This is a genomic window from Pseudoalteromonas sp. MelDa3 (assembly GCF_002863625.1).
In the GTDB taxonomy this organism is placed as follows: Bacteria; Pseudomonadota; Gammaproteobacteria; order Enterobacterales; family Alteromonadaceae; genus Pseudoalteromonas; species Pseudoalteromonas arctica.
This window is the reverse complement of record NZ_PJBR01000012.1, coordinates 1-54,089: the sequence shown is the minus strand read 5'-3', so window position 1 is coordinate 54,089 and position 54,089 is coordinate 1. Positions and strand designations below refer to the sequence as shown.

At 38.9% G+C, this 54,089-nt stretch carries 53 protein-coding genes, 1 tRNA gene and 1 pseudogene; 31 read left to right on the top strand and 24 right to left on the bottom strand.

Annotation, left to right across the window (positions count from 1 at the left end; genetic code table 11):
* Window positions 1-249 precede the first annotated feature (249 nt).
* The 4 genes from dps to CXF89_RS04735 all read right to left on the bottom strand — a co-directional run bounded on the left by dps (window position 250) and on the right by CXF89_RS04735 (window position 4,101).
* Window positions 250-774, bottom strand: coding sequence for a DNA starvation/stationary phase protection protein Dps (dps, locus tag CXF89_RS04750; protein WP_010553097.1), 525 nt, complete (start codon window positions 772-774; stop codon window positions 250-252).
* 235 nt (window positions 775-1,009) lie between these two features.
* The gene (locus tag CXF89_RS04745; protein WP_121953954.1) at window positions 1,010-1,378 is read right to left on the bottom strand and encodes a DUF2237 family protein; all 369 of its coding nucleotides are present in this window, start codon (window positions 1,376-1,378) and stop codon (window positions 1,010-1,012) included.
* Window positions 1,379-1,514: 136 nt separating this feature from the next.
* Window positions 1,515-3,383, bottom strand: coding sequence for a bifunctional glutathionylspermidine amidase/synthase (gss, locus tag CXF89_RS04740; protein WP_121953953.1), 1,869 nt, complete (start codon window positions 3,381-3,383; stop codon window positions 1,515-1,517).
* 331 nt (window positions 3,384-3,714) lie between these two features.
* On the bottom strand, window positions 3,715-4,101 hold the full coding sequence (locus tag CXF89_RS04735) for a hypothetical protein (protein WP_007581468.1): 387 nt from the start codon (window positions 4,099-4,101) through the stop codon (window positions 3,715-3,717).
* A gap of 371 nt (window positions 4,102-4,472) precedes the next feature.
* Here CXF89_RS04735 and CXF89_RS04730 point away from each other — a divergent pair.
* The 3 genes and pseudogenes from CXF89_RS04730 to CXF89_RS04720 all read left to right on the top strand — a co-directional run bounded on the left by CXF89_RS04730 (window position 4,473) and on the right by CXF89_RS04720 (window position 8,228).
* Window positions 4,473-5,298 (top strand): annotated as a pseudogene (locus CXF89_RS04730) (mechanosensitive ion channel family protein).
* 243 nt (window positions 5,299-5,541) lie between these two features.
* A complete protein-coding gene (locus CXF89_RS04725) occupies window positions 5,542-7,614 on the top strand; it encodes a catalase (protein WP_121953952.1) in 2,073 nt (690 codons plus the stop codon).
* A 140-nt stretch (window positions 7,615-7,754) separates the two neighbouring features.
* Window positions 7,755-8,228 (top strand): VOC family protein, encoded by a 474-nt coding sequence (locus CXF89_RS04720; RefSeq protein ID WP_121953951.1) that lies wholly within the window; start codon window positions 7,755-7,757, stop codon window positions 8,226-8,228.
* 218 nt (window positions 8,229-8,446) lie between these two features.
* Here CXF89_RS04720 and CXF89_RS04715 read toward each other — a convergent pair.
* A tRNA-Leu gene (locus CXF89_RS04715) sits at window positions 8,447-8,531 on the bottom strand.
* Window positions 8,532-8,923: 392 nt separating this feature from the next.
* Between CXF89_RS04715 and CXF89_RS04710 the strand changes: the two genes are divergently transcribed.
* From CXF89_RS04710 to CXF89_RS04685, 5 genes are all read left to right on the top strand, one after another.
* Window positions 8,924-9,913, top strand: a complete 990-nt coding sequence (locus tag CXF89_RS04710; RefSeq protein WP_121953950.1) for a fatty acid desaturase — start codon at window positions 8,924-8,926, stop codon at window positions 9,911-9,913.
* A 400-nt stretch (window positions 9,914-10,313) separates the two neighbouring features.
* A complete protein-coding gene (locus CXF89_RS04700; protein ID WP_121953948.1) occupies window positions 10,314-11,606 on the top strand; it encodes an amidohydrolase in 1,293 nt (430 codons plus the stop codon).
* 234 nt (window positions 11,607-11,840) lie between these two features.
* On the top strand, window positions 11,841-12,254 hold the full coding sequence (locus CXF89_RS04695; protein WP_010553118.1) for a GFA family protein: 414 nt from the start codon (window positions 11,841-11,843) through the stop codon (window positions 12,252-12,254).
* Between the two features lie 13 nt (window positions 12,255-12,267).
* On the top strand, window positions 12,268-12,714 hold the full coding sequence (locus CXF89_RS04690; RefSeq protein ID WP_121953947.1) for a Rid family detoxifying hydrolase: 447 nt from the start codon (window positions 12,268-12,270) through the stop codon (window positions 12,712-12,714).
* Window positions 12,715-12,815: 101 nt separating this feature from the next.
* Window positions 12,816-13,037 carry a hypothetical protein gene (locus tag CXF89_RS04685; RefSeq protein WP_007581505.1) on the top strand — a complete coding sequence of 74 codons (222 nt, stop codon included), beginning with the start codon at window positions 12,816-12,818 and terminating at the stop codon, window positions 13,035-13,037.
* On the opposite strand, the gene CXF89_RS04680 is transcribed toward CXF89_RS04685, so the two are convergent.
* Window positions 13,026-14,222 (bottom strand): MFS transporter, encoded by a 1,197-nt coding sequence (locus tag CXF89_RS04680; RefSeq protein ID WP_121953946.1) that lies wholly within the window; start codon window positions 14,220-14,222, stop codon window positions 13,026-13,028. The two genes, CXF89_RS04685 and CXF89_RS04680, sit on opposite strands and share 12 nt — an antisense overlap.
* Window positions 14,223-14,328: 106 nt before the next feature.
* Here CXF89_RS04680 and CXF89_RS04675 point away from each other — a divergent pair, with 106 nt between their 5' ends.
* Complete coding sequence (locus tag CXF89_RS04675; protein WP_121953945.1) at window positions 14,329-15,120, top strand: AraC family transcriptional regulator; 792 nt, start codon at window positions 14,329-14,331, stop codon at window positions 15,118-15,120.
* A gap of 36 nt (window positions 15,121-15,156) precedes the next feature.
* Here CXF89_RS04675 and CXF89_RS04670 read toward each other — a convergent pair whose 3' ends face one another.
* From CXF89_RS04670 to CXF89_RS04660, 3 genes are all read right to left on the bottom strand, one after another.
* Entirely contained in the window at window positions 15,157-17,217 is a 2,061-nt protein-coding gene (locus tag CXF89_RS04670; RefSeq protein WP_121953944.1) for a TonB-dependent receptor, read from the bottom strand.
* Window positions 17,218-17,291: 74 nt separating this feature from the next.
* Window positions 17,292-17,948 (bottom strand): YoaK family protein, encoded by a 657-nt coding sequence (locus CXF89_RS04665; protein ID WP_121953943.1) that lies wholly within the window; start codon window positions 17,946-17,948, stop codon window positions 17,292-17,294.
* Between the two features lie 29 nt (window positions 17,949-17,977).
* Window positions 17,978-18,667, bottom strand: a complete 690-nt coding sequence (locus CXF89_RS04660) for a substrate-binding periplasmic protein (protein ID WP_010553124.1) — start codon at window positions 18,665-18,667, stop codon at window positions 17,978-17,980.
* A 123-nt stretch (window positions 18,668-18,790) separates the two neighbouring features.
* Between CXF89_RS04660 and CXF89_RS04655 the strand changes: the two genes are divergently transcribed.
* The 6 genes from CXF89_RS04655 to CXF89_RS21350 all read left to right on the top strand — a co-directional run bounded on the left by CXF89_RS04655 (window position 18,791) and on the right by CXF89_RS21350 (window position 21,602).
* Window positions 18,791-19,039, top strand: coding sequence for a TIGR03643 family protein (locus tag CXF89_RS04655; protein ID WP_007581511.1), 249 nt, complete (start codon window positions 18,791-18,793; stop codon window positions 19,037-19,039).
* Window positions 19,040-19,115: 76 nt separating this feature from the next.
* Entirely contained in the window at window positions 19,116-19,478 is a 363-nt protein-coding gene (locus CXF89_RS04650; protein ID WP_121953942.1) for a hypothetical protein, read from the top strand.
* 23 nt (window positions 19,479-19,501) lie between these two features.
* Window positions 19,502-20,575, top strand: a complete 1,074-nt coding sequence (locus tag CXF89_RS04645; RefSeq protein WP_121953941.1) for an endonuclease/exonuclease/phosphatase family protein — start codon at window positions 19,502-19,504, stop codon at window positions 20,573-20,575.
* A gap of 243 nt (window positions 20,576-20,818) precedes the next feature.
* The gene (locus CXF89_RS04640) at window positions 20,819-21,133 is read left to right on the top strand and encodes a hypothetical protein (protein WP_231609134.1); all 315 of its coding nucleotides are present in this window, start codon (window positions 20,819-20,821) and stop codon (window positions 21,131-21,133) included.
* Between the two features lies 1 nt (window position 21,134).
* A complete protein-coding gene (locus tag CXF89_RS04635; RefSeq protein WP_121953939.1) occupies window positions 21,135-21,398 on the top strand; it encodes a hypothetical protein in 264 nt (87 codons plus the stop codon).
* Between the two features lie 72 nt (window positions 21,399-21,470).
* Entirely contained in the window at window positions 21,471-21,602 is a 132-nt protein-coding gene (locus tag CXF89_RS21350) for a hypothetical protein (protein ID WP_257983178.1), read from the top strand.
* Between the two features lie 285 nt (window positions 21,603-21,887).
* Here the strand turns inward: CXF89_RS21350 and CXF89_RS04630 are convergent, their stop codons facing one another.
* Window positions 21,888-23,264, bottom strand: a complete 1,377-nt coding sequence (locus tag CXF89_RS04630; protein WP_121953938.1) for an NAD-dependent succinate-semialdehyde dehydrogenase — start codon at window positions 23,262-23,264, stop codon at window positions 21,888-21,890.
* A gap of 218 nt (window positions 23,265-23,482) precedes the next feature.
* Window positions 23,483-23,998 (bottom strand): NUDIX hydrolase, encoded by a 516-nt coding sequence (locus CXF89_RS04625; RefSeq protein WP_010553130.1) that lies wholly within the window; start codon window positions 23,996-23,998, stop codon window positions 23,483-23,485.
* A gap of 233 nt (window positions 23,999-24,231) precedes the next feature.
* On the opposite strand from CXF89_RS04625, the gene CXF89_RS04620 reads away from it, so the two are divergent.
* Genes CXF89_RS04620 through CXF89_RS04595 form a run of 6 tightly spaced genes read left to right on the top strand, consistent with a single transcriptional unit; the run spans window position 24,232 to window position 30,399 of the window.
* Window positions 24,232-25,572 carry a sigma-54-dependent transcriptional regulator gene (locus tag CXF89_RS04620; RefSeq protein WP_010553131.1) on the top strand — a complete coding sequence of 447 codons (1,341 nt, stop codon included), beginning with the start codon at window positions 24,232-24,234 and terminating at the stop codon, window positions 25,570-25,572.
* A gap of 14 nt (window positions 25,573-25,586) precedes the next feature.
* Entirely contained in the window at window positions 25,587-25,796 is a 210-nt protein-coding gene (locus tag CXF89_RS04615) for a histidine kinase dimerization/phospho-acceptor domain-containing protein (protein ID WP_007581523.1), read from the top strand.
* Window positions 25,797-25,834: 38 nt separating this feature from the next.
* Window positions 25,835-27,319, top strand: a complete 1,485-nt coding sequence (locus CXF89_RS04610) for a sensor histidine kinase (RefSeq protein WP_121953937.1) — start codon at window positions 25,835-25,837, stop codon at window positions 27,317-27,319.
* Window positions 27,320-27,781 carry a response regulator gene (locus CXF89_RS04605; protein ID WP_002958089.1) on the top strand — a complete coding sequence of 154 codons (462 nt, stop codon included), beginning with the start codon at window positions 27,320-27,322 and terminating at the stop codon, window positions 27,779-27,781. It begins immediately after the preceding gene.
* A gap of 10 nt (window positions 27,782-27,791) precedes the next feature.
* Complete coding sequence (locus tag CXF89_RS04600; protein WP_121953936.1) at window positions 27,792-29,759, top strand: hybrid sensor histidine kinase/response regulator; 1,968 nt, start codon at window positions 27,792-27,794, stop codon at window positions 29,757-29,759.
* Window positions 29,760-29,778: 19 nt separating this feature from the next.
* The gene (locus CXF89_RS04595; RefSeq protein ID WP_121953935.1) at window positions 29,779-30,399 is read left to right on the top strand and encodes a fumarylacetoacetate hydrolase family protein; all 621 of its coding nucleotides are present in this window, start codon (window positions 29,779-29,781) and stop codon (window positions 30,397-30,399) included.
* On the opposite strand, the gene CXF89_RS04590 is transcribed toward CXF89_RS04595, so the two are convergent.
* From CXF89_RS04590 to CXF89_RS04580, 3 genes are all read right to left on the bottom strand, one after another.
* Complete coding sequence (locus CXF89_RS04590; protein WP_024593304.1) at window positions 30,350-31,273, bottom strand: ABC transporter substrate-binding protein; 924 nt, start codon at window positions 31,271-31,273, stop codon at window positions 30,350-30,352. The two genes, CXF89_RS04595 and CXF89_RS04590, sit on opposite strands and share 50 nt — an antisense overlap.
* A gap of 116 nt (window positions 31,274-31,389) precedes the next feature.
* Entirely contained in the window at window positions 31,390-32,442 is a 1,053-nt protein-coding gene (locus CXF89_RS04585; protein ID WP_121953934.1) for an aldo/keto reductase, read from the bottom strand.
* A gap of 9 nt (window positions 32,443-32,451) precedes the next feature.
* Window positions 32,452-32,886, bottom strand: coding sequence for an acyl-CoA thioesterase (locus CXF89_RS04580; RefSeq protein WP_010553137.1), 435 nt, complete (start codon window positions 32,884-32,886; stop codon window positions 32,452-32,454).
* A gap of 692 nt (window positions 32,887-33,578) precedes the next feature.
* On the opposite strand from CXF89_RS04580, the gene dinB reads away from it, so the two are divergent.
* The gene (dinB, locus tag CXF89_RS04575) at window positions 33,579-34,631 is read left to right on the top strand and encodes a DNA polymerase IV (RefSeq protein WP_024590076.1); all 1,053 of its coding nucleotides are present in this window, start codon (window positions 33,579-33,581) and stop codon (window positions 34,629-34,631) included.
* Window positions 34,632-34,760: 129 nt separating this feature from the next.
* On the top strand, window positions 34,761-36,281 hold the full coding sequence (locus tag CXF89_RS04570; RefSeq protein ID WP_121953933.1) for a M17 family metallopeptidase: 1,521 nt from the start codon (window positions 34,761-34,763) through the stop codon (window positions 36,279-36,281).
* A gap of 88 nt (window positions 36,282-36,369) precedes the next feature.
* Here the strand turns inward: CXF89_RS04570 and CXF89_RS04565 are convergent, their stop codons facing one another.
* On the bottom strand, window positions 36,370-38,007 hold the full coding sequence (locus CXF89_RS04565; protein ID WP_121953932.1) for a methyl-accepting chemotaxis protein: 1,638 nt from the start codon (window positions 38,005-38,007) through the stop codon (window positions 36,370-36,372).
* 146 nt (window positions 38,008-38,153) lie between these two features.
* Window positions 38,154-40,379: a S9 family peptidase gene (locus tag CXF89_RS04560; RefSeq protein ID WP_121953955.1), complete on the bottom strand. Its 2,226-nt coding sequence runs from the start codon at window positions 40,377-40,379 to the stop codon at window positions 38,154-38,156.
* A 111-nt stretch (window positions 40,380-40,490) separates the two neighbouring features.
* Between CXF89_RS04560 and CXF89_RS04555 the strand changes: the two genes are divergently transcribed.
* Window positions 40,491-40,895 carry an HIT domain-containing protein gene (locus CXF89_RS04555; RefSeq protein ID WP_121953931.1) on the top strand — a complete coding sequence of 135 codons (405 nt, stop codon included), beginning with the start codon at window positions 40,491-40,493 and terminating at the stop codon, window positions 40,893-40,895.
* Between the two features lie 41 nt (window positions 40,896-40,936).
* Here the strand turns inward: CXF89_RS04555 and CXF89_RS04550 are convergent, their stop codons facing one another.
* The gene (locus CXF89_RS04550; RefSeq protein WP_121953930.1) at window positions 40,937-42,637 is read right to left on the bottom strand and encodes a dipeptidyl-peptidase 3 family protein; all 1,701 of its coding nucleotides are present in this window, start codon (window positions 42,635-42,637) and stop codon (window positions 40,937-40,939) included.
* A gap of 296 nt (window positions 42,638-42,933) precedes the next feature.
* Here CXF89_RS04550 and CXF89_RS04545 point away from each other — a divergent pair, with 296 nt between their 5' ends.
* The gene (locus tag CXF89_RS04545; RefSeq protein ID WP_024590070.1) at window positions 42,934-43,773 is read left to right on the top strand and encodes an HDOD domain-containing protein; all 840 of its coding nucleotides are present in this window, start codon (window positions 42,934-42,936) and stop codon (window positions 43,771-43,773) included.
* 54 nt (window positions 43,774-43,827) lie between these two features.
* On the opposite strand, the gene CXF89_RS04540 is transcribed toward CXF89_RS04545, so the two are convergent.
* Both CXF89_RS04540 and CXF89_RS04535 read right to left on the bottom strand, forming a co-directional pair.
* Window positions 43,828-44,505, bottom strand: coding sequence for a FlgO family outer membrane protein (locus CXF89_RS04540; protein WP_121953929.1), 678 nt, complete (start codon window positions 44,503-44,505; stop codon window positions 43,828-43,830).
* Window positions 44,506-44,608: 103 nt separating this feature from the next.
* Window positions 44,609-46,285: an amidohydrolase gene (locus CXF89_RS04535; protein WP_121953928.1), complete on the bottom strand. Its 1,677-nt coding sequence runs from the start codon at window positions 46,283-46,285 to the stop codon at window positions 44,609-44,611.
* Window positions 46,286-46,457: 172 nt separating this feature from the next.
* Between CXF89_RS04535 and CXF89_RS04530 the strand changes: the two genes are divergently transcribed.
* A complete protein-coding gene (locus CXF89_RS04530) occupies window positions 46,458-46,910 on the top strand; it encodes an energy transducer TonB (RefSeq protein WP_121953927.1) in 453 nt (150 codons plus the stop codon).
* A gap of 57 nt (window positions 46,911-46,967) precedes the next feature.
* Here the strand turns inward: CXF89_RS04530 and CXF89_RS04525 are convergent, their stop codons facing one another.
* From CXF89_RS04525 to CXF89_RS04510, 4 genes are all read right to left on the bottom strand, one after another.
* Complete coding sequence (locus tag CXF89_RS04525; protein ID WP_121953926.1) at window positions 46,968-47,204, bottom strand: EF-hand domain-containing protein; 237 nt, start codon at window positions 47,202-47,204, stop codon at window positions 46,968-46,970.
* 9 nt (window positions 47,205-47,213) lie between these two features.
* A complete protein-coding gene (locus tag CXF89_RS04520) occupies window positions 47,214-47,450 on the bottom strand; it encodes an EF-hand domain-containing protein (RefSeq protein WP_007581558.1) in 237 nt (78 codons plus the stop codon).
* 187 nt (window positions 47,451-47,637) lie between these two features.
* On the bottom strand, window positions 47,638-47,865 hold the full coding sequence (locus CXF89_RS04515) for an EF-hand domain-containing protein (protein WP_007581559.1): 228 nt from the start codon (window positions 47,863-47,865) through the stop codon (window positions 47,638-47,640).
* Between the two features lie 24 nt (window positions 47,866-47,889).
* The gene (locus tag CXF89_RS04510; RefSeq protein ID WP_007581561.1) at window positions 47,890-48,123 is read right to left on the bottom strand and encodes an EF-hand domain-containing protein; all 234 of its coding nucleotides are present in this window, start codon (window positions 48,121-48,123) and stop codon (window positions 47,890-47,892) included.
* Between the two features lie 330 nt (window positions 48,124-48,453).
* Here CXF89_RS04510 and CXF89_RS04505 point away from each other — a divergent pair, with 330 nt between their 5' ends.
* From CXF89_RS04505 to CXF89_RS04490, 4 genes are read left to right on the top strand one after another with little or no spacing between them, the layout of a single operon-like run.
* Complete coding sequence (locus CXF89_RS04505) at window positions 48,454-49,911, top strand: sensor histidine kinase (RefSeq protein WP_121953925.1); 1,458 nt, start codon at window positions 48,454-48,456, stop codon at window positions 49,909-49,911.
* A gap of 1 nt (window position 49,912) precedes the next feature.
* Window positions 49,913-50,458: a hypothetical protein gene (locus CXF89_RS04500; protein ID WP_121953924.1), complete on the top strand. Its 546-nt coding sequence runs from the start codon at window positions 49,913-49,915 to the stop codon at window positions 50,456-50,458.
* A gap of 2 nt (window positions 50,459-50,460) precedes the next feature.
* A complete protein-coding gene (locus CXF89_RS04495) occupies window positions 50,461-51,810 on the top strand; it encodes a sigma 54-interacting transcriptional regulator (protein ID WP_010553151.1) in 1,350 nt (449 codons plus the stop codon).
* An 8-nt stretch (window positions 51,811-51,818) separates the two neighbouring features.
* Complete coding sequence (locus CXF89_RS04490) at window positions 51,819-52,319, top strand: DUF1543 domain-containing protein (protein ID WP_121953923.1); 501 nt, start codon at window positions 51,819-51,821, stop codon at window positions 52,317-52,319.
* 30 nt (window positions 52,320-52,349) lie between these two features.
* On the opposite strand, the gene CXF89_RS04485 is transcribed toward CXF89_RS04490, so the two are convergent.
* Window positions 52,350-52,577, bottom strand: coding sequence for a hypothetical protein (locus CXF89_RS04485; RefSeq protein WP_007581571.1), 228 nt, complete (start codon window positions 52,575-52,577; stop codon window positions 52,350-52,352).
* 132 nt (window positions 52,578-52,709) lie between these two features.
* On the opposite strand from CXF89_RS04485, the gene CXF89_RS04480 reads away from it, so the two are divergent.
* The gene (locus CXF89_RS04480; protein WP_121953922.1) at window positions 52,710-53,960 is read left to right on the top strand and encodes a multifunctional CCA addition/repair protein; all 1,251 of its coding nucleotides are present in this window, start codon (window positions 52,710-52,712) and stop codon (window positions 53,958-53,960) included.
* Window positions 53,961-54,089 lie beyond the last annotated feature (129 nt).

The following is a 54,089-nucleotide window of genomic DNA, read 5'->3' as shown; positions in this document are numbered from 1 at the left end:
TGATGTTAAAATAATGAGATGTTCATTAAAGGTTGGGTATGGCTTATAAATTTGCGAAATAGTAAGGAGTATAAAATCATTAAATTTTATTTTGGTTATTTGTTTTGGTAATACCAATTTTCTATTGTTTTTATATGAATTTTGTATTAGAGCTTACTGATACATATCTATATATGATTATAAATAGAGTGATTTTTACGCAAAAAAAAGCCCAGCATATTAATGCTGGGCTTTCTTAGATTAAATATATTAGCTTTTTAACTCGCCTGTAGATGATTCTAAATGGGCTCTAATAAACCACTGAAATTGCTCTAGGTCAGCTAGTTGGCTGGTGATCATATCTTCAGACACCGGATCTAATTCAGAAAGAGTCTCAATTGCTTTGCGGTGATCGCCATTAACGCCGTTGTATACTTTATCAAGTGCGGCTAAATGCTCGGTTACTAACCCTTTACCTACTGAGTATTCGTTCCATGTACGACGATCTACAATTGATTTAGGCGTACCAACAGGCACTCCACCAAGAGTCGCAATTCGCTCTGCAATTGTATCTGTCATTTCGCGCACAATGTCTACTTGTGGGTCTATCATTTCGTGTACGCCAATAAAGTTAGGTCCCACTACGTTCCAGTGAATATGCTTTAAAGTAAGCTGTAAATCTATCAATGCAACCATGCGGTTATCTAGCGTAGCTATTGTTTTTTGAGCTGATTCGTCACTCATACCTGGCGCGGTAAATTTAGTTGTTTTGTTTGATTCGTTATTGTTACTCATAATTTCTCCTACTTAAGTAATGTGTTGCTCATATAATATGTTGCGTTATGAGCATGACTTAAACTTAGTGAAGCAACTGTTATGCCGTAAGCTGATTGTTTTTAAAAGTGATTTAAAAACATGTGGTTATGTTTTTATTTAAGATTTCAGAGGCTGGAGGGGGGATTGGATTTTTGAAAAGCCTGCATACATTTGTAAAATCTGCAGACTTTAATTTAATAACGCTTAAGTGTATTTAAACTTTGGCTATATATTCGTGCGCTTTTAAAACATCGAGCGGCACTATTTCTAATGATTTTTTATTTGTAGCTTCAAGTACCACTGGTGGCGCAACGTTTGCTGAAATAGCATGAAGCCATCTTAGCGCACACAAGCACCATTTATCACCGGCTTTTAAACCTTCAAAATCGTAAAGAGGGTTTGGGCTTATTAAGTCGTTACCTTGTGATTTTGAAAATTGTAAAAACTCGTCAGTCATAATTGCACACACACTGTGATTGCCAAGATCTGATTCTGGTACATAACAAAATCCTTCACGTGTGTAGCCACCATTACCGCAACATAGTTTTAAACGTGTGCCAAGTACATTAAATTGATTCGCCATGAAATACCTTAGTTTGTGGTGTTTAATAAATTTACTCTATCAGGAGTAACTCGCTTGAGATAGCTATAAAACTTAAAAGAGGGAAGGGGGTCTACACAAACTTAAGCCCGCAGCAAAATTGCGGGCTTAGTATTATTTATTTAATACGCAGTGCCATACAATCGCTATGGCCGTTTATGATCATGCTTTTATCAACACGTACGCCACCACCAGAGTATTTTCCGGCGGCTGTAAAACTACATATTTGTACAAAGTAGTCATCTACTTTAGGCAGTGCAAATAGTTGTTGGTATATTTGGTCTTGCTCGGCAAAGTGCCCCATTGTTTTTTCTATAACTTGCTGCTGTTTATCAACAAGTTGAATATTAGCACCACAACGTCCTACTATTGGTTTAACTACATAACCGGTTTGTAATAACTCGTCGTTAAGCTCAAACGCGGTATTAAGTAAATATTTATGATTAGGGAATAAACTCCACAGTATTGGTAAAATAGCCTTGTTACTAGGAATTAATGTCCACAGCGGTTCAAATACCATCACGTTTTTACGCAGCAGTACATCGACTAAGCGTGGCGTTTCACCAATTTTGAATTGTGGTTCAAAGTTATCACCTAATGATTGGTCGGCTTCACATTCTTCACGAATTTGATCAAGTGCGGTTTCCCACGACCAGGTTTTCCACACGTAACTCAGTTGTGCGCCATCTGCATCTACTATGTTGCCTGATTCATTCCAGCGAAGTGTGCTTAAGCCAATTACTAACTTACACTCAAAGCCAGCGGCTTCAATAGCTTCTTTCATAAATAATGCGTGGTAATGCTCTTCTGGTTCATCATCTTGCAGAATATGAACAAGACCTTTTACTTCACTTTTACGCCATGCTTTTACGAGATCTTTAAATAAATTTTGGCCTGCATCTACACCTGTTTTAACACCAAAGTGTTTTGCCCATTTACCCTGAACTTTGCCGCTTTCCATGTAACACGATGCCGAATCGCAATTATATTCGTAAACTTTTAAACCTGCTGCTGTTAAAGCAAAGTCAAACCGACTGGTAATTAATTGGTTTAAGCGGTTATCCCACGATTGGCGAATTTTATTAATCACAACATCGGGTAAATTAAACTTTTTTAATAACTCAGGGTGCTGCAGTACATAGTCGGTTGCATGCATAAATAAGCCATGCAGCTCATTTGTTGCATGCTCAATGCTTTGCTGCGCCGTTTGAGATATCGCAAAGTAATTATGTTGATCCTCAGCTACTGATGTAAGTTTATGGCCTTGCATCATTTCTACGTAGGCAGCTTCATCGTCATTCGCAATATTTAACCATGATTTGTTTGCTTGGCCTGTATCTACTGCTTTATGGGCTTCTATAATAAATAAATCAGTGTTTAGCTCAGACGTTGGCTCAGCATATTCTGTTTCATCAGTTTGTGTCATCCAGCCTAAAATAGTGGCGTCGCTGTAAGAGCACTCAATCCAATAGTCGCCATCTTTAGTTACTTTTGCTTTTAGCTCACGACACCAGCTTTGATTTGTTGGCCATATTTGATGTCCTACATTTTGCTCAGCAAGGCGTATTTTATCTTCATATACTTCAACAACGACAGCAACATGACCTGTTTCTTCAAACTCGCCGCCTTCTTCCCAAATAAGTAAGCTACCTACCTGAGGATGATGTTTAGCACCGTTTTTAAACGCGTTTAGTGGCAGTCTGTTTTGACTATTTACATCGCGCACAGAACGCAGCTCAAAAATATCGTAAGCCATAGCAATATCATCAAAAATATAACCATGGTTGAGATACATCCATCGCCGTGCAAATTCAACGCATTGCCATTTATAGCCCATGTAAATGCCATCAAGGTAACTACGATAGGCGCTACGATTAGGATAAATGCTTTCGTCAGCCGTATCATAATCAGATGAATACACAGCAACATTACCAGGTGCATAACCTAATAAGGTACCAAAATCACTAGCAGGATCAGAAGATTTCATAAACAAAGATGTTCAAAATAAAGGTGTGATAATTTGCTGACTATATGAGCGAAACTGCGTTATAGCAAGATATAAAATATGTTTTTACGAAGGGGGATAAGTAAAAAATTACTCATTCATTAAAGAGTGAAAATACGGGAGAGTACTTTTACTAATAGTGTTAGGCTTGGTGCTTTTTTGACTTGTAACTGGTTGAAATTTATTGATATTTTTGAATTGATTATTATTGTTTAAATCTCAACTAAAAAATGGAGAAGCTATAGGTAACTTCTCCACTTTTATTATTCATATTTAGTGATTTTTATAATGTTTAAAGCAGGTTAACGCGCTGCTAAATCATTTCAGCATCTATATGGCGTATTAGGTTTGATACCCAATTAACATATTGACGGTGAATTTTTTTGCCGTTGTAGTTTAAGTTAATAGAGTCTTTATAGTTGATTGAGTATGCCGTTTTGTCATACGCAATATCGACAGTTAATTGGTGTGTTCGAATATCCAGTACACCTTTTATTTTACCTTCACTCATAGGCGTACACTTCCAACCAAGCTGAATACATGCCTTTAGAATACCTTTTTCTACGTCAGCTTCACTGTTGGTAATTGTTGATGTTTGCGGAATAGGGTTTTGTTCAAAGTCTCTTACTGCAACAGATGTTGAACAACCAGCAAGTACAGTAAGTGCTGCCGCTGTAAGTAAAATTGAGTACTTTTTCATAATAATCCTTTGTTTTAATTTCATCCAATTGTGTTGTCTCGCCAATATATGCGCGCTTAGGTGAGATTATCGGTAAATTTATAGATGAGTGCCAGCAATAATTAGAAAATTAAAAGAGTTAACTGAGATTTATATCGGGCATTAACTTTATTTATGAACTAGTTAAAGTTGAATTATTTAAGCTATAAACCAAGGGTCAAAGCAAAATTATGTGTTGAAAGATTTACGTGAGCGATGACATGTTTTGAGGGGAACGCTCTTTCTTTATGTTTTAAATTACTCCTATAGTCGTACTTTAGTTAATTTTTTGTTAAACTATTGCGCTTAGTATGGATTGAAGCCAGTTAAAAGTTTTTAAAACAGGAAAAACAATGGAAGACATAATAAACAACATTGATATTAATCAATATTTACCCGCTGCAATTACGTGGGCAACCAACATATTACTGGCGATTGCAATTTTACTTGCGGGCTTATGGTTGGCAGGCAAAGTACGCAATTTAATTATTGGCTTATGCCATAAATACACTCATCTTGATGATACGCTTTTTAGGCAGCATGGCTCGCTACATCATATTAGCGTTCGTTATTATTGCTGTATTAAATCGCTTTGGTGTACAAACAGCCTCTATTATTGCTTTGCTAGGTGCTGCGGGACTTGCTATAGGCTTGGCGTTACAAGGTGCAATGTCGAACCTTGCCGCGGGCGTTATATTGCTAATATTTAGACCTTATAAAGTGAATGACTTTATTGAGGCTGCAGGGCGTTTTGGTAAAGTAACAGAAGTAGATATGTTTACTACTATTTTACAAACGTTCGATAACCAACAGGTTATTATCCCAAATAGTCAAATTTGGGGCGCGCAAATTATAAACCATTCACATCATCCAATTCGTGGTGTGGATATGCATTTTGGTGTTGCTTACGGTGAAGATACAACGGCTGTACGTAAAGTTATAGATGCCGTACTTGCAGCGCACCCACACATACTAAAAGATCCAGCTCCTTTTGTTGAAGTAGAAACTCTTAACAACAGCTCAGTAGACTTTTTAGTAAGACCTTTTTGTAAGGGCGAGCATTACTTCGATATTCTTTACACTGTGCCAGAGTTAATTAAAAAAGCACTAGATGAAAATAATATTGAAATACCTTTCCCACATCGTAAAGTTATTTTAGTTAACGAAAGCAAAGATTAACTAAATTTAAAACGATTTAAACCTAAGAGCACTTTTTAAGTGCTCTTTTTTTGTCTGAAAAAGTTACATACCTGTGTAACCTTTTCTTTTATAAACCACTTCAAATACTACATTGTTATCTGTACAGCCCTTTTTTGCTAGGTTGGATGGCTGGTCTTTATTTTGCATTTGCATAGTCGCTTTTAGCTTTAAAGCTCATAAAAACTATTGACCCATTAAATCAAACTGTATGAAGGACTAAACATGGCTGAATCATTTAAATACTCAGGTAATAAAGGGCATGGCGGCGAATTGCATCAAAAAGCGTCGGATGAACACCCTACCATGACCACCGCGCAGGGCTGCCCTGTAAGTGACGATCAAAACTCATTACGTGCAGGAAAGCGTGGCCCAGGATTATTAGAAGATCACATAATGCGCGAGAAGATCTTTCACTTTGATCATGAACGCATTCCTGAGCGTGTAGTGCACGCTAGAGGCTATGGTGCACACGGATATTTTGAAACTTACGACACGCTTGAAGATTTAACCTGTGCAAATATTTTTCAGCGAAAAGGTGAAAAAACCCCAGTATTTACTCGTTTCTCTACAGTTGCAGGTAATAAAGGGTCTCCAGATTTAGCACGTGATGTACGTGGTTTTGCGGTGAAATTTTATACTCAAGAAGGAAACTGGGATTTAGTGGGTAACAATATACCGGTATTCTTTATTCAAGATGCTATGAAGTTTCCAGATTTAGTTCATTCAGCTAAAGCCGAGCCAGATCGTGGTTTTCCGCAAGCGCAAACAGCACATGATAACTTTTGGGATTTTGTGAGCTTATCGCCTGAGTCAATGCACATGGTTATGTGGGCAATGTCTGATAGAGCTATTCCGCGCTCTTTACGCTTTATGGAAGGTTTTGGCGTTCATACCTTTAAATTTATTAATGCCAAAGGTGATGAAAAATACGTTAAGTTTCACTGGAAACCAAAAGGCGGCATGCAATCAGTTGTGTGGAACGAGGCGCTTAAATTAAATGGCGCAGACCCTGATTTTCATCGCAGAGATATGTGGGAATCTATTGGTAACGGCGACTTCCCTGAGTGGGAGCTAGGTGTACAGGTGTTTGATCAGCAATTTGCTGATGAATTTGAATTTGATGTATTCGATGCCACCAAGCTTATACCTGAAGAGCAAGTACCAGTGCAAATTGTTGGCCGTATGGTGCTTGACCGTGTTGTAGACAACTTTTTTGCAGAAACAGAGCAAGTAGCATTTTGTACTCAAAACATTGTACCAGGGCTCGATTTTACACCCGACCCGCTACTGCAAGGTCGTAACTTTTCATACTTAGATACTCAAACTAAGCGTTTAGGTGGTCCTAACTTTACGCATATTCCGATCAATGCGCCTAAATGCCCAATGCGTCATTTTCAGCAAGATGGCCACATGGCAATGCATAATCCAAAAGGGCGTGTTAATTACGAACCAAACTCATGGAGCGGCGACGAAAACAACCCGCGCGAATGCCCAGTACACGGCTTTAAAAGCTCAAGCGAGCCTGAAGTAAGCGGCGGTGATAAACTGCGTTATCGCTCAGAAACATTCAGCGATCATTACAGTCAAGCTCGTCAGTTTTATTTAAGCCAAACAGAGGTAGAGCAGGCGCATATTCAATCTGCGTACGTGTTCGAGCTTTCTAAAGTTGAGCATTTACCAATACGAGAGCGTTTGGTATCGCACTTGTTAAATATTGACGAAACTCTCGCAAATAAAGTTGCCGAAGGACTTGGCTTGCAAGAAATGCCAGATCCAGCTGAAGCTGCTATGCCAACACGTAAAGACTTACCTGTATCTGATGCATTAAGTATTTTGAAAAATGCGCCCAACACCTTCAAAGGCCGTAAATTAGGCATTTTAGTAAGTGATGGCTTTAATGCAGAAATTTTTGAATCGGTTACCAATGCACTTAAAAGTGAAGGCGCAAACTTTGAAATTATTGCCCCACAAGTTGGCGGTGCCAAATGCAGTAAAGGTAAGCACTTTAAAGCTGATCAGGTTATTAATGGTGGTCCATCGGTTTTATACGATGCGGTACTTGTGCTCACCACTGAAGAGGGAGCCGAAAAACTAGCAGCTATTGCAGAAGCTAAAGACTTTGTAAGTGATGCGTATGCACATATGAAATACATAGGTTTTACAAGTAAGGCTAAGCCATTATTTAAAGCCGCAGGGCTCGATGACAAAGCTGATGATGGCTGGATTGATTTAGCTACCGTATCGGGCGAGGCATTTATAGAGTCATTACGTAATTTACGTTTTTGGCAGCGCTAAGTATTTATTAGAGCTATTATTTAATTTATATATTGTTTTAAGGTCAGTCAATCTGACCTTTATTTAAAAACTTTAGTGCCTATTACAGACAGCATTTAAATCAGTTTTAATAACATGGATTCAACAGCGAGGTGATCACTATGTCAGTTTCGGCAATACCAAAAGGGTTTCATTCAGTTACACCTTATTTAATTATGAATGACGCACAAAAAGCGATAGATTTTTATTGTGATGCATTTAGTGCTGAACACGTAATGCAAATGCCTTTACCTGATGGTGGAATAGCCCATGCAGAAATAATAATTGGTGATTCGCATATTATGCTTTCAGATATTGGTTCTGAAGAACATTTAAAAAGCCCAAAAGAACTAGGTGGTACAGCGCTAAGCCTTATGCTTTATGTTGAAGATGTTGATACCGTATTTAAAAAAGCAATTGAGCTTGGTGCAACACTAATAAGACCCGTACATGATCAGTTTTATGGTGATAGGACCGGCACGATACAAGACCCATTTGGTCATATATGGATCATTGGTACACACAAAGAAGATGTTAGTGACGAAGAGTTAAATAATCGAATAGGAGATATAACAAATCAAGAGCAAGACGCATAACTAGCGTGCTTATTAGATTTTGTCCCTTCCTAAGATATGTTGATGGCTTTAATGGGAGGCCTGTGGCTTTTGCTTCAGCTCATCTAGGTTTTGCCTTGTTATCGAAACCGTTTTCTTAACTCAAAATAGCTCACTTAATTAAGCGAATTGGTACAAATTACTAGTTAAATTTTAGGCATAAAAAAACCTCAGCCAATAATTAGCTGAGGTTCAAAAAGTGGTACCAGCGGCCGGACTCGAACCGGCACTCCTTTCGGAAGGGGATTTTGAATCCCCCATGTCTACCAATTTCATCACGCTGGCATAATTTTTCTTTAATTTTTTAAGCATAAAAAGATAAAGAAAAACCACTTAAAATAAAAAGGATACTTATATACCTCTTATTCTGTATCCGCATTATACAAACAAAAGAGGGGGCGGCAAGCCTTTTCTTTTATTTGCATAAACAACTGGTTGATAATTAATCGTTTATAGCAAGGATACTCCACAGGTAAATTTTTTAAGTCTTTTTGGGCTGATATATAAAGCGAATATTTTGGGTTATGAGTGCTATTAAATTTGTTATGCGATTGAATAAATAAGCAATTGAACTATTGATAATAGTTAATCGTATTACAATAATTATTCCTGCTTTATCCCGATGTTGCGATCAATTCAGGTATTATTTGTACAACAAGGTTTTTAAGACATTATATATGACTCAATTAAGTGCCAAACAGAACATTCAATCGATTGTGAAAGCAATTAAGGCAGAGGAAGCATCACTTCGTCAAAAGCACCCATTACTTGCACATCAAAATACCTTAGGGTTAATTATTTTATTGCTATCGCTTAGCGCATTAATTGGTGTTGGTGTTTTATATTATTTAGGCATCATACCTGCTTGGGTATGTATAGTACTTGCGGCTATTGCAGCGTCTATTTCCCATGAGTTAGAGCACGACCTCATACATAAACAATACTTTAGTAATCAGCCTTTCATGCATAATTTTATGATGCTAACAGTATGGTTAATGCGGCCAAATACTATTAGCCCATGGTACCGACGTAAAATGCATTTACACCATCACAAAACCTCAGGCACACAACAAGACCTAGAAGAACGCTTGGTGGGTAACGGTATTAAAAATCCATTTTTACGTGCGCTAGTTATTGTAGATGGGTTATTAGGGTTAGTTATTTCTACGAAACGTTTTAGAAAAGAAATTAATGGCTTTAGTTTTTCGAGTGTTTTTAATGCGGGGTTTCCGATAGCGACTGCGTATTTTGCTGTTTTATACAGCGTTATTGTATTTCATATCGTTGACTTATTTATACCACTTTCGCTAAATTCACCTAGCTGGTTGTTAAGTACAATGAATGTGTTTGAATTTTTAATGGTTGTGCTCATTGTGCCTAATATTATTCGCTCAAGCTCGCTTAATTTTGTTACATCAAGCATGCATTACTATGGTGGCGTTAATAACATGCTTGAACAAACTCATGTACTAACGAGCCGTTTATTTATGCCGTTTAACTTGTTTTGCTTTAACTTTGGTAAAACGCATACTATCCACCATTTTGTGCCAAATCAGCCGTTTTATTTACGTCAAATGCTAAGTGAAAAAATACTTAAAGTAATGGCGCAACACAACGTGCGCTTTAACGATTTTGACAGCATAAAAAATGCTAACGCATTTAAATAATTACCCCAACATAAGGGGAGGTTCTACATTGCTATTCTTATTTTATAGTTTGAATAGCAATTATGTACCAAGCCTATTACTCGTTAACTTCTTCTATCCACCACCGCGCTTATTAAAACTCACTTTACGTGCGTTGGTTGACTATTCAATGCCATTTTTAAATCAATAAAAACAAAAATGGTAGGCTTAATTAGCGCTAAATCTTCAAACTAAAAATAGGTAAAACCAGTGAAAAGTGAAGTGGCCCCTCATAGTTGGGCATCTAGCTTAAATGGGATTGATTATTGTAGAGCCTTCAGTAATAGTGGTTATAGAGCGAACTAATTATGTTCTCAATAATACATAAGGGCTCGTGCTCATCAATATTATAAAACCAATAAATATAATAAGGACAAACAGGATGAAAAAATCACTAATTTCAATAGCGCTAGGCTTTGCTGCCCTTAGTGCGCTCAATGCCAATGCAAACATTGATCAGCAAGTTAAAAAGATAGAGCAACAGGTTATTGATTGGCGACGTGATTTTCATCAAAACCCTGAGCTTGGAAATCGCGAAACCCGCACAGCAGGTATTGTCGCTAAGCACTTAAAGTCGCTGGGTATGGAGGTACAAACAGGGATTGCTTATACAGGTGTTGTGGGGCTATTAAAAGGTGCAAAGCCTGGCCCGACAGTAATGCTACGCGCAGATATGGACGCGCTGCCCGTTACTGAAAAAGCCGATGTTGATTTTAAATCAACTAAAACCACTAATTACCGTGGTGTAGATGTAGGCATAATGCATGCTTGTGGGCACGACACGCACGTGGCTATGCTAATGGGCGCTGCACAAGTGCTTGCAAACATGAAAGATGAGCTACACGGTAATATTATGTTTGTATTTCAGCCTGCAGAAGAAGGCGCACCTGAGGGGGAAGAGGGTGGCGCTGAGTTAATGCTTAAAGAAGGCATATTTAAACAATACAAACCAGAAGCTGCTTTTGGGTTACACATAACATCTAGTTTGCACAGCGGTAAAATTGGTTATAGAAGTGGCCCTGCAATGGCCAGTGCAGATCGATTTGAAATAACAGTACATGGCAAGCAGGCACACGGCTCTGCACCGTGGACTGGGGTTGACCCCATTGCCGCAGCTGCGCAAATAGTAACTGGCGTTAATCATATTGTTAGTCGCCAAATTAATATTACCAAAGAGCCCGCTATTGTCTCGTTTGGAAAAATAGCGGGAGGCGTACGCAATAATATTATTCCTGAAGAAGTAGAAATGGTGGGTACAATTCGTAACTTTGATATGGATAATCGTGCACAAATATTTGAAAAAATAAAAACCACAGCCACGCACATTGCTAAATCCTCAGGTGCTACTGCAGAGGTACACATTCACGAAGGTTATCCGGTAACGATTAATAACCCAGAGCTAACCGCGCAAATGTTACCTAGTCTTAAAAAAGCAGCGGGTAATGATAACGTAGTTGAAATGGGAAAAATAACCGGCGCAGAAGACTTTTCGTTTTACGCATTAGAAGTGCCGAGTGTATTTGTGTTTTTAGGCGGTACACCCAGTGAGCAAGATTTAAATACAGTGGCTAGTAATCACTCCCCTTATTTTTATGCCGACGAATCATCGTTTAAAGTAGGCACTAAGGCGCTTAGTCTATTAGCCATTGATTATTTAAACGCACATAAAAAATAATTTAGGCGCACCACGTTACGCTATTAGCTTAACGTGGTATTGCTGTTTTATTTAAAACATCGGATCATGTTTGTAGCACTTGCTCAACGTTGAAAAATCACTCTAAAGAATTGAAAATCTAACCGAACATACAAATAAACCGGCGAGCAGTTTTTTTATATTTTAAAAATAATGAATCGATATTGCCGGTCTTATATCTCGATTCAATCTTCATAAGCATTAAGGATTTAAATAATGGAAATTACTGGAAGCTGTTACTGTGGTGAAATTAAATACCAAGCAAAGTCTCAAAATAACAATGCACTTGTTTGCCATTGTAGCGATTGCCAACGTATGTCGAGCGGCCCATTTAGAGCCGTTATAATTGCAGAGCCAAACTCGGTAGTGTTTACCCAAGGTGAGCCAAAAGAGTTTGTTAAAACAGCTCAAAGTGGTAACAAGCGTGCGCAAGGTTTTTGTGGCACATGTGGTACAACACTATATGCAACTAACGAAGCTAAAGCTGACCGTGTATATGGCTTGCGTATTGGTGCGGTTGATCAGCGTGATCAGTTTACGCCAACAGCACAAATTTGGTCTAAATCGACGCTTAATTGGCTTAACGAATTACACCAAGTGCCTTCATTTGAAACCACACCACAAAAATAAGGTAAGCCAGGTAATGAACTCACTGATAAAAACCGCTTTTTTAGCAAGCACATTAATTACCGGCAGTGCATTTGCAGCTTCGAGTAATGTCGACTTTTTAAATGCAGGCAAAGCTAATTCTAACTTACCATTTTCGCAAATAGTAAAAGCCGGTAATACGCTTTATATGTCGGGGCAAATAGGTGTTAACCCTGTAACAGGTAAGTTGGCTACAGGCGGTTTTGAAGGCGAGGCTAAACAAACACTTGAAAATATTAAACGCACTTTAGAGCTGCATAACTACAGCATGAGCAACATAGTTAAATGTACGGTTATGCTAACTGACATAAATGACTTTAAAGCATTTAATGCTATTTATACTCAGTATTTTAGTGCGCCGTATCCTGCACGTAGTGCTTTTGCTGTAAAGGCGTTAGCGCTTGATTCTTTAGTAGAAGTTGAGTGTATAGGTGCTGTTTAGTTGATACTCAGCAGTATTACTTCTAAAAAGTAATACTGCTTTTGAAATTTTATATACAAAAAGGCTGTCTATTTGAGTAGTTACATAACAGAGGAAATATTATGTGTAGTTCACCTAAAAGCAGCCGAGCAGTTAAAAAAACAGCCATTAGTTTTAATGATGAGCTTACTCAAGAACAGCGTTTACGTTTTGCTGCAAAGGCTAATTTAGCGCAAGAGCGCCGTGAACAGCGCGAAGCGACTAATAAACGCTATGAGCAAAAACACACGAGCAACAAAACTTCGTCTGGTTTATTTTCGTGGTTACAGCAACTAGTTAGCTGATTTAGCTAAAGTAGTGTTTTTACCACTGCCTAAACCACATAATGCACACAGTACTCCAGCAATAGCGCACAGCCATAATGGCGCACTCCAACTGCCTGTTGTAGTGTGTAATGCACCAGCTAGCATAGGACCAATAGCCGCGAGCAAATAACCTACGCTTTGCGACATTCCCGAAAGCGACGCTGCTTGTTGCGAATCGTCAGTTCGCAAACTAATAAACGACAGCCCCAATATAAAACACGCTCCAGAGCAAAAGCCCAACATTAGGGTCCAAACAAAAGCAAAGTTAGGCATGTAAAGCAGCCCCAATGCACTAAGTGCACTCAACATGGCTAAAATAAAGCTAAGCACGCTTTGATCTTTTAATTTGGCAAGTAACGGAATTAATATTAAACCCGGTAATGCAGTCGCTATTTGAAAAGCACCATGATAAGCACCTGCTTGCGTGGCACTTTGGCCTGTTTCGATTAATATGCTTGGTAACCACGTAATAATTATATAATTTAAAAACGAGTTTAAGCCCAGCAGTAGGGTAATTTGCCATGCTAGTAAATAACGCCATACACTTTTTGACGTGTCAGCGTGTTGAGCAATACTCGCGGGTTTTGTGTGCTTACTTAATTGCGACATCCATACAATAATACTCGCCAGAGTAATAAGAGCTGATGAGCCCAGCGCAAGTTGCCATCCTAATCCGTTTAACTGACTAAGCGGAAATACCAAAGTGGAAAACCCACCCGATACCACGCCCATAGTAAGCACGTAGGCTGAGGTCATTAATGCAACCTTTGCAGGAAAGTCGCGCTTAATTAAACTTGGTAATAATACGTTTGCAATGGCAATGCCCACACCAATAATAGCGGTGCCTACAAAAAGCATGGCTGAGGTATTTATTACCCGCGCTGCAACCCCAGCAAGTATAAATAACAAAGCTACAAACAAGGTGCGCTCTAACCCCTGCTTTTTAGCAAGAGTTGCGGCCATTGGCGATACAACCGCAAAGGCAATGAGTGGCAATGTTGTTAAAAACCCAGCTTGCGATGCGCTAAGCCCAAAGTGATTAATAATTTGTTCAAGCACAGGTGCAATACCTGTAAATGTGGCGCGTAAATTTGCGGCAATAAGTAATATACCAAGCACAAGTAATATGCCAGCAAAGCGTGATTTAGGTGTGTTATTTAACAAAAGGGGAGACCATTAAAGCTAATACTTAATGGGCGCTAGTATAAAGGCTTAGCAAAAACTATAATTTAGAGATAATGACATTAAATAACTAAAAACAGACAAAACTATGTTTGATGCAATTGGTTGGGACGACATTAAAAATTTTGAAACTATGGCGCAGCCCATAATAGCCAAAATAGAGCACGCCCATGCAAGTCACGAAATACCACTACATACCCATCCTAAAGGGCAGTTAATTTTAGCGCTACATGGTTATGTAACGTGTGAAGTGTCAGCCAAAATGTGGATGGTGCCCACGCACAGTGCAATTTGGATCCCAGCACAAAAGGTGCATAGCAATAGGGCGTCTGATAACGCGCAGCTTTGTCATTTATTTATTGATAGTAGTAAAAACGGTATGCCGCTAAATACCTGTACGTTAGCTATTACGCCGTTAGTTAAAGAGCTAATGTGCGAGTTGGCTGCGCATAATCAGCACTATACTTTAAATAGTAAAACAGCACGTTTAGCGCAGGTGTTATTTGATCAACTTATTGAAATGCCAGTACAACCACTCGATTTTGTATTATCTAAAAATGAGGTAATTCAAACTATGAGCGATCAGCTCATAAACAAGCCAAACAATCGAAAAACACTACCACAATGGGCTAAGCAGTTTGCATTAACTGAGCGCACATTAGCGCGGTTAATTAAAAAAGAAACAGGTATGACATTTGGAAAGTGGCGTACGCAATTGCATATAATTACAGCCTTAAAAGCGCTTTCTGATAAGCAAAATGTGCAGCAGGTGTCGGAGTTATTAGGGTATGAATCGGTTAGTGCGTTTATTACTATGTTTAAAAAGGTGATGAAAAAGTCGCCCATGAAATACATGAGCGACTTAAATCAGTTAAATTAGGTTAGCCCTTAAATTAGCTTAGCCCTTAAATAAGCATTACCACGTATAAGTTGCCGAAAGCATGGCGTTACGTGGTTTGCCAGGGAAGTATCTGTCGCCGGTAAAGCTGGTGTAATCGGCGCGTTCCGCATAAGCCTCATTAGTTAAATTAATAATGCGGGCAAGCACTTCAAGGTTATTAGTAACTTGCCACTGAGCGCGCAGGCTTAAAACATCATGCCCTTGGTACTTATTTAAGTTTTCTGGGTCGGTGTAGTAGTTACCAACGCGGTGCCACTGCAAAGCAAATTGCGCGTTGTTTAATGCCTGCCATGTTAAATCGAGATTAGCAATATTACGCGGCGCGGTGTCTATGTCGTTGCCGTTTATATTTAAACCGTTAAGTATTTGGTTGTTAGTATAAGTATGCTTTGCGTGCGTGCCTGCAAAGTTAAGCGCAAGCGACTGCGTTAGCTGGTAGTCAAGCTCAAGCTCAATACCACGATGGCGAGAGCTGCCATTATTTACCGTAAAAAAGTCACTATCGCGGTAAATCGTATTGTGTTTACTCATAGCGTAAACAGACACGCCATAACGTAGCTTTTCGTAAATCCCTTTAATACCTAGTTCTGCGTTATTGGCTATTTCGGCGCTTAAATTTGCAGTGGTTTGCTCGCGTTGTAATTGGTATAGCTCAGCCGCTTGTGGCGCTCTGTAACCGCGAGAAAAGTTTGCATAAAGCGTGTTATTTGTATTGTACTGATAACTAACCCCAAGCTTTGGCGATAGATTACTAAAACTATTTTTCCCACTTTCAGGGCGGCTGTATCGGCAGCCACCAAAGCCGCATTCTGTGCCATCGTCTTTTGTTCTACCTGCTAGCATATTATTGGTGTAGTCGTACTGCATATGCTCGTAGCGCACACCTGCGGTAAGTAACCACTTATTTAATTGCCAATCAATAGATGCAAAAGGGGCATAAAGCGTGGCGTTTACATCGTAATCGTAATGCTTACCTTGTGGCACTGTAGCAACTAAAAATGCAGAACCTTGAGTGGGCTCATTTTGGCTTTGAGTAAAGTCGGCTTGCGTGTATTCGCCATCAAGCCCTAGGTTTACTTTTACATTACTTTGTAAATTATATTGATAAAGCGATTGTATGCCAAAACCAGTTTGACTGTTTTTTTCAAGCGGTGTGCCGGGTAAAAAGTGCTTAAAAAAGTCCATGCTTTGGTCGCGAAAATATAACGTAGTAGAGAGCACATCATCGTTATTTAATTGCCATGTTGCATTGCTCCACGCTCTAAATGAACGTGCTTTTCTAAATGCGTCTGGGTCAAAGTTTTTTTGCGAGAGGTCTTCGTTTTTATAGCTTTCAAAGCCCGTAATAAATCCCGCAGTTTGCTGATCTAGGTTTGTGTAAGTAAGCCCAGAGGTAAGTAATAAATTATTATTTGAATAGCGATGGCGAATATTAACTTTTTGTTGCTCTACGCTTTCGTCGTCGCGGTAACCGCTATCGTCGGTAACACTTGCGTTAATGCCTATACCGCTGTTGCCGTAATCTTGTCCTGCGCGTAATTTGTAGCGAGTATAGCCGTACGAGCCATAATCTAAACCAACTAAACCACCGCCTTGTGTGGTGTCGGGTGTTATTACATTAATAACACCATGCACAGCGTTTGAGCCATAAAGTGCAGAGCCAGGGCCTTTTAGCACCTCAATGCGCTGCGCCATTTCACTGTGCGCTTCAAATAGCTCGTTTATGTTACAAAACCCAGCTGCTCTCAGTGGTATGCCATCTTCTAGAGTCAATATGCCACCACAAGCGCCTGCGCCCGAAAGCACTTGTGAGCGAAGCGCGGGTAAATACTCTTGGCCATTTCCGCGTTGAATATTAGCACCCGCTACACGTTGCAGAGCTTCTTCAATATGGGTAGGGGCTATGCTATTTAGCTGCGCTTGATTTAGTGTGCTTATTGATAAAGGGAGTGGGGTAGATAGCGCTTCAATACGTGATGCAGTGGTTGTTATGGTTTCTATTGCATCATTATTTTGATTATTGGCAAACGCAGTGTGGCTAAAGGGTAATATCAGCGGCAAAAAATAAGGTTTCATACATTCCTTGAAAGTAATCTATATTGCATTACCTCTATAATATGCGGTTTTAATGTGCTTTTAAACTTGTTGCGTTAAAGCGTACGTAACCTATGTATTTTGTATATGAAAGATAATATAAAGCATGCGGCTGCCGGAAATAATAACGCGAGCACTAAAAAGTACTCAAATAAAATATAACCAACAATCCCACCTAGTAAAAAGCCGCTTATAATGAGTAAAAATATAACGCATTTACGCGTATCAAATTGCTCACCTTTTAGCGCTTTTCCGATCATTAAGCCAAGGTCGGTAAAAATACCGGTTAAATGTGTGGTACGTATAACTGCACCACTGTAATTAGTTGCTAGCGCATTTTGTAGCCCACACGCAGCAGACGTTAAAACAATACCGTAAACGAATGTATTTTTAAGTAAATAAGCACTCGCCAGTAATAACAGTCCTTCAATAAAAAGCAAAGTGTCGTAATGACGACCAAGTTTTAATGAGCCACCAGAGAGCAAAAAGCCCGACAGCGCAGAGCCCAACATAAAGCTAATAATTATTGAAAGTAGCAATAAGGCAGTGCTGGGGTTAGTTATTACTTTAATACCAAGTAAAGTAACAGAGCCAGATACATGCGAAATAGCCTGATGCTCAAATCCTAATAAGCCTACAGCGTTTATTACGCCCGCTATAAATGCGAGCGTAAACGCGCCATATTCAACCCATTTTGGTAGTTTTGTAAACATTGGTTATCTCTTAACGTGTGCAGTGTTAATTATTGAGTTTGTGCTTTAAAACGTTTTATTTGCTCATCAACTAATTTTGTATCAATTACGCCACGCTTAAAAGCAATGTAAGTAGGAAACGTAAACTCATTTAATTGCCGAGCATAAATGTTTTTATATTCTTTTGAGTACCACAAACCTGCTTGATAGTTAGTTATTGCGTATTCAACACGTTTTTTTTCTAGTAGCTCAAAAGTGTCTTTAGTTGAAAGTGAGCGAAGTAGATTATTCTCATCAAGGCTGTACTTTTTAGCAATAACCTCAGGCAAAGCAACGCCGCGCAGCATCGCTATTGGGGTATTTGATAAATCGTCAGTGAGCAGTTTATCTTTGTTTAAAGTAAATAAACCATACTTAGTAGTGTGCAAAGGCACGCTTGTAAAATCTAAATACTTTGCACGTTCCTCTGTATTGGCCAAAGAGAAATAGCAGTCGTAGTAACCCAGCGCCATTTCTTTTTTAACGCGCGCCCATGGCAGATGAATTACGTCAATTTTAAGATTTAAATTACGCTCAATAAACGTTAAATATTCAATATCTAAACCCGTGAACGTATCGCTTTTCTCATCAAATATAGTAAAAGGCGGGTAGTGGGTTGTTACGCAGCGCAGGGTTTTACTTGGCGCTGCAAGTAATAACGAAGGTAAAGTTAAAGCTAAAAACAGGAATATTGCGCGCATAAATATAAATTCGATATCTTTTAAAGTACATAACTTGAACGCCAATTATACAGTTACTGAGTTTAATTGCATTGATCTAAGTATTTTTACCTAGCGTATAAGTTAAATTTTGTGAGATATACCATGTTTAACGCAGAACAGCAGTCACGCATTATCGAAATGGCGTGGGAAGATAGAACCCCCTACGAGGCTATAGAGCAGCTATACGGATTAAAGTATCCGCAGCTGGTGGTTTTTATGCGAGACAATGTTTCAAAAGGCAGTTTTAAAGTTTGGCGTAAGCGCCATGCAGGTCGTAAAACAAAACATTTAAAATTACGCGATCCCGCTATTATGCGAAGCCACTGTAAAACACAATATAAACAACGTTAAATAGGTGTTAGTTGTTTCATATGATGTTCATCCGTGTTTGTTAACCTTTAGCTATTAATTATGCTAGAGATTATTTATGAAAGCACCTATATACACAGCACTAATAGCATTGGCTTTATGTTCAATAAGCGCAGACGCAAAACCGCATAAAGATAAGCATGGTCATAAACACGGCCATAAAAAGCATCATTCACATAAGCATAACGACAATGACTACCTTTCTAAAAAAGAGGCAAAGCAGCTAATCCGCGCAGGTTGGACGCCACCAGGGCTAAGTAAAAGCTATCATCGAGGCGACTTTTTAGAACGCGATTTATACAAAAGAGGTAGAGTGATTGAACGCTCTAGAGATAATGGTACAGTGAGTATAGAAATAGACCGTACAGTTATCCATATGGTGCACGATACTCGAGAAATACTTTCAATTCTAAGTCGCTAAATTAACTTTATAAGGATATTAAAATGCTCATTGCGCTGGCTATAATTATTGGCTTTTTTTTACTGGTTACCTTATTACCTATGTCGTACAGCCAGCATTACTTAGTGCGTAGCTGCGATTTTGTGCGCTTACAGGTTTTTTATATTGCCAGTTTTGTAGCCGTTACTTCGTTGTTTTTATTATGGCAAAGTAGCGCAATAGGCTATGTATTTATAGCCTTAACCTCATTACTTATAATGATTTTACAAGGTAAATGGATTTACCCGTATACGTGGCTTGCTAAAAAAGAAGTGCAAAGCGCACCTAAGCACATCGACCATAGCATTCGAATTATGTCGGCAAATGTACTTATGTCGAACCATAAAAGTGAGAAGTTAATTAGTCTTGTTGATGAGCATCAACCCGACCTACTTATTACGCTTGAGAGCGATAGCTGGTGGGAAAATAAATTATCAGTCATTAAAAAAAATTACCCGTATTACATAGAATGCCCTAAAGACAATCGTTATGGCATGCACTTATACAGCAAGTTTAAAATACTCGATGCACAAATATGTGAGCTTATAGAAGAAGATATTCCCTCAATTCATATTTTGTTTGAAAACGATGAAGGCCTACAAATGCAAGGGCACTTTATTCACCCAGCACCACCAAGCCCGACAGAGGAAGACTCATCACGTCCGCGCGACTCAGAGCTAATAATGGTGGCTAAAGCACTTAAAAACCCTACACGACCTACCATAGTTGCCGGAGATTTAAACGACGTAGCGTGGTCGCGCAGCACCCGTTTGTTTATGCAAATAAGTGGCTTTTTAGACCCTCGAAAAGGCCGTGGTTTTTATAATACCTTTCATGCAGGCTACTTTTTTATGCGTTGGCCGCTCGATCATTTATTTCACAGCGAAGGCTTTAAAGTAAAGCGTATTAAGCGCTTAGCTAAATATGGCTCAGATCACTTTGCGCTACTCACTGAGCTTTCTTACGAAAACGCTAATCAGCAGTCATTAGAAACTAAATCGGCGCAGCACAAGCAAGAAGAAATCCAAGAGCTCGCAATGAGTAAAGCCGATAAGCGAAAGGTGCCGAGGTTTGATTAGTAACGTTAGATATAGCGGTATTTATATAAAGCATTGAGTTATTAATAGCTGAAGCCTGACTTGTGTTGAATTGTTACTGTGTTATTTGGTTTATACTTTATTTTTAATATATATACTTGTTTTCTTAGAAGTAAAGAGTGGTAAAGCTCTCAAAATAAGCGCTGGCAATTAACTTACCTTGTTTGTACTTTTTAGTCATTGAGAATAGCGTTAATACGTTCAAAACGTTGGATGTTCGATTATATGTTTGAGTTTTTTCGGCTTACTTTATTGGTTTTAGGTGCTATTCCTTTACTTGTATACCCATTTGCAGTTATCGCTAGTCTTATGGGCTTAGGAAGTAAGCCTAGTATTAATATTCCATTGTTTAATAGAATCATGAATAAATTTTTTCTATGGGGCGTTTTAATATATCCCATGGTGTTTTTTGGATGCTATTGGCTTAGCGATAATTTTATAGAATATGACCTTATATTGGCTTCTCTGCCCATGTTTTTTTTACTATTACTCTGGGGCAGTTTTCACTTTATGGATGCTCCAGCAAAATACGAAACGTAAAATGGGCACAAAGTTTATTGAAGTTGAAAAATACAAATCAGATAAACGAATTAACTCGATTATTATGCAATTTAGTTTATTCACTAAGCGTTCGATAGCTTTTCTAATACTAGGGCTTGAGAAAAAGCGCTTTGAGTACCTAGCTAAATATTACCTAATCATTCTCCATTCCTCATCAAACTTTCTCGTAAAATACCAAGAGCCAGCTGTAAGTAACGCTAGTAAGCGAAAAATAGTAATTGATGTAACACATCATGTAGGTTAGTTAGGTTTAAATGCTAGACAGTCCTCTCATGCACTTTGAGGGTTCCGAAATCTAATACATCCTTATGAGCAAATGGCTAGTAAAATGTACCCTGATGCAGATACATGTGATATTTCTTGGTTAGTTGTTCAGGCCGCAGTAAATGATTTAGCAAAGACATTAAAAACGACTGAACACTTGGTGGGTATGAGAGTTTACGATTAAACATAAAATTAGACCACGATATTTGTTCAACATTAAAGGCTACTTTTTAGCTTTTAGCTCCTCATATTCACATTAAAAGCGCGATGTAAAATCGCACCTACGAATATATCCAAAACTCGGTACTATCTCTTACTAAAAACTAAGTACTGTCTCCTGAAAACTACTTTCTAAAAGTCATAAAAAAGCCTAAAAGCGGTTACCCACTTTTAGGCTTAATAATTTTTGTATTTTAAACACGTATTAAAAATCTGTATTTAAAACACTTATTTCATTTATGCAGCTAAATTAGCTGGCGATCATAATGCTTTTAACATTAACAAATTCGCGCATACCAAAACAGCCGTGTTCTCTGCCGTAGCCACTGCCTTTAACGCCACCAAATGGTAGGTTAGGTTGTGCTAAACCGTAGCCGTTAATGTTGATCATGCCGGTGTCGAAGTACTTTTTAGCAAGCTCAATGGCTTTTTTCTCATCTTTTGAGAAAATACCACCGCCTAAACCGTAGCGAGAATCGTTGGCGATGCGCATAGCATCGTCGTTATCTTTCGCTTTAATAAGCGAAGCGACAGGGCCAAATAATTCGTCATCGTAGGCCGGCATGCCAGGTGATAGGTTATCAAGTAGCGTTGGTGGGTAGTAGTAACCTGTTTGCGATGGTATTTCGCCACCCGTTACTATGTTTGCACCTGCTTTAACTGATTCCATTACTTGGTCGTGAATGCCGTCGCGTAAATCTTCACGAGCCATTGGGCCTAAGTCTGTGCCATCAGCCATTGGGTCGCCCATTTTCATGGCTTCAAACTGCTCTTTAATTTGTGCTTTAAAGTCATCGTAAAGTGACTCAACAACAACATAACGTTTAGCTGAAACACACGTTTCGCCGTTATTGATCATGCGACCTGTTACACAGGTTTTAACTGCAAGCTCTAAATCAGCGTCATCGAGTACTAAGTATGCATCGTTGCTACCCAGTTCTAACACTGTTTTTTTAGCGTGTTTACCCGCTTCTGCAGCTACTTTTTTACCTGTGGCATCACTACCCGTAAAGGTTACGCCGCTAATTGCTTTGTGCGCAATGAGTGAGCTGGCGGTTTTACCGTCGATGAGTAAGTTGCTGAAACAGTACTCTGGGAAACCGGCTTGTTTAAATAGCTCTTCAATTTTTTCAGCCATGCCAAATACGTTACCAGCATGTTTTAATACGGTTGTGTTACCCGCCATTATGTTGGCAGCACTGTAGCGAATTACCTGATAAAGCGGGAAGTTCCACGGTTGAATACCTAACAGTACACCTGTTGGTTGGTAGCTGATAATTGCACGGCCGCCGTCCATATCACGTTCTTCGTCAGCAAGTACTTGTGGGCCTTGTTCGGCTGTGTAACGACAAATTCCTGCACATAGTTCAACTTCTTGAAAGCCTTGCTCGTATACTTTACCCATTTCTTCGGTCATGAGTTTTGCGATAGATTCTTTTTGCTCTTCGAAAAGTGAGGCTAACTTATTAAGATATCTCGCACGTTCAGTGAACGACGTTAAGCGCCATTTTAAATATGTTTCGTGAGATTTTTCGATTACCTGTTCTGCTTCTTTTTGAGAAAGTAGCGTGTAGGTTTCAATGGTTTGCTCAGTTGCCGGATTAATCGTTTTAACTGTGTTACTCATTTCTATCTCCTTACAAATTAATTATCTATAAGGGTGCAAAACGAAAGCCAATATCAAAAAAACAGTATTAATTAATCTCAAGCTATTGAAATGTAGTATCTATTTTGGGTTTTTTATTCTGCTAATAACTTTTTACTACTATGAATATATTATCCAAAGCAGTAAAAAGTTCTGATTGATGCAAAATTTACAAGGTTGACTGCTCATGCTTATTCAACTTATAGAAGTTCTTTAGCAATGCGCTTTAGTAGGTAGGTTTCTCGTAAAATGGAGAGTCCTTGTTTTTCACTGTTAGCAAGTGTGCGCTCGTTATGAGCAATTGCATCGTTAATATCAACCCATTTAGCAGTCATGCCATTTTGCTGCTCATAATGCTCTAACTGTGCTTTGCCAAACTCGTCGGCAATATTACATACAAAGCAATACGATTTGATATGGATAATATCAAAGTCTTCTTTATACCAAGGGCGATACTCTTCATAGAGTCCAAAGGCTTTAACTACACTTATTTGTTGTGCACCGGTTTCTTCGCTTAGTTCGCGAATTAAGCCTTGTTCAATACTTTCGCCTTCATCTACTCCACCACCAGGTAAGCTGTAATCTTCATAGCGGTTTGTATACATTAAAAGTATTTTATTATTTTTAATAACAATGGCGCGAGCTGTTAAGCGCGTAAACTGACTACCGTGGTCAATATTAATACCTGAATGAACTAAGGTTTTTAATTGCTGCATTTCGTCTCCTTTTTTAAGCTTCTAATGATAACAGTTGCTACCATTCTACAAATAGAAACGATTTTAATTATTTTTCGTAATTTGTGATCGTTTTTTTTAAGCATACGTAAATATAAGGTTGGTAAAATAAATAGCATTGGATTACTTAGCTATTTAAGTAATTAGATTCTAGGCGTGCCTTTAAATTAATATTTAGGATGCGTAGAATAAGAAAAAAAGCATAGGGATTTATCATGTTAGACATACTTTTAGTAGACGATGACGTTGAATTTAGTGACGTTGTTTGCCACATAGTCGAATTCCTCGGCCACAATATAAGCACCGCCACCAGTTTAAAAGAAGCACATCAATGGTTTGAAAATAATACCTTTGACCATGTGCTACTTGATTTTATGTTACCTGATGGTAGCGGTTTGCACTTACTTGATCATTTAAAAACGATTGGGCAATCTCCAAAAATTACACTTATATCGGGTCATCCTTCAGTTAAAGGCATTTTAGCTGAAATGTGTGAGCCAAATGTAGGGCATTTATTAAAACCATTACAACGCGAAGATTTAGAACTCGTTTTAAATGGCCCTAAAAAAACAGTTAAAAAAGCCAAGTCGAGCGGTATTACACGTCACTTTGGTGGGTTAATTGGTGAGTCTGAGCCAATGCAAAAACTATACAACATGATTGAACGCGTAGCTAAAACAAACGCTAACGTGATGCTTATGGGTGAAAGTGGTGCAGGTAAAGAAGTAGTGGCTCAAGCTATTCATAACGCAAGCCAGTGCGAAGGCCCATTAGTTGCTAGCAACTGTGGCGCACTTTCAAAAGAGTTAATTGGTAGTGAGTTATTTGGCCACGAAAAAGGCGCATTTACAGGCGCAATTGCACGTAAAGAAGGTGTGTTTGAGCAATCAAATAACGGTACTTTGTTTTTAGATGAAGTAACCGAAATGCCAATTGATATGCAGCCAAATTTACTGCGAGTGCTTGAAACTAAAAAAGTAACACGCGTAGGTGGTAACAGAGAAATACCAACCAATTGTCGTGTTATTTCAGCCACTAACCGCTCGCTTACCGATTTAGCGCAAAATAATATTATTCGTGAAGATATTTACTTTAGGTTGGCTGTTTTTCCTATTGATATACCGCCACTTCGCGATAGGAAAGAAGATATTCCTTTATTAGCTAAAGCATTTTTAGATCAACTTAATGATGAAAACGGTACCCCATTTAGTTGGACGCCAGCGCAGCTCAAAGAGTTACAAAGCTATGAATGGCCAGGTAATGTGCGAGAGCTTCGCCACGCTATACACCGTGCATTTATTATGAGCGATCCGCAAACCAGCGACATTACTCTACCTGATAACTTAGAGTCGCCTTTTTCGCGCGTTAATAACCAAGCGGCCGAAAAGCCAGTATCAGCAGGACAAACCATTGAAGAAGTTGAAAAAGAACTTATTCATGCAACGCTCGATAAGGTGCAAGGTAATAAAACGCTTGCTGCACAAATGCTGGGTATTAGCACCAAAACACTTTATAACCGCCTTAATGCATATGGCGGTATTGGCGAATATAAATAGATTTGAGGAAGGGCATGACATCCGATAACCAAACAGAGCAACTAAATAAATTAGTACACGATGCAAGAGCGCCGCTTAATCGTATATCGATGAATGCAGAGCTTATTAAGTTGGTACTTGAAAACGATATGCCAAAAGAAAAAGCGCTAGATGCACTTGATAAAATTATTAACAATTGCCAACAGTGTAGTGAAAGTTTACAAAAAATAACTGACTCTCAATAAATAGTAAGTGTTGTACAAACTCTAATTCGGGAAGCTAAATGAGCAAGCAAAAACAGCAAGGTAAAGCGAATGTTACTTGGGCAGCTTTTATAGTTGTTGTGTTAAGTATTATTGTAGGTAACGCAGTTTTAGCATTGAATACGATTCAAGGTTTAACGCAAACCCAAAAGAGCTTAGATAACACTAATATGCTGACTGCGGCAATTGAGCAACTGCATTTATCAATAGTGCAGGCTGAGTCGGGTCAGCGCGGTTATTTATTAACAGAAGAGACTGATTATTTAACGCCTTATTACGATGCTATTGGACAAATTGAAGCTCAAACAGATCATGTTAAGTCACTACACTCTGAGATTGACGGCCAAGCTGAGCGTATTGCTCAGTTGTTAGTACTAGTTGATAGCAAAATTAAAGAGCTAAAACAAACGGTTAATCTTGCTTTAGATGACAAAGAGCGACGTGCAATTTATGTGTTAAATACACATAAAGGTCGGGAGCTTTATAAGCAAATTAGAGAGTATGTTAATGAAATTCAAGACCGTGAATTACTCTTTAAAGTGAGCCATTTTTCAAAGTTAGCGCAAATTAAGAATGAAGCTAAAATCACGTTTGCTATTACAGCAATCACAAGCTTATTACTTATTATTGGTATGTTTGTAATGACACGTCTTAATTTGAGAAATGCAGCTAAGTATCGTTTTGAGCTTGAGAAACAAAACGAGACTTTAGCAACTAAAGTGTCTGAGCGTACGCAAGAATTAACGTTGTATTCTGACGAACTGAGCCGAAGTAACCGAGAGCTTGAAGAATTTGCTTTTGTAGCGAGCCATGATTTACAAGAACCGCTTAGAAAAATTCAAGCCTTTAGTGACCGCCTAGAAACAATGTTTAAAGATGAGCTGGGTGAAAAAGGGATTGATTACATTGGCCGCATGAAAAATGCAGCGCAACGCATGTCTAACTTAATTAATGACCTATTAGAGTTCTCGCGTATTACAACACGCGGTAAAGACTTCGATGATACAAATTTAAACGAAGTAGTAACCGATATATTAAGTGATTTAGAAATTGCGATAAAAGAGTCAGATGCACAAATTGATGTAGAAGACTTACCGGTTATTCAGGCTGATAAAAGCCAAATGCAGCAGCTGTTTTTAAACTTGTTGTCGAACGCTGTTAAATTTAGGCGCCCAGGTGTAAGTCCACATATAAAAATCAGCTACCAAGATAAAGATATTTTTAGTGAGGATCATAATACCAATTTGAGCTTTCAAGTTATTACTATAGAAGATAACGGTATTGGTTTTTCACAGGACTATGCCGATAAAATATTTGTACCGTTTCAACGTTTGCACGGTCGCTCACAATATAAAGGCACAGGTATTGGTCTTTCTGTATGTAGGCGTATTGTGGAACGCCATGGCGGAACAATTACAGCAATAAGTAAAGACGGTGAAGGTGCAACCTTCATTATAAAACTACCTGTGGAAGCTGCGCTTTTCACATTGCAAGGAGAGGCTTAAATGCCCTATTCAAAAGTAAAACCTATTACTATTTTAATGGCAGACGATGATGAAGATGATCGTTTGTTAACACAAGATGCCCTTGCCGAAAGCCGTGTACTTAACGAGCTTCATTTTGTTGAAGATGGCGTTGAGTTACTTGAATATTTAGAACGTAAAGGTAAGTTTGAAGACAAAACAGTGTCGCCACGACCAGGATTGATATTACTTGATTTAAACATGCCAAGAATGGATGGTCGTGAAGCGCTTGAAGCTATAAAAGGGAACCCTAACTTAAAGGGAATTCCGGTTGTTATTTTAACTACGTCTAAGCAAGAAGAAGACATGGTTAAAGGGTATAACTTAGGTGCTGCATCTTATATTACAAAGCCTGTGACGTTTGATGGTTTAGTTGATTTGATGAAAACGCTAGGAAAATACTGGGTAGAGTTTGTAGAGCTACCGACAACATTTAACGATTAATGGAGATTGTATGTTAGATAAAGTGACTCAGTTGCTGCTTGTAGAAGATGATGAAGATGATTACATACTCACCTGCGACTATCTGGACCAATTGGATTCACACACGTTTAACATTCAATGGATAAGTTCCCCAGAGCAGGCAATTGCAACGCTTAGCAAAAATGAGCACGACATTTGCCTGCTTGATTACCGCTTGGGTGCATCTAATGGTTTAGATGTACTAAAAGAAGCCATTGCTAATGGCTTTAGCGGCCCAATTATTATGCTTACCGGGCAGTCAAACGACGAGTTAGACTCGGCGGCGCTTGATGCCGGTGCAGTAGATTATTTAATAAAAACAGAAATGAGTTCGAGCCGCTTTGCGCGCGCTATTCGCTATGCACTTGCTCGTAAAGATGTTGAAGGTGAGCGAGTAGAGCGTTTAAAAGCCGAAGCCGAAAATCGCTCAAAAGACCGCTTTTTAGCTCATTTAAGCCACGAATTACGTACTCCTCTATCGTCTATTTTAGGTTACACCGAACTGTTAATGCAGAGCGACTTCAGTCAGCAAGCAGAAAATGAACTAGGTGTTATTTATCGAAACGGTAAACATTTATTGAGCCTGTTAAACGATGTGCTCGACTTATCTAAAATAGCCGCCGATAAACTGGAGCTGACCCTAAGCGAAGTTAACCTTGATAGCATGCTTGCCGATGTATACACGCTAATGCGCGTATCGGTGCTAGATAAGGGCCTTACGCTGCGCTTTGAATCTCATCAGCCATTGCCTTTGGTTGCACGACTGGATGCAACAAGAGTTCGCCAAATTTTAATAAACCTAATAAACAATGCAGTTAAATTTACCGATAAAGGCGAAATTGTTGTTAATGCGTGGACGCAATGGGTTGATGATACCGAAATGCTGTTTTTTAGCATTAAAGACTCAGGCATGGGCATTGCCCCTGAAAAACAAGAACTGATATTTAAGCCATTTGAACAAATAGCTGATGTAGAATCACGCTCTGTAGGCGGCGCAGGCTTAGGCTTGGCAATATGTGCTGAATTGTTAGCACGTATGCACGGTGATATTAGTTTGCATTCTGAAATTGGCAAAGGCTCTACGTTTACTATTTCGGTTTACCCAGGTGATATTAGCGAAGTAGAACGACAGGTACTTAATTTTAGTAGTGCGCCGCAACTACAAAGTAAATCGGCTCCATGCAAAGTGCATGGGCGAGTATTAGTAGTTGATGATTTACGTGATTTACGCATGCTAGTTGGTCATATGATCAGTACTTGTGGTGCGCGCGTCGATTATGCCGAACATGGCCAACAAGCGCTTGAAAAAGTGCGTATTGCAGATGCGTATAAAGCGCCTTACGATATTATTTTTATTGATATTCATATGCCTGTAATGGGCGGCAAGGAAGCTACCATAGAGCTTAGAAAAATGGGTTACAAAGGCCCAATAATCGCGCTCACTGCCGCTACTATGAAAGGCATACATGAGGAGCTTGCTGCACTAGGCTTTAACGATGTAATACCAAAACCTGTTGATAGCGCGGCTTTATACCAAAGTTTGCAAGATTATTTGGTAGCGCCAGAGCATGCACCGCAAGCTAAAGATATAAATTGTAGCAATGGCTTAACCGAGAAAAAGCAGCGCTTTTTACTTGTTGAAGACGATCACGATGCTGCGCAAATTACGCAGCTACTTTTAGAAAGCTTAGGTGTTGAAACGGTCATTGCGTCTAGCTGCGCACAATGTTTGCAAATACTTAATCACGACCAGCAATTTAATAAGGTATTGCTAGATATGCATTTACCCGATGGGCGTGGCATTGATTTAGGCCAGCAAATTAATGAGCGATATCCAGAGCTACGCTTGGTGATTGTAAGTGGCGCAGAGCCAGACCCTAGAGAAATAAAAGATTTAAATATTGACCGAGTTTTACTTAAACCTATTAATTTGAGCTTACTTGAAACGCTTATTAGCTAATAACTGAGACATTATTTATATGCATTCAATAAAGTTAGTATCTGAGAAATTAACACCATCAAAAGTAGTCTGTGTTGGTCGAAACTATACCGCACATATTGCAGAGCTAAACAACGAAACACCAGATCAAATGGTTTTATTTAACAAACCAAATAGCGCGATTAAAAATACGTTATTTGCGGCTCATAACGGCGATACACTGCATTATGAAACCGAGCTATGTTTTGTAGTTAAAAATAAAAAATTTGTGGGGGTTGGACTCGGCCTTGATTTAACTAAGCGTACTGTGCAAAGTAAATTAAAAAATAAAGGGCTTCCATGGGAGCGCGCTAAAGCGTTCGACGGCTCTGTAATTTTAACTGATTTTGTAGCGCTAACAGATGCAATGAAGCACTTTAGCTTTGAACTTAAAATTAATAATAAAGTAATTCAGCAAGGCGATACTCATTTTATGCTGCATAACCCGGACTCAATTTTACAAGAAATTAGTGAATTTATGAGCTTAGAAGATGGTGACGTAGTAATGACAGGCACACCGTCGGGCGTAGGTGAGGTAACAGCTAAAAGTATTTTTGCTGTTGCGCTTTATGCTAATGATCAGTGCTTGCTTGAGCATCAGTGGCAAGTAAGTAAAAATTAATAACTTGCTGTTGGTAGTGTTGATCAAAGTCGGCAAAGGTAGTTTTAAGCCAATTATGCTGACTTTGTTGATACTCAGGCGATTGTAGTACATTATTTTTTAGCGCGCGGTTGATTTTTTTAAGCGCTTGCTGTGCAAAATTATTAGGTGCGTTAGCCGCACAACCTATTGCTCCTCGTATAAATTGAATGTCATTTTCTGCAATTGGTACACTCTCTATATTCGTATATTCCCCTTGTTTATTAAAGTAATCGGCCATAAACGGGTAATCAATTGAGTAGTCTAAAAAGCCATGACTCAAGCGTGCTATAACAGCCTGACTTTCATTTTCGCTACTCCAACTTAACGACGATTCTTTATCTTGTTTTGTGTTTTCAATAATTGTATTAATTTTAGTTGTAAATTTACGTGCAGCAGCTTGCCCGTATACGTATTGCGGGTCGGTTAATAAATTAATAAGGTGAATAGGCGAGCCGTGCTTTTCTTCTAATTTGGGCTTTAGCTCTTTAGTCGTGATAATTGAAAATGGGGGATATACCGTTGTTGGATTTGAGTAGTTAAGCAGTTGGTTATTATGTTTTTTATAAATAACACACGGGAAGCATACGCTTTTTCCTTCACTTAAATATTTATTTATACGCTGCTGAGGGACAATTAAGCGGGTATGTTTTACATCTGTTATGGTTTTAATGAGTTGCTCGGTTAGGTTGTCGCAAATACCGCCTTGTGGTGCACTTTCGCTTTTAGCTATATGAAAAGGGGGCGTGTAACTTTGCAGCCAAATAATTTCTTCTAGAGGCTGTAATTTTTGTTCAACAGCATGCGCGTTAAATACAATTAATAGACAAAATGCATAGTATCCGTTTTTCAGCATTGATAAGTGTTCGTTGAATTAAGAAAACTTAATTAAAGTATAGTGTTGGTTGTAGTAGGGTCAAATATTTTAGTTAAAAGCAGCCTTGTTCAAGGCTGCTTTTAACTGGTATATGCTTAATAAGGCATAGGATAGTTTTTAAATATAGTGTTAATCTCACTAAGAATTTCGTCGTTTAACGTGATGTTAAATGCATCAATATCTTCTTTCAATTGGGCTATGTTTGTTGCACCAATAATTGAAGAGGTTACGCCATCTACTTGGTTACACCATGCGAGTGCTAGTTGTGCTGGAGTAATATTGTTTGCATGAGCCAGCTCAACATACTGCTTAGTGGCTTGCTCTGCATTGGGTGTATCTCTAAAAATACCGTTGCGCTGCATGAAGGTCCAACGAGATCCTTCAGGACGGGCACCGTTTAGGTATTTACCCGTTAATAAACCAGCCGCTAAAGGCGACCACGGTAAGTAGGCAATATCTTCGTGTACACATTGCTCTATTAAATACGGCCAGTCTTTAGCGTGCGCTAAGCTAAACTCATTTTGAATAGATACCATACGCGGTAAGTTATGCTCTTTGGCCAAACTTAAAAACTGGCTTATACCCCATGGCGTATCGTCAGATAAACCGCAGTGCTTAATTTTACCTGCTTTAACACATTCATTAAGGCCTTCTAGAATATCAAGCATACTAGCTTGCTGCTCTTGTGTATTTACGTCGGTAAATTTAAGAGTGCCGGGCCATGGTCTGCCAAAGTGAGGGGTAGAGCGGTTTGGCCAATGTAGTTGATATAAATCAATGTAGTCTGTTTGAAGTCGCTTAAGTGAATCGTCTACGGCTTCTATTACCGTTTGGCGCGTAATATTGCCACCATCACGTACCCACGATAATCCATTGCCTGCAATTTTTGTAGCAAGTACCACATCGCTGCGCTTTTGCTGATTACGCGATAGCCAATCGCCAATAATTTCCTCAGTTTTTCCATAGGTCTCTGGAGAGGGCGGTACCGCATACATTTCGGCTGTATCAATAAAGTTTACGCCTTGCTCTAACGCGTAGGCTATTTGTTCATCAGCATCGCTTTGAGTATTTTGTTTACCCCAAGTCATACTGCCCAAACATACTCTTGAAACGTTAATACCACTGCTGCCAAGTGGGCTGTATTGCATGAGAATTCCTTATTGCTCGTCTTGAGAGTAGCTAACTAACGCCGATAAAAGAGGCTCTGCAATGAGGGCTTTTTGGCCTGTTTCAAAATCAAACATAACCACTTTTGAAGTGCCTGTGGTTGTTATAGCGTTTTGTGCGTGACTAAATACGGTGTAATTCATAACAAATCGGTCTGTTTTTATATCAGAAATAGTAACACCGACTGTAAGCGTATCTGGGAATGTAACTGGGCGTTTATAACGAATGTTATTTTCGCTTATTACCGGGCCCACGCCATTAGGGCTTATTGTATCGAACAGATTTATTTTATTTAAGAAGTCGATTCGGGCTATTTCAAAGTAACGTAAATACACTACATTATTTACGTGTTGTAGTGCATCCATATCAGCCCACGCTACGGTGATGTCGGTATGGATAGGGTGCTGATCTTTAAACGTTTGCATTATTTATTGGCCCTTAATTTTAAAGTACTTAGATTATCAACATGGGGTTACGAGCTCAAGGTAATTAATGGCATGTTTTTTTATAAGATGATTGTACCTGTTTAATTTTAGGTCTACAGTTAAATAACACAGACAAACACAGACAAACACAAACACACACAAAGGTAAAAATATGCAGAATATAATTAATTGGTCCTTAGCTTGTTTGGTTTTTATAGCCTCTTTTACCTGTTACGCGATGGGGAATGAATCTGGCGCTATCATTTTAATGTTGGCAGGATTTTTATTTGAGGTTATGTATTGGCTACGTGGTTATAAGAGATCAGAGGACAATAAACACTTTTTTTAATCGTTAACTAGGGCCTGTTGACCTTTCAGGATTAAAATTTGTTCAATCTAGGGGCTATTTAATCGCGGCGCGAGGTTTGTGACCTAGTGGGCTAAGTAAAAACCGAGCAACAAAGAGTAAATTGCCCCTAGGCAGAACCCTTCGGGCAGCGTATGTTTGGCATTTTTGCTACGTTATCGCCTATTTATGGGGAATAACCACACTACATAGGCTCTGCCTTGCCTAAATACCAAACATACTGCTGCAAATTTAACCTCGAAAGATAAACAGGCCCTAGGCTTGCTTATCACATTTGATTCTATAATAATGACTGTATAAATAACCAGTTATTGTTGTTGTGGTGATGAAGAAGTTTATTCACATAGACATGGATTGCTTTTATGCAGCAGTAGAAATGCGAGATAATCCAAAACTTGCATGTGTACCGCTTGCTATTGGAGGCAATAGCCGACGAGGCGTGCTCTCAACCGCTAACTATATAGCTAGAGAATATGGCGTGCGATCGGCTATGTCGAACTATCATGCTAAACAATTATGCCCCGATTTAGTTATTGTCCCAGGGCGCATGGCTGTATACAAAGAAGCTTCAAATCAAATACGTGAAGTATTTAGCCGCTACACAGATTTAGTTGAACCTCTTTCTTTAGACGAAGCCTACCTAGATGTAACAGACAGCACCGCTTGTAAAGGCAGTGCTACACTTATTGCACAGCAAATAAGAGCCGATATTTACAATGCCACCGGGCTCACTGCATCAGCAGGCATTGCACCGATTAAATTTATTGCCAAAATAGCCAGCGACGAAAAAAAACCGAATGGTCAATTTGTCGTTTTGCCTCATGAGGTTGATGACTTTTTAGCGCAATTACCGCTGGGGAAAATTCCGGGGGTGGGTAAAGTAACGCTCGAAAAGCTAAATTTAAAAGGCTTATATACCGGCAAGGATGTACGTGAAAAAGGCGTTAACTGGATGCAGCAACATGTGGGTAATTTTGGTGTGTCGCTTTATCAAAAATGTGCAGGTGAATATGTTGGTAAAGTATCAACAGATCGCATCAGAAAGTCGCTGAGTGTTGAGCATACCTACGAATACAACAAAACAAGTTTGCAAGAGTGCTTAGATGAGCTGCCAAAATTGTTAGACGAATTAGTTTTAAGGCTTAATAAACAGCAATTACAAAACCGTATTAATAAGCTGAGTGTTAAAGTGAAGTTTGCAAATTTTGTAGTGACCTCAGCCGATCAGGCATACCACGAGCTAAACACAGAAATATTTATTCAACTCCTTACTAAGGCCTACCAACGAGGGCTACAACAACCTGTAAGATTACTTGGCATAGGCGTTGGTATTAAAAGCGAGCCAGAACAAAACTTTCAACTTAGTATTCTCGATTAAGCTGTAAAGCCTGTAACTCCAAGTTGCCATTTATTGGCAGGTTGTATAATTAGCCCATCGCACCTTGCTGGTCTTCAATATTTAAATCGACGATAATAGGGGCTTATGTTTTCTAACAGGACTTTATTTATGGCATACCCTCAAGCGGCTAGTGCAAGCCTTGAATGCACATCTCATGATGCGCTTATTATTATTAGTGATGACTTTTCTCTATTACCAAATAACTCATTACGTGATGCTATTTTAGACCAAGCAAAAGTTGATTCTCGTATTGGTAAACAAGTTACTTTATTATTGATTGAAAACAAACGCGTTGTACTTGCGCCAACGGGTCCGTTAAATAGAGATTACGACGATGTTCGCCGTTATTTTGATGCTGCTAAATTAGCAATTAACGAAGCAAAAGCGTCGGGTAGTGTTAACCCTGCATTATTTTTACCAAATTTAAATGGCGATAGCCGTTATCAGCATGCTTTAGAAGTTGCTTATTTAGGCGCTTGCCAAGCCTTATGGCAGCCATTAGAAGCGCGTGAATATCACGGTGAAAGTATTGAACCTATTACTCAAATTGGTTTAGTTGGCGCAAGCGAGCAAACAATTAAAGCTGTTAATGCAATTGCTGCGGGCCAATATGCCGCGCGTGACTTATGTGGCACCGAACCTGAGCGTATGGCTCCACCACGTTTTGCTGATTACTGCGTTGATTTATTTAAAGGCTCAAACATTGCGGTTGACGTAATTGATGATATTGCAGCTATTGATAAAAACTACCCAATGCTAAGCACTGTTGCTCGTGCATCGTATGCAGTTGAGCGCCATCACCCACGTGTTGTTAAGCTTGAATATGTACCAGAGGGCGAAATTACTCGTACACTTATGTTTGTAGGTAAGGGTCTTGTATACGATACAGGCGGTGCAGATTTAAAAGTAGGTGGTCATATGGCAGGCATGAGTCGCGATAAAGGTGGCGCAGCTTCTGTTGCGGGCTTTATGAAAGCCGTTGCGGATTATCAGCCTAAAGGCGTTAAAGTAGTATCGTACTTGGCTGTTGTTCGTAACTCTATTGGCTCGGATTGTTTTGTGCCAGATGAAATTATTACTAGCCGCGAAGGTATCCGTGTACGCATTGGTAATACCGATGCAGAAGGGCGCTTAGCAATGGGCGACCTGCTTAGCGAAATGAAAGATTTAGCTAAAGGCGAAATAAACCCAACGTTATTTACTGTAGCTACATTAACGGGTCACGCGGCACGTGCAATGGGTCCTTACGGTGCGTATGTTGAAAATGGTCCAGCTCGTAGCGCTGGTGTTTCACGTCAAATAGCTGACCTTGGAGATTTGTGGGCAGATGGCGCAGAAGTATCGCGTTCACGCCGTGAAGATTATGATTTTATTAAACCGCGTACGTTAGCTGACGATGTACTTTCTAGTAATAATGCCGCATCTGCAGTTACAGCCCGTGGGCATCAGTTCCCAATGGCGTTTATGGCTATTGTAGGCGGGCTAGATAAGCACGGTAACGACTCTGCGCAACCTCTACCATATGTTCATATGGATATTGCAGGTAGCGGTGTTGAAGGTGGTGATTGGCAACATGGTAAGCCAACTGCGGCATCTGTAACTAGCTTGTTTGCACGTTATTGTTTGTAATACTCAATAAGTTATCGCTTTAAAAAGAAAGCCCCAAATTATAAGTCATAATTTGGGGCTTTTTAATTAATACTCAATAAGTTATCGCTTAATCTAGTTTAAATAGATTAACGACGCTCGATAGTTGTTGGCTACTTTGTTTTAGCTTATCGCTGGCACCGGTTAACTGCTTGGTATTGTCGAGTGACTTTTCGGTTGAATGCGACAAATCGTTTATTCGTAAATTAACCTCATCGGCCGCTTGAGTTTGTTGTTCTGTGGCGCGAGCTATTTGACTATTCATTTCTGTGATTATCGATACGAGTCTTTCTATTTCATTAAGAGACGTATTAGCTAGTGATGCTTGCTCTACGGTTGAAAGCGAAAGCGCTTGGCTTGATTTAACGGCTTCAACAGCTGCTTTTGCACCTTCTTGAAGTTTGGTTATCATAGCTTGAATTTCATCAGTGCTTTGTCCTGTACGGCTTGCTAAAGTGCGCACTTCATCGGCAACCACAGCAAAGCCTCGACCATGTTCGCCCGCCCGTGCTGCCTCAATTGCTGCGTTTAATGCGAGCAAATTAGTTTGCTCCGAAATACTCCTAATAACATCAAGTACTGAACCAATATTGTGACTTTCGTTTGCTAGGTCTTCGGTTACACGACTTACTGTTTCTATATTGCTAGAAAGTGTTTCTATTGCTGTAATTGTTTGAGCCACTACATTTTTGCCAGTAGATGCATTTTTAGCTGCATCGTTTGCTGCTTGCTCAGCGGCTTCTGCATTACGGCTTACGTCATGTATTTGATGGGTCATTTGCTCCATAGCGGCTGCTACTTGTGTTGAACTGTCGTTTTGTAGTTCAATGTATGAGTGACTCGTTTTACTTGATTCATCAACTGTATATGCATGTTCACCCACATCAGTTGCGCTTTGTGATACATCAACTAAAGATTTACGCATTTTTGATATAAAAGAGTTAAATGAATGAGATAGCTCTGAGATTTCGTCATTTCCTTCTTCATTTAAACTACGTGTTAAATCGCCTTCACCTTGCGATATATCTTTCATCATATCGGCGGCCAATCGTGTTGGTGCAACAATGCTCCTACCTATGTAGTAACTAAGTAAAATAACGGCAAATATCATTACAACGGCATTAATAATTATTAAATTTCGTTGTTCTTCAAATGCGGTATCAATTGAATCAAGGTAAACACCAGATCCAATAATCCATTGCCATTGGTTAAATCCTTTAACAAATGCAATTTTATCGACAGGTTTATCTTTTCCGGGTTTTGGCCATTTATACGGTATAAAACCTTCACCAGAACTTTTGACAATATTTACCATATCAACAAACAATGCTTTACCGTCTGGGTCTTTATTATTGGTTAAATCTTTTCCTTCGAGTGCCGGTTTTATGGGGTGCATTATCATTTCTGGTTGGTAGTTATTAATCCAAAAGTAATTAGTATTGTCGTATCTGAGGGCGCGAATGGCTTGCATTGCTTGTGATTGAGCTTGTTGTTGTGTGAGTTTTTTATTTTGCTCAAGCGTATAATAATGATCAATAACGCTATATGCGGTTTCTACTACATTTTGTGTTTTTAGGTATTGCTCGTTTTTAAGTGCATCGTATTGATGAGTTAAGCTAGAAATACTTAATACGATTAAACCAAAAACAACAATTCCTACCAAAATGGCGAAACGTTGGAAAATACTAAAACGACGAAGGTTGGGCATACATTTATCCTTTATAAGTTTGCACTGATAGGTGCATAGAATAAGCGTAGCTAAAAAGTATATTTAATCTAGGCTCAACAACCATTAAGACAAAAAAAAGGCTGATTTATCAATCAGCCTTTATTCTACTTTTTAAACGTGTTTAACTATTTAACATCAAAATGACGATTAAAGAAGTTAGTAATTGTTTGATGTAAGTGCGTTTGTACCTGTTTACCACGTAAGCTGTGTTTAGAGCCTGGGTAGGTCATCATTTCAAACTGTTTCTCATTATCTTGAAGCTGCTTAAATAATTTAGTGGAATGAGTAAACAACACATTGTCGTCTGCCATGCCATGGTAAATCATTAATGGACCTTTTAAGCCATCAGCGTAAGGAAAAACAGCACTGTCTTCATAGCCCTTAGCGTTTGTATCAGGGTGACCTAAATAACGCTCAGTATAATGTGTATCGTATAGTGCCCAATCGGTTACAGGTGCACCTGACACGCCTGCTTGAAAGTAGTCACCCGCTTTAAACATAGTCATAAGTGCCATGTAGCCACCGTAACTATGACCATAAACACCAATGCGTTGTGGGTCTACAAAATCAAGAGTACGTAAAAACTCTACGCCTTTAATTTGATCTGCCACTTCAACTACACCTAAGTGCTTGTAAATAGCATCTTCAAACTTTTTACCTCGGTTGTAAGAACCACGGTTGTCGAGTTGAAAAATGACGTAACCTTGTTGCGCCATGTACTGAAAATACAAGTTTTTACTACGCCAGCTATTCGTTACTCGTTGTGCATGCGGACCACCGTATACGTTAACAATAACAGGGTGTTTTTTGCCATCGGTTACGTTGCTTGGTTTAAATAGGCGATAATGCATAACTTGACCATCTTCGGCTTTAATTGTGCCGTACTCTGGTTTTGTTAAGTCACTTAAATAAGGTGTAAGCGGGTGATTACTGTCTAGCTTGTTTTCTTCAAGCCACGTAATAAATTCGCCATTTATTTTGCGAAGTGCTGCTGAATTTGGTTTGTTGTCAGATGAGCTATTATCGATAAAGGTTTTATTGTCTTTTGCTATTACAACATTATGGTACTGACCTTTTTCGGTAATACGTTTTGTTTCACCCTTTTTGAATAAAGGAGCGCTGTATAAGTGGCTTTCAAGGGGGGTATCTTTACGACCAGCAAAGTACACAACGCCTTTTTTCTCATCAATGCCTTTTAAGCTATCAATAGTCCAATCACCAGATGTAATTTGGCGAACAAGCTGACCATTTGTGCGATATAGGTATAAGTGTTTAAAACCGTCGCGTTCAGATGCCCATACAAAGTGTTTTTTGTCTTTTAAAAACTCAAGATCAAAGTGTAGGTTAATCCACGTATCGCTGTTTTCAGTAAGTGCTACCTTTTGCGTTTTTGACTCGCTGTTATAAAAACGAAGTTCTAGTTTATGTTGCGAGCGGTTTTGCCATTGGTACGACAGTGTACCGCTATCTTTTAACCACTTAGCGCGGGCAATATAAATATCTTCGTCTTTACCTAAATCAATCCAATCTACTTGTTGATCGTTTAGTTTTACTACGCCAAGTTGAATTTTGACATTATCGGTACCTGTAAATGGGTAACGTTGATTAAATAGTTTTACTTCATCAGCGTAAATCTCGTTACGTATGGCTTCTTTTACTGGGGTTTCGTCAACACGAGTATAAGCAATTTTAGATTCGTCACCTGACCACCAGTAGCCAGTCATGCGGCTCATTTCTTCTTGAGCAACAAACTCGGCCATGCCGTTTTTAATAACGCCGCCACCGTCTTTGCTAAGCTGAATTTCTTTACCTGACTCAAGCTCTAAAGCATAAAGGTTTTGCTCTCGAATAAACGATACATAGTTACCTTTAGGTGAAAAACGTGCATCGGTTTCAAATGTTTCAGTGTCGGTTAGTTTTTTACTTTTGCCTGATGCTAGTTCGTAATAATAAAGGTCGCCGTTTAATGGAAATAAAAGCGCTTTACCATCTTTAGACCATTTGTATTCAAGTATGCCTTTACCAAAAATGCGCTGGCGTTCACGGCGTGCTTTTTCTTCATCAGAGAGGTTTTCTGGACCTGAAAATAATTTAGCTGAATCAACCAGAATACGATTTTTTTTATCTTTTAAATTGTATTCCCATAAATCGTAGCGGTTGTAGTCATCATTTTTACCTTGTAAATAAGTTACTCGGCTGCCATCCGGCGAAAATTTAAGTTGTACCGGCGACTTACCCGACAGGCTTGGATCGTCAAAAATACGCTCCAGCGATAAAGGTTTTGCTTGAACACTAATAGCGCCAACTATTAATGGCAGGGCAAGTGAAAGGTGTTTTATTTTTTTTAGCACAAGATTGCCTTCGCTTTTATAAATATTACTTTGAATGGTAAAGCCAAGCGTGTGCAACTGCAACTAAATGCTATAAAGTGTCAATTATTAAAGACTAAGCAGGACATAATAATGACTAACCCTGAATTCGAATTAGCCCCAGAGCTTAAACGTGACTGTATAGACCTTGCCGATTGGCCGCTGTGTAAAGTACTTTTGTTGAACGATAGTCAGTATCCATGGTTTGTATTAGTACCAAGGCAACCTGCCTTAAGAGAGATTATTGATTTATCTGAGGGTGATCAAATTGTGTATTTAAAAGAGTCTGCAAAGCTAAGCAAGTTGATTATGAATGTATTTAAGCCTGATAAGTTAAACATTGCTGCTTTGGGAAACATGGTGCCGCAATTACATATTCATCATATAGCACGTTTTACGACTGATGCTGCCTGGCCTGCGCCAATTTGGGGTAAATATCCAGCAGTACCGTATACAGAACTACAAATTACAGAGTTAAAAAAAGCGCTACAGTTTTAAACTGCAACGCTTTTTTAGGGTTTAGCTAAGTTTAACTAAGCTTATTTAAGCCCTAGTACTTCTTTACCTTGCTTAAACGTTACATCTACAGGAATATTTGCTTTGCTTAGTTTTTCTAAGTCTTTAGCAAGTTCTTCTTTAATGTCGCCATGAGTTGCAATTAGCTGGTCTACTTTTTCGTAATCGCCATCACCTTGCAAGGTCAAAATTAAGCGAGAAAGCTTAGCCATTGCAATGCTCATTTTTTCCATATTAACGCGATATAAACCGGCTTCATTTTTAGAAAATGCGCCTTCTTGTGCAAAAAAGTTAAAGCGAATCATGTTTGCTTGACCATGTGCGCTTGATGCACCAAAACGTACTGAGCGGAAAATACCAGCCATAAAGGTTGTGTAGTAATCTTCAAGTGTACCTTCAGTAATCTCGCCTTTTTTAAGCAACTGCTCAACCATATATAAACCAAGTATATCGGCTTTGCCTTCCTCAAGTGCACTTGCGTGTTCTTGTAGAGATTGGCGAACAGTACCTTTACCTGTAATGGTATTTTTAATACCTAGACCGTGAGCCACTTCGTGAAACATGGTGTTAGCAAAAAATGCATTGAAAGTAATATGCTTACGTTGTTCAGGTACAATTAACTGCTTTGAAATTGGTACTAAAATTTTGTCAAACTTAGCACGCATTGCATTTTTAAGTTGTAGGCGGCGAGTACCTTTTTCTAATTGTACTTGCTCATCGTTTGGCAGGTTAATCGCTATTGTTTTACTACCAGCGTTAGAGTGACCTGCGTAATAAACAACATCATAAGCGTTTAAGTCGGCGTCAGAGCCAGGTACTTCCTGTTTGTACTTAGCATCAACAGGTAAATCTTTTTGAAGCTCAGGTAAAAATGCTGCAAATTTAGCTAGGCGTTCGCTCCATTTTAGATCTTTAATTAATACATAAGACTCATAAGCAGCACGGTAACCAAACAACTGGTCTTCGTAAGTCTCAATAGGACCAATAACCACATCAATAGGGTTATTCTTCATATCCATCCATGCAAAATCAGATACTTGAAAATCATCTTTTTGTAGGGCATCAGCACGTAGGTTTAGGTAATTAGCGAATTCTTTATCGTCAGCAAGCTTACTTGCTTCACGTAGCAGCTCGGCTGCTTTTGCAAGTTCAGTAGCATACTCTTTAGAGTAAGGTACGCTGTAAAGTTTGCCTTGCTCATCACGTTTAATAACAGAGTAAAGACCTGTTTTGTCTTCAACATCGGCATTGTTTAATTCTTCTTTAGTGATGTCTGCAGGGTAAAACTGCGCACCAAGTGGTTTTTCTTTATAACCCGATAAAAAAGCTTCATCACCATTTAAACGATCCCATGGACCGTAGTTAATATCGGCAAATTTACGTACTTTGTCGTCGTTTAGTTTTGCTAAAAAAGCGTCTTTATTTTCGCCAAAAGATTGTTTCCAAAATAACTCATCCATTATTTTTGAAGCATCAATAAGCTTTGCAACCATTGCTCGTTGGTTATCGCTTAAGTGCGATAAATCACTTTGTAAGCTAAAGTCGGTGTAAATATCTAAACGTTGGTTATTTGCATTAATAAGCCCAGGGCCTGATTGTGCACTGCTTTTTTGAGCAAGCTCTGTGGCTGTGTTGTCGGTAGAAGACGGCGCTTGTTCAGAACATGCACTAAGAAAAACGACACCAGAGAGCATAATTGCTTGGCTAATTTTATTTAAGATCATTATATTGCCTGTTAAAAAGTAAGTTTAATAATTTGTACTGCTTTAGTTAAAAAACTAAATATGTACAAACGCTTCCTTATTGTGAGTGCATTAAAGCAAAACTAAATAGTAAATAGCAAGTATTTGGCGTTGTAAGGCAGGCATGAGCGATAAAGCATTATAAATAAAAATAAACTTCTATAATTTTCTTAACTTTATCGGTAAGTTAGACAATACTAATTATATTACTAATACGAAAATTAACTGCCTGAGTTTGCAGTTACTTTACAGGCTGAACACAAAAGGACGGCAGCTTTATGTCTACAGAAAACGCTTTATTAACGATTCTAGTCGATAGAATAAATAACGATACGTTGGTTTTACCAACGCTACCTGAAGTAGCGATTAAGGTTCGCCAAGCTGCAGATAACCCTGATGTGAATTTAATGCAAATGTCAGATGTAATCTCACAAGACCCAGCGCTTTCAGCTCGTATGATAAAAGTAGCTAATAGTGCGATTATGGGACGTTCTGTAAAAGTATCTAATTTACAACAAGCAGTGACTCGCATTGGGTTGCGCCAAATTAAAAATATTGCAACAGCTATGGCTATGGAGCAATTATTTGTATCAAACAATGAGCTGATTAAAGGCTACATGGGCAAGGCTTGGCAAAAAACATTAACCGTTGCTAGCCATTCAATAACACTCATGGAGTTTTACTTAAAAAACAATAAACACACTTCATTAAATCGTGATTCGATTACATTAGCTGCGCTTGTTTATAATATTGGTGTATTACCAATTTTAACAGAAGCTGAGCGCCACCCTGAAGTGTTTGCCAACCCAAGCTTTTTAGCGCACGCAATTCAAAAGCTGAGTGGAAAAATTGGCTCATCTATTATGCAAGCGTGGGAATTTCCTAAAGAGTTTGTTGATGTAGCTCTAAGCTGGGCAGATCCAAGTTACAAACCTGATAAAGTTAGTTACGTAGACTTTATTCGAGTAGGCGCTATTTTAGAGGGAACATTACAGGTTTCTGATAAGTCAGCAGCGCTGCAAACGTACATAGATAAAGGTGTAATACCGTCTATGCAATTATTCACAAGTGATGAATACAACGATATGCTAAAAGATGTGAAAAACATGTTTAGCTAAACATGTTTATTACACAAACTAAAAAGGGTTAACTTGCGTTAACCCTTTTTAGTTTTATTGAATAGCGTCTAGTACTATTCCATCTGTTCTGCGAGTAGGGTATAGCGATTCAACCACAAAGCTGGGAATAAACCCTTTAGCTGATGACACCACTACTTTAGATTTAGCGCCAATAATACGAGCATTAACAACAACACCGCGGTTGGTGTATGTAAGCGTGCCAGTTAAAGTGTATTCAATATGTGGGTAGCCTTTAATATCTTTGCCATTACGGCTAAATGAGAAATCACCCATCGGTGTCACGTGCACTGTGCCTGTGTGCTTATAATCAACAACAGACAAACCAAACTCTTGTAATTCAGTAATAAAGCTTTCAGCTAAATGATTGCCAAAAATATTAGTAGTTTGCAGGTTGTCGTCTAAATTTACAAACGAAGTTATAGCGATAGGCGTGCTACTATTTATGTAATTCATATTCTCAATTAGTTTCATTGCTAATTGCTCTGTGTAATTACTTAGTAACTTACTGCTGTTAATTGGGCGGTAGTTATTTTCTGGAAATTGCCAATTACTCACGCGCGGCTGGTTATTTTCAGCATAGCGATTATGGGCATTATTATAGCCAATATTGTTATGTGGTGCATGTCCATTGTAAACAGGATGGGTAGAGCAAGCTGAGAGTGATAGTGTAAAAAGTGCCGATAAAGTAAGAGTTATTTTTTTTGATAACATGTTTTCTTCCTGAAACATAAGGGGATTTTATAAATACCCCTCCTTATCGACACACTTTTTGATTACTTTAATTAAATTTAATAATTAATTTGTTTATTTTTGATTATGGTGCTTTTGTAACCTCTTCTTTTTTATAGCGAAGCTTACCTGCTACCCATGTTTGCAGTACGTTTGTTTTGTATATCTCGTCAACAGGTACTTTAAAGTAGTCTTTATCAATTAAAATAAAGTCGGCCCATTTACCTTTTTCTAAACTACCCACCTTAAATTCTTGATGAGCTGAATAAGCGCCACCGAGAGTAAATGCACGTAATGCATCTTCGCGGCTTAGTACTTCACTTGCGCGCCAGCCGTTTTCAGGTAGTTTGTTATGATCCATGCGTGTAATGGCTGAATACAAACCATCAAATGGATTTGCAAGCTCTACCGGGTAATCAGAGCCTGCTGCAACAACCGATCCTTGCTTTAAAAATGTTTGCCAAGCATAGGCACCGCTTAATTGTTTTTCAGTTAAGCGTTGCTCTGCCATATGCATATCAGATGTGGCATGTACTGGCTGCATTGAAGGGATTATTTTTAACGCTTTAAAGCGAGGGATATCCTCAGGCGTTACAATTTGTGCGTGCTCTATTCGGTTACGTAGTAATATACCGCCCGTTTTTTTAAACACATTTTGATAAGCATCAAGTACTACTTTATTTGCTTTATCGCCAATTGCGTGGGTATTTGCGCTAAAGCCGCTTTTAAAGCTTTGTGTAAAGAGCGCTTCGAGTTTTTCTTGTGTTTCAAGCATTAAACCATGGTGACCAGGTCTGTCTGCGTATTCTTCAATCAGAGCGGCTCCGCGAGAGCCAAGTGCGCCATCGGCGTAAACTTTAACACTGCGAATTTCCATAAAGTCATTTTTGTCGTGGTATCGGCCTGCCTTTAACATTGTATCTAAATCAGGGCTTGCACCACTTAACATTGCCACAATACGTAGCGGTAAATTACCAAGGTCGCCGCGCTCTTTGTAAACCTCCCATGTGGCTTTATCAATACCTGCATCGTGAGTAGAGGTAATGCCTAAACTTAATAAATGCTTACCTGCTGCATCTAGTGAGTCACTTATATCTTGCTTTGAAGGGGCTGGCATATGCTGGGTAATTAGCGATTCTGCTTTATCTACAAAAATACCCGTAGGATTGCCAAATTCGTCTTTAATTATTTCACCGCCTTCAGGCGCTTTTGTTTGGGCGTTAATACCAGCAAGTTCGAGCGCTTTTGAATTAACCCAAATGGCGTGACTATCAACCCGCGAAAGAACCACCGGTCGATCGCTCACTACTTTGTCTAAATTTTTAGCTGTAGGAAAGCGTGTATCAGCCCAAAGCTCTTGGTTCCAACCTCGCCCAATAATCCAACCTTGTTTGTTATCGGCAAATACTTTTAGTTTATTTGTTACTTCATCAACCGATGTTGCGCCGCGTACGTCAAGTTGCGATAAATTGTCGCCAAGGCCAATAACGTGCCCATGAGCATCAATTAAGCCAGGTAATAAGGTATTACCGTGCGCGTCAATTAGCTTGGCATCTGGGTAGCTATCTTTAAGTGTTTCGCTACCGAGCTTAACTACCTTGCCATTTTTAATAACGAGGGTAGAAAACTGCTGTACTTCACCTTTGTATAAAGGGGTATAACCATTGGCGTTATAAATTACTTTTGTTTGTGCGAGAGTGTAACTAGAACTAGCGCAAAGGCTGGCTAGTATGAGTGGTTTGATTATTTTTTTGAGTGGCATAGTTACTTAATTTTTATTGTTAATTTACTTACATTAACAAACTTGATTTTATAATACCAATGAATTGATAGACCTCATTTTAAGGCTTTTCTCTATATTAACTGTTTACAAAATAGGTAATTGATGTAATTATTTAGTATGTAAAACAATCAATAAAGCATAAGGAAATGCTATGAAAGCTCTCTATTTATTACTCCCCTTGAGTATGATGCTAACAGCCTGTAGTTCAACGTCTGATAAACAAGTAAGCGATGAAATGCAGAGTTTTATTGATTTATCGAGTCCTGAACTGCGAAGTAAGGCCGGTGAATACTGGGATGTTGTTAAAAGAGTAGAGCCGCGATATCCGATAGAAGCTGCAAAGAAAAGTATTTCAGGTTGTGTTGAGCTTGCTATGTTAATTAATTCACAAGGTGAAGCCCAAGGGTATAAGGTTATCTCGTCTTACCCTGAGGGCGTGTTTGATAATAACGCGGCAGCTGCTGTGGGTTTATGGCGCTGGAAAGCGACAACTGAAAATACGAGTAAGCAATCTATTCTAACTTATCTCAAAATGGATTTTATGGTGAGCCCAAAACCTACTGATGCAGAGTATTTGGCGCATTGTTCTAAAAATAAAGCCTGAACGTAATTAATAGATATAAATATAATAAGCTAGGTGCTTGTTTACCTAGCTATAAAACTACTTACTTGCATATAAGCCATATTCATTTAATGCTAATTTACCGTCTTTGTCACTGTCGTAGCTTGAAAACCGTGACCACAAAGCCGGGTCTATAGCGGTTTCTGAACGTGATAAAAAACCGTCTTTATTCCTGTCTAGCTTTTTAAATTGCTTTGCAATGTCGTTACTTGCGGCAAAACTAGATGCGCTAAAAATACTAAACGCCAGCAGCGTTATATAGCTAATACTTTTCATACAAATCACTTAGTAAAGGTTGTTAGTTAGATAACTTTTAAATTCGACTAGCGAAATTTGGTTATCTTGGTTTTTGTCCCATTTTACAAAGGTGTTTAAAAGTTGTGGTTGGGGATCAAGTTCGTCGTGTGTTAAATAGCCACTTTTATCACTATCTAGGTGATCAAAGCGCTGCTTTACATCAAGTGCCGCGGCATCAAAACTTAATAGCATTAAAATGCTTATAACAAGGGAAAGTATCTTCATGGTCTTCCTTCCAAAAGATGTATTAAAAGTTCGTGGCTAAAATAAAGTAAAAAGGAAAAAAGCACTTGCCGTAATTTAACTCCCAACATTAAATCCTTTTACACACTCCCTCAGGGATTATGGCAAATGCTTTTAAATTCAGTTTACTTGTAACAAGCTTAAGTAAAGCTTAATCAGTAATTACTCATTAAGGCTTAAAGCTTTCAAATTCTTTTTTTGAGACTTTTTCATCACCGTCTTCATCTAAGTCGGCAAATTGTCTCATTACTTCCTTGTCTTCCTTAGCTTCTACAATTGATATTTGTCCATCCATATCTTTATCTAAATGGGCAAAGCGCACGTTTGTTGGCGATGCAATTACGGTGGCACTAATTGCTAAAAACATTAATGAAAAAGCGGCTATAAGTTGTTTCATAATCACGTTCCTTATTAAATGAGTTTATTGAATAAATTTTTTGAATTCATCTAGCGACAATTGCCCATCTTGATTAGTATCAATTTGTAAAAAATTCTCGTGTAACACGGCATCTTCACCTGCTTCGGCTTCACTTAATGTGCCGTTACTGTCTTTATCAAGCTCGTTAAAAGTCGCGTGAACGTCCATTGCGTGTGCGTTAGCGCCTAAAAAGCCTAAAGCCAGTAATGATGAAATTACTAAAATGCGTTTGTTCATAATTATTTCCTTATTGATTAAAGTTATTACTCCTATTACAAAAATGATGCCAAAAATAATTATTGTTAATTTTCAGGTGTTTATATTTTTAACTTAAAGGGGGTGAGAAGTTTTTACGGGGTTTATTGTAATTTTTGTGTACCTTTTGCAACACTATGTAGTGAGATTAAAGGTAGGGTTTAAAAATCAATGGTTTACGTTGTCTCTATTTGGCGACACATTGTTTTTGTAGCGCTGGCTGTTAATCGTATTAAATATAATTGCTGGTTCAGCTAGTGTATAAGGTAAGCACTTAATAATAGAACGCTTAACTTAAAAGGACTAAACGAAATGCCAGCAACCATAGCTAAAAAATACCATGCAATGCTTAACTGGCGGCCTAATTTAATTGGGCAATTTGCAATGAGTATGCTGCTTTCGTTACTCCCGCTTTCTATAGTGGTGATTGTATTTTTAAATGCGCTTAACAAGCAATTAGCAGTGACTCAAAGTATCGTGAGTAACAACTACCAAGTTACCAAATCGTTCAATACTCTAAAACAAGAACTCAACAGCCTTGAGCGCGCCACTAGGCAAAACTGGGTATTAAAAAGCGAATCGTTAGATAAGCTCATTGTCGATAAATGGCAATCATCCCTGCAAAGTATTGATGAACTTAAATTTGTAAACACGGTTAAAGATTACACCCACCAATGGCAACGCTTATATGCCACCTTACAAACAGCGCATGTAGAGCTTGTTGAGAAAAAACAACAGCAAGCGGAGCTATTTGTGCCAGTGAGCGATTTAGTTGCTGAGCTTACTTTATGGTTACGTGATAAAAATGAAGCGCAAATTACCAATAACCAAAATGAGCTTACAAGCCTACAAACTTCATTTATAAACTGGCTGGTGGCACTTATTCCGCTTACTTTAATTGTTGGTGGTGGTTTTTTATGGCGTATAAGTGGGCGACTAAAAGGGTTAACTACGGTTATTGATAAGCTAGGGCAGGGACATTGGCAGCAAAAAATATCTGTGAAAGGCTCCGCTGAGCTAGTTGAGCTAGGAGAAAAACTCCAATGGGTGCAAGAGCAACTTCACATGCTTGAGCAGCAAAAAGATACTTTTTTACGCCATGTTACCCATGAGCTAAAAACGCCGCTTGCTTCAATGGTCGAAGGCACTGATTTACTAACTGATGAAATAGTAGGCCCAGTTACTGCTGAGCAAAAAGCAGTGCTTGAGCTTATTAGCCAATCTATGGTGCGCCTTCGTACAATGATTGACAGCCTGCTGAGTTATAATGCTATTCGCACCAGTAAAGACAGCCTAAGCGAAGTTGAGTTTAGCTATCTTATTAATAAAATTAATAGCCATTTTGAACATCGCTTAAGTGCGCGTCAGCAAGCTCTGCAATGGCAAAATAACTTACCTAATAAACAGCTTGCTTTACCTAGTGAGCTTATTGAGATGATTTTAATTCAGCTTATTTCAAATGGCTTAAAATTTTCACAAGATAAGCAAAGCGTTACTATTAATTTAGCACTTGAGCAAAACCAACTTTGCATTGGTGTGCTTGATAAAGGGTGCGGTATTAAAGAGCAAGAAAAAACTCAAATTTTCAGCGCATTTTATCAAGGTAAACACAGTAAAAATGTTACGCTGCAAGGCAGTGGGCTTGGCTTAACTATTGTGAAAGAATCTGTTGAACAGCTAAGAGGTACACTTACTGTTGAGCATAACGAGCCGGATGGTTGCCGGTTTTCAATTAAAATTCCCATAACAAAAAATCTAGGAGTTAATTAACATGCGCTTGCGTTTAATCGCTATTTTATGTGTGCTCAGTAGCAGCATGGTTATATCAGGTTGTGAAATTACTAATGGGCAAGAAGAGCGTGTGTCAATTACACCTGCACCTGTGGTCGATACCAAAATAGCAAACGACAAAAACAGTAAACCTAGTCCAAAACCCAGACCAAAAATTGAACCTAGCTATCCGCCTGCAGAGCAAGTTATTGCATGGCACGCTAATCAGTGTGGCGGGTTTAAATTGGTACCAAAAAAAGATATTTTTACAGGTGAAAACGACCTTAAACGTTTTTTTAAATTTATGTGCTTAAACATAAGTGATGATCCAAATACGGTAATGACTAAGTTGCTAAAACTCGATTTAGCTTACTTTTGGCCAGATGATATAAAGCAATATTTATGGCTTCAAAAGCAGCAAGTGACTATGCAAATAAATGCTAAAAAAGAGCAGCAAGCACTTAATAATAAAATGCAAGAAACCCTCTCATCGTTAGCAACAATTGAGCAGCAGCTTTTACTACGAGAAGAAACTAAGGAGCAGTAACTATGGCAGCAACTAAAGTGCAAGGTGCAAAAGTATTACTCGTTGACGACGACGCTAGCTTATTAAAACTGCTCGCTATTCGTATCGAATCAAAAGGATACGAAGTAACGACCTGTGAAAGCGGCTTAACCGCACTACAAATACTTAAAAGCCAAGTGTTTGACGCCGTAATAACCGACCTACGTATGGATGAAATGGATGGCATGGCACTGCATCGTCAGTTGCAAAGCCGCTACCCTGCATTACCTGTCATTATGATGACAGCGCACGGCTCAATTCCTGATGCCGTAGAGGCAACTAAGCAGGGCATTTTTGCATTTATAACTAAACCTGTAGATAAAGATGAGCTATTTGACAGCCTTGCTAAAGCGATAGAAATACATGGTGTTAATGCAGATGAAGCAGCACCTAAAAGTAATATAGTTACGCGCAGTGGTGCAATGCTGCACTTGTTAGAGCAAGTAAAACTACTTGGGCCAACGCAAGTTAATGTATTGATTTCGGGGGCTAGTGGTACAGGTAAAGAGCTACTCGCACAGGCGATTCATCAGCATAGTCATGTAAGCGGTGGCCCTTTCGTTGCAATTAACTGCGGCGCTGTACCGGGTGAGCTTTTAGAGTCAGAATTATTTGGTCATAAAAAAGGCTCGTTTACGGGCGCAATTAAAGATCATCAAGGTTTGTTTCAGCAAGCTGAGGGCGGCACGCTATTTTTAGACGAGATAGGCGATATGCCACTTAACTTGCAGGTTAAGTTACTGCGCGTATTACAAGAAAAAACAATTCGCCCCGTAGGCTTTCAAGAAGAAATTGCGATTGATGTACGAATCGTATCGGCAACACATAAAAATCTTCCTGAAGCTATTTTAAACCAGCAATTTAGAGAAGATTTATACTATCGCTTAAACGTAGTTAATTTAAAATTACCGCCATTGTGTGAGCGCCGCGAAGATATAAGCTTATTAGCACAGCACTTTAGTGCAAGCATTGCTAAGCGCATGAAGCAAACTGAAAAACACTTTGCAAGCGATGCTATGCATGCGCTTGTGCGTTACGACTGGCCAGGTAATATCCGCCAACTACAAAACGTAGTAGAGCAGGTTGTAGCATTAACGCCAAGCGATGTTATTTCAGAGCACTTAGTATTAGCTGCGCTAAATAGTAACGAAACAAACGTAGAACCATTATCACTAAACGACGCTAAAAAAGAGTTTGAGCGCGACTATGTGATTAACACTTTAAAAATGGCAGGTGGTAACGTAGCCGAAGGCGCTAAGCTTGCCAAGCGCAATCGCTCAGATTTTTATAAGTTGATTAAAAAGCATAATATTGATGTTGATAATTTAGGTTAAGGAAAAGCATGCAGTTATTTATGGTGTATTTAGGCGGGCGAATTCAAGGATGCCACATTGAAATGCATGATATTCGTTTTGTTGTAGGGCAAAACATCGAGCAAACTTATACAAAGTTAAAAAGCCAATGGGTAGGCGACAGAAGTAGTGTTCACATGGATAGCTACATGGCAATTAATGATATTGATGGCTTTAAAGTAGAGATTGTTGATACGTACATTGAACAAAATAAACAACTCTATTTTGTAAATTTAGGCGCTTACAGAAGTGATTCTATGGCTGAGCAACACGACTTTGCACTGTATGTTGCAAGCAGTAGCCATGAAGCTAAAGAGCGAGCTAAAAACGATTTACTCGCAGGGCTTAGCCATATTCATAAAGATGATTTACATGACGTAGACGATTGTTTTGCGATTGATTTACTCGACAGCCAGCTAAACATTAAGCTCACGCCCAGCGGTATATCGCAGCCTATAAAGCCAGACTGGTTTGGCTATCACATACTTTAAATTATAATAAGTAGCTAAAACTAAGCAGGATTAAGAGTCCTGCTCGTTTTGTTCATCCTTTTCGCTTTTAGCCGCCATTTTAAACGCCACAATAACCAATCCAAACATAGCAAACGGCAGTGCTGCTAACATGTATTCAACCACATTACTGTCTTGAAAATTTGCTTGTAGTAAAAAGTGACCCGCCACACACATTAAAATAACCACTAATAAAATGGGTAGTAACATAAGTTCTTTTTTTGATGAATGGTTTTTCATTAGTTGTGAGGCTATAGCTGAAAATAATGCGCCATTGTAATGAGCTTACTTAAGCTTGGCAAACACCGCAGAATTTTTTAATTAATGTTATGATTAGTATCAAACAATTTTATTAATGTTTATGGGAATAAAGTGAAAAGTAACTTAAAAAAAGTTTACCTCGTTGGTGGTGCAGTGCGCGACAAACTGCTAAATATAAAATCAAAAGATAACGATTATGTAGTGATTGGTGAAACGCCAGACACAATGCAGTCGCTCGGTTTTGTACCAATAGGTAGCGACTTTCCGGTTTACTTGCACCCAAAAACAAAAGAAGAATATGCACTTGGGCGCACAGAGCGTAAAAGCGGCAAAGGCTATACTGGCTTTGTGGTTGATGCCAGCCCAACGGTAACGCTCGAAGAAGATTTAGCAAGACGCGATTTAACCATAAATTCAATGGCGCTTGATGAACACGGTAATATTATTGACCCGTTTAATGGCCAAACTGACTTACAAAATAAAACACTGCGCCACACCACTGAGGCATTTGTAGAGGACCCTGTTCGAGTACTGCGTATTGCCCGTTTTTTAGCGCGCTATGGCAGTGATTGGCGTATTCACCCAAGTACGTATGCATTAATGCGCGAGCTTAAAAATAAAGGTGAGCTAAATCATTTAGTACCTGAGCGCGTGTGGCTTGAAACCGAAAAAGCACTGGGTGAAAAGCACCCTGAGCTTTATTTTGAAGCACTGCAAGGTTTAGGTGTTTTTCCAGAACTTGAGCGCATGGTTAATGTACAGCAACCGGCAAACCATCATCCTGAAGGGGATGTATTTGTGCATACTATGTTGGTACTTAGGCGTGCAGCCGATTTAAATTTTAACTTAGAAGCACGCTTTGCTGCACTTACCCATGATTTTGGAAAAGCGCTTAGTTTTAAAAAGTATGGAAACCTACGTGGACACGAACGCGAAGGCGTTGCCGTTATTGAAAAGTTTTGTGAGCGCTTAAAAGTACCTAACCGTTTTCGCGATGTTGGTGTACTCACCAGTGATAATCACACCCTTTGCCACACGATTGATCAGTTAAGGCCGCAAACCATTCACAAGCTAATAGTGACTAACTTAAATGCGTTGGTACACCCAGAACGTTTTATAGCGTTTACCCAAGCATGCCAATGCGATGCGCAAGGGCGTGGTGAAACACTGGTAGATAAGCCATACCCGCAAGCAGCTAAACTGCGAGCAATTCATACTGAACTGCAAAAAATGGATAAGAAACAAGTAGTGCAAGATGCACTTAAAAATGGCAAAAAAGGCCCTGAAATAGGCGAAGAAGTAAAACTTGCAGAAATAAACTGCATTAAAGCATTTTTAGAACATGAGAAGTCCCAAGCGTAATAAAATTAGACTAAGTAGTGCGATACGCCTTGGTTTTTAGTCGCGTCGTGCTTTCTTAGCTCTTTGTAATTGGTGTTTTTTGGTTTTATCTCTTCAGACTTGGGCTTTTTTGAGGGCCTGTATAAGTCA

What these genes read in the sequence shown, in the direction of transcription:
- dps (WP_010553097.1), bottom strand. Translation starts at nt 774, where the DNA reads ATGAGTAACAATAACGAATCAAACAAAACAACTAAATTTACCGCGCCA.
- CXF89_RS04745 (WP_121953954.1), bottom strand. Translation starts at nt 1,378, where the DNA reads ATGGCGAATCAATTTAATGTACTTGGCACACGTTTAAAACTATGTTGC.
- gss (WP_121953953.1), bottom strand. Translation starts at nt 3,383, where the DNA reads ATGAAATCTTCTGATCCTGCTAGTGATTTTGGTACCTTATTAGGTTAT.
- CXF89_RS04735 (WP_007581468.1), bottom strand. Translation starts at nt 4,101, where the DNA reads ATGAAAAAGTACTCAATTTTACTTACAGCGGCAGCACTTACTGTACTT.
- CXF89_RS04725 (WP_121953952.1), top strand. Translation starts at nt 5,542, where the DNA reads ATGGCTGAATCATTTAAATACTCAGGTAATAAAGGGCATGGCGGCGAA.
- CXF89_RS04720 (WP_121953951.1), top strand. Translation starts at nt 7,755, where the DNA reads ATGTCAGTTTCGGCAATACCAAAAGGGTTTCATTCAGTTACACCTTAT.
- CXF89_RS04710 (WP_121953950.1), top strand. Translation starts at nt 8,924, where the DNA reads ATGACTCAATTAAGTGCCAAACAGAACATTCAATCGATTGTGAAAGCA.
- CXF89_RS04700 (WP_121953948.1), top strand. Translation starts at nt 10,314, where the DNA reads ATGAAAAAATCACTAATTTCAATAGCGCTAGGCTTTGCTGCCCTTAGT.
- CXF89_RS04695 (WP_010553118.1), top strand. Translation starts at nt 11,841, where the DNA reads ATGGAAATTACTGGAAGCTGTTACTGTGGTGAAATTAAATACCAAGCA.
- CXF89_RS04690 (WP_121953947.1), top strand. Translation starts at nt 12,268, where the DNA reads ATGAACTCACTGATAAAAACCGCTTTTTTAGCAAGCACATTAATTACC.
- CXF89_RS04685 (WP_007581505.1), top strand. Translation starts at nt 12,816, where the DNA reads ATGTGTAGTTCACCTAAAAGCAGCCGAGCAGTTAAAAAAACAGCCATT.
- CXF89_RS04675 (WP_121953945.1), top strand. Translation starts at nt 14,329, where the DNA reads ATGTTTGATGCAATTGGTTGGGACGACATTAAAAATTTTGAAACTATG.
- CXF89_RS04670 (WP_121953944.1), bottom strand. Translation starts at nt 17,217, where the DNA reads ATGAAACCTTATTTTTTGCCGCTGATATTACCCTTTAGCCACACTGCG.
- CXF89_RS04665 (WP_121953943.1), bottom strand. Translation starts at nt 17,948, where the DNA reads ATGTTTACAAAACTACCAAAATGGGTTGAATATGGCGCGTTTACGCTC.
- CXF89_RS04660 (WP_010553124.1), bottom strand. Translation starts at nt 18,667, where the DNA reads ATGCGCGCAATATTCCTGTTTTTAGCTTTAACTTTACCTTCGTTATTA.
- CXF89_RS04655 (WP_007581511.1), top strand. Translation starts at nt 18,791, where the DNA reads ATGTTTAACGCAGAACAGCAGTCACGCATTATCGAAATGGCGTGGGAA.
- CXF89_RS04650 (WP_121953942.1), top strand. Translation starts at nt 19,116, where the DNA reads ATGAAAGCACCTATATACACAGCACTAATAGCATTGGCTTTATGTTCA.
- CXF89_RS04645 (WP_121953941.1), top strand. Translation starts at nt 19,502, where the DNA reads ATGCTCATTGCGCTGGCTATAATTATTGGCTTTTTTTTACTGGTTACC.
- CXF89_RS04640 (WP_231609134.1), top strand. Translation starts at nt 20,819, where the DNA reads ATGTTTGAGTTTTTTCGGCTTACTTTATTGGTTTTAGGTGCTATTCCT.
- CXF89_RS04635 (WP_121953939.1), top strand. Translation starts at nt 21,135, where the DNA reads ATGGGCACAAAGTTTATTGAAGTTGAAAAATACAAATCAGATAAACGA.
- CXF89_RS21350 (WP_257983178.1), top strand. Translation starts at nt 21,471, where the DNA reads ATGGCTAGTAAAATGTACCCTGATGCAGATACATGTGATATTTCTTGG.
- CXF89_RS04630 (WP_121953938.1), bottom strand. Translation starts at nt 23,264, where the DNA reads ATGAGTAACACAGTTAAAACGATTAATCCGGCAACTGAGCAAACCATT.
- CXF89_RS04625 (WP_010553130.1), bottom strand. Translation starts at nt 23,998, where the DNA reads ATGCAGCAATTAAAAACCTTAGTTCATTCAGGTATTAATATTGACCAC.
- CXF89_RS04620 (WP_010553131.1), top strand. Translation starts at nt 24,232, where the DNA reads ATGTTAGACATACTTTTAGTAGACGATGACGTTGAATTTAGTGACGTT.
- CXF89_RS04615 (WP_007581523.1), top strand. Translation starts at nt 25,587, where the DNA reads ATGACATCCGATAACCAAACAGAGCAACTAAATAAATTAGTACACGAT.
- CXF89_RS04610 (WP_121953937.1), top strand. Translation starts at nt 25,835, where the DNA reads ATGAGCAAGCAAAAACAGCAAGGTAAAGCGAATGTTACTTGGGCAGCT.
- CXF89_RS04605 (WP_002958089.1), top strand. Translation starts at nt 27,320, where the DNA reads ATGCCCTATTCAAAAGTAAAACCTATTACTATTTTAATGGCAGACGAT.
- CXF89_RS04600 (WP_121953936.1), top strand. Translation starts at nt 27,792, where the DNA reads ATGTTAGATAAAGTGACTCAGTTGCTGCTTGTAGAAGATGATGAAGAT.
- CXF89_RS04595 (WP_121953935.1), top strand. Translation starts at nt 29,779, where the DNA reads ATGCATTCAATAAAGTTAGTATCTGAGAAATTAACACCATCAAAAGTA.
- CXF89_RS04590 (WP_024593304.1), bottom strand. Translation starts at nt 31,273, where the DNA reads ATGCTGAAAAACGGATACTATGCATTTTGTCTATTAATTGTATTTAAC.
- CXF89_RS04585 (WP_121953934.1), bottom strand. Translation starts at nt 32,442, where the DNA reads ATGCAATACAGCCCACTTGGCAGCAGTGGTATTAACGTTTCAAGAGTA.
- CXF89_RS04580 (WP_010553137.1), bottom strand. Translation starts at nt 32,886, where the DNA reads ATGCAAACGTTTAAAGATCAGCACCCTATCCATACCGACATCACCGTA.
- dinB (WP_024590076.1), top strand. Translation starts at nt 33,579, where the DNA reads ATGAAGAAGTTTATTCACATAGACATGGATTGCTTTTATGCAGCAGTA.
- CXF89_RS04570 (WP_121953933.1), top strand. Translation starts at nt 34,761, where the DNA reads ATGGCATACCCTCAAGCGGCTAGTGCAAGCCTTGAATGCACATCTCAT.
- CXF89_RS04565 (WP_121953932.1), bottom strand. Translation starts at nt 38,007, where the DNA reads ATGCCCAACCTTCGTCGTTTTAGTATTTTCCAACGTTTCGCCATTTTG.
- CXF89_RS04555 (WP_121953931.1), top strand. Translation starts at nt 40,491, where the DNA reads ATGACTAACCCTGAATTCGAATTAGCCCCAGAGCTTAAACGTGACTGT.
- CXF89_RS04550 (WP_121953930.1), bottom strand. Translation starts at nt 42,637, where the DNA reads ATGATCTTAAATAAAATTAGCCAAGCAATTATGCTCTCTGGTGTCGTT.
- CXF89_RS04545 (WP_024590070.1), top strand. Translation starts at nt 42,934, where the DNA reads ATGTCTACAGAAAACGCTTTATTAACGATTCTAGTCGATAGAATAAAT.
- CXF89_RS04540 (WP_121953929.1), bottom strand. Translation starts at nt 44,505, where the DNA reads ATGTTATCAAAAAAAATAACTCTTACTTTATCGGCACTTTTTACACTA.
- CXF89_RS04535 (WP_121953928.1), bottom strand. Translation starts at nt 46,285, where the DNA reads ATGCCACTCAAAAAAATAATCAAACCACTCATACTAGCCAGCCTTTGC.
- CXF89_RS04530 (WP_121953927.1), top strand. Translation starts at nt 46,458, where the DNA reads ATGAAAGCTCTCTATTTATTACTCCCCTTGAGTATGATGCTAACAGCC.
- CXF89_RS04525 (WP_121953926.1), bottom strand. Translation starts at nt 47,204, where the DNA reads ATGAAAAGTATTAGCTATATAACGCTGCTGGCGTTTAGTATTTTTAGC.
- CXF89_RS04520 (WP_007581558.1), bottom strand. Translation starts at nt 47,450, where the DNA reads ATGAAGATACTTTCCCTTGTTATAAGCATTTTAATGCTATTAAGTTTT.
- CXF89_RS04515 (WP_007581559.1), bottom strand. Translation starts at nt 47,865, where the DNA reads ATGAAACAACTTATAGCCGCTTTTTCATTAATGTTTTTAGCAATTAGT.
- CXF89_RS04510 (WP_007581561.1), bottom strand. Translation starts at nt 48,123, where the DNA reads ATGAACAAACGCATTTTAGTAATTTCATCATTACTGGCTTTAGGCTTT.
- CXF89_RS04505 (WP_121953925.1), top strand. Translation starts at nt 48,454, where the DNA reads ATGCCAGCAACCATAGCTAAAAAATACCATGCAATGCTTAACTGGCGG.
- CXF89_RS04500 (WP_121953924.1), top strand. Translation starts at nt 49,913, where the DNA reads ATGCGCTTGCGTTTAATCGCTATTTTATGTGTGCTCAGTAGCAGCATG.
- CXF89_RS04495 (WP_010553151.1), top strand. Translation starts at nt 50,461, where the DNA reads ATGGCAGCAACTAAAGTGCAAGGTGCAAAAGTATTACTCGTTGACGAC.
- CXF89_RS04490 (WP_121953923.1), top strand. Translation starts at nt 51,819, where the DNA reads ATGCAGTTATTTATGGTGTATTTAGGCGGGCGAATTCAAGGATGCCAC.
- CXF89_RS04485 (WP_007581571.1), bottom strand. Translation starts at nt 52,577, where the DNA reads ATGAAAAACCATTCATCAAAAAAAGAACTTATGTTACTACCCATTTTA.